Genomic DNA, 57292 nt, shown 5'->3' with positions numbered 1-57292 from the left:
ACCCCCGGGTAGCCCTGCCCGGCGTTCTGCCGGAGCACCTCCGCGTGCACGCCCACCGGGTTGACCGAATCCGGCTCCCAGCGTTGCCGGGGGTCGGCGTGGTGCAGCCGGGCGGCGAGGCTCTCGACCGCCCGGACCAGCATCATCGACGCGTCGTAGGCGAGGCTGACCCGCTCGCCGACCTGCTCCTCGGAGCCCGGCCGGCAGCGCGGGGGTCGAGCAGGTCGTCGGCCTGGATCCAGGACAGAAAGCTGGCCCGGGCGTCGTCGCGCCGGTCCTGGGCGGCCCGCAGCACCGCGCAGGTGGCCAGGGACGCCTTGGAGACGTACGTGACGGGCAGGTTGCCGGGCGCGGCGGCGCGCAGCCCCGGGTTGGCCATGTACCGGTTGGCCGAGTCGTCGGCGACGAGGTGCCGGGGCGGGTTGCCGCCGCACTCGCGCAGCGCCCGCAGGAAACCGTCGAACTCCGACCAACGACCGGCGTAGAAGAGCATCCCGGGGTAGCCGCACTCGTCGGTCAGCCGCTGCCCGGTGCGCCACTCGTCGAGGCGGGTGATCCGGGGGCCGAACTGTTGTCGGAGCCCGTCGACGAGGGTGCCCACGTAGAGGTCCTCGGTGAGTGAGCTGCCCTCCAGGGTGGTGTAGAAGACGTGCGCCTCGTTGACCTTCAGCACCTGCTTGGCGTACGCGTCGACCAGTTTCACCTGGTCCTTGTTCGGTGCGGAAATCTGGAGGTAGAGGCGGGAGTTGGCGTCCATCCTGTCGGCGGAGAGGGTGGGAGCCAGGACCGGCAGCCCGACCTGGTTCAGCTCGCGCAGCGCGCGGGCGGTGCTGGTGCGGCTCTCCACCAGCCCGACCACCCCGAGCACCGTGGGGTCGTCCCGGGCCAGCTCGGCCAGCATCGCCACGGCCCGGTCGGCGTAGATCATCTGGCGGCCACCGTTGGCCACCACGATGCGCAGCAGCGCGGCGCCGTCGGCGCCGGCCGACTCCTTCAGCAACGCGTACTGGGCGGTGGCCATCCCTTCGAGCTCCTCGCGCTCGGAGACGTACGACTCCTCGTCCGCGCGGGTCCGGTTGCCGGTGAGGGTGCCGAGGTAGACCAGGGTGAGGAAGGGCCGTCGTCGGTCGCTGCGCTGCCAGACCTCCTCGGCGGAGCGGTTCTGCGCGAAGATGCGCTCCTGAACCGTGCGCAGCCGGTCCTGACCGGGGTCGTTGTTGAACACCTGCGCGGTGCTGTCGCTGTAGCCGACACACTCGCCGCTGCCGACCACCTCGACCGAGACCTGGCCGGTGAGCGAGGGGTGACAGCCCGGCCCCCACCGGCTGGCCACCCACAGGCCGAGCACCGCCACCAGCACCAGGCAGAGCGCCGTCGGCAGGAAGCGCCGCGACCACCACGGCGGGTCGGGCGCGGAGAAGGGCCGCAGCCCGCCACGTGACGGTGGGCCGGTGTCCGTCTCGTCGGGACGCAGCGCCACCAGCCAGGTGGCCGGGCGGCGCAGCCGTCGCATCTCCGGCAGCGCCCCGGCCCACTCGTCGTACGCCTCGTCGGCCTCGGTCAACGGGTGCGGTTCGGGCAGGTCCGGTGGGGGTTGCCCACCGGACGCGACGATCAGCAGCGGGTCGTTGCGGCCGGTCTCGGTGCGGACGTCGCCGATCAGGCGGACCAGCTCCCCGCCGACGTTCCCGGGTGCGACGTTGTCGATCAGCAGAGCCGGGTACGCGGTGCGCCGCCAGTCCGACGGGCGCCATGGCCGACGCCGGTACGCCTGCCGCAGGTCCTCCAGGAACGCGTGCAGCAGCAGCTTGTTGACCTGGTCGGGTTGCTCCCCGTCGCGCCAGCCCGCGGTGAGGCGCTCGGCGAAGCCGAGGAAGGTGACCGACTGCCGGGGCGCCAGATACTGCTGGCGCATGAACCAGTTGTAGTGCCGCCCGAGCACCGGCACCCGACCGGAGACGGCGGCCCGGAAGACCACCCCCGGCACGGCGCGACGGACCAGCCAGAGCAGCACCTGCGAGGCGATGCTGACCGCGTCACCGCCGGAGGGCAACGCCTCCGGCGTGCGCGGGCCCTTGCGGTCGCGCAACCGGCGGACCAGGGCGGCGCGGCTGTCGTCGGCGTCGATGCCCAGGCTGAGGCTCTGCTGCATCAGCCAGTCGGCGAGCGGATAGTGCCGGAAGCGCAGTCGGGCGGCGCCGAAGGCCTCCAGGGAGAGCTGCCGGTGCAGCTCGCGCAGCAGCGCCGGCACGTCCCCGGCGCCGGGCGGCGCGTCGGCGTCCAGCACGGCGTGCGGGACCCGCCGCCGGGGGCCCTGGCCGAGGAAGCGGCGCAGCGGCACCATCAGATCCGCGGTGTCGGAGCGGACCAGCCACAGCAGCGGCAGCCGGCGGTCGCCGCGACGGGGTCGCCGCAAGAGCCGGGCGAGCAGCGCGAACAACTCCAACCCGCCGGCCGGCAGCCGTTCCCGACCCGCGGTCGACTGCCTCTGCCCGGTCAACTCCCACCCGGGAACCTCCGACCGTCGCATGCATCACCTCCGATCCCACTCAGTGTGACGCATCGTGTACAGGCGTTGAGCCGGCCGGCGGCCGAGTGCCCACAGGGGACGCTCGACCGCCGGCCGGTACGGGTGCGACGGTGTGGATCCGGTGCTGTGCTCAGGTCAGCCGGTGACGGCGTTCAGCGCCGGCAGGTATCCGTAGCGGTAGCCGTCGGCGTCCGGGTGGTACGCCTCGATGATCCCGGAGATGTCGTTGATCCACGGGTCGCCGGCGCAGACGCCGTGTCCGGCGAAGGTGCGCCGGGTGTCGGCGAAGGTGGCGCCGGCCGCGCTGGCCCGGCCAGCCGTGACCGAGGCGAGCACGTCGGCGGCCTCGTTGAGGATGGTGCGCTTGTAGGTGCTCATCGCCAACCACCCGCAGGAGCCGGTCTCGAACAGTCGCGGGTAGCCGAGGACGATCAGCCGGGCGTTGGGCGCCCGGTTGCGGATGGCGGCGTAGGTGGCGTCCAGCCGGGCGGGCAGCGTCGTGGTGGCGAAGTTCTTCGCGGTGTTGACGGCGTTGGTGCAGGACGAGGTGCTGCCGAACCGGCAACTGGTGATGACGTTGACGAAACCGGCGTCGTTGCCGCCGATGGTGATGGTGACCAGTGTGGTGCTGGCGCTGAGCGCGCTGACCTGGTCGTTGAGCACGTCGGCGGTGACCGCGCCGCCACAGGCCCGGAAGTTGAAGCTGGTCACGCCATGGGCGGCCGCCCAGAGCGGTGCGTACGACTTCTGGCTGCGCAGGCAGCCGGACGAGTCGTAGGGGCCAGCGCCGACGCCGGAGGAGTACGAGTCGCCGAGCGCGACGTAGTTGACGGCGGCGGCGTGGGCGGTGCCGGGCACGAGCACCACGCCGAGGGCGGCGGTGAGGAGTGCGACCAGCACGGCCAGGACGCGGGCGAGCGGGCGGTGGGGCATGAGGGACCTCCACAGGACAGGGGTGGTGGGATCCTGCGACCGCGCGCGTGGCCAGGGGTGATCTGTTGTTACTAGTCGGTAATGCTATCGAAACATGCAGATCAATGGAATGGCTCGACGGCACCGCGTGCCGGGCCGGCGACGTTCACAGTTGTCGATTAGGTTGGCCTGGCGAACACCCGATGGAGGGAGTCCACCCCGTGCGACGAGTCCTCACGGCGGCCACCACCGCCCTGACCCTCACCACCGCCGGCACCATGCTCGCCGGCACCCCCGGCCAGGCCGCCCCGACGGGCTGGGGCCGTCCGGTCGTCTCCGCCGCGCCGCAACCCGGCGCGCCCGGACTGGGCGACAGCTACTTCCCCGACTACGGCAACGGCGGCTACGACGTCGAGCACTACGACGTCCGGCTGCGGTACGAACCGTCCACCGACCTGCTCACCGGCACCACCACCATCCTCGCCACCGCCACTGCGGACCTCTCGACGTTCAATCTGGACTTTCTGCTCGACGTCGAGTCGGTCCGGGTCAACGGCTGGGCGGCGAGCACCAGCACCGCGGGGGCGCACGAGTTGGTGGTCACCCCGGCCCGCACGGTGACCCGGGGCCAGCAGCTCACCATCGTCGTGCGCTACTCCGGTGTCCCGTCGGAGACCCTGGTCAACGGCTACACCGGCTGGACGCGTACCGACGATGGCGCCCTCGCCGTCAACGAGCCCGAGTCGGCGTGGTGGTGGTTCCCGAGCAACGACCACCCACTGGACAAGGCCACCTACGACATCTCGGTGTCGGTGCCCACCGGCGTCGAGGTGATCAGCAACGGCGTGCAGCCGAGGCCACCGCTGGCCGAGGCCGGCAACCGCACCCGGTGGATCTGGCGGACCACCTCCCCCACCGCCACCTACCTGGCCTTCATGGCCATCGGCCAGTACGACATCGTCACCGACACCACCCCGAGCGGCCAGCCGGTGATCAACGCGTACAGCACCTCGCTGGGCACCCTCGGGCCGGCCGCGCGGGCCAGCATCGAGCGGACCGCCGAGATCGTCGACTGGGAGAGCGGGATCTTCGGCCCGTACCCGTTCGAGGCGCAGGGCGGCGTGGCCGGGCCGGTCGACGGCATCAGCTTCGCGCTGGAGACGCAGACCCGACCGGTGTACGGGCCGGGCTTCTGGCGACGAGGCGCCAACACCTACGTGGTGACGCACGAGTTGGCCCACCAGTGGTTCGGCGACTCGGTCTCGGTGGCCGACTGGCGCAACATCTGGCTCAACGAGGGCTTCGCCTCGTACGCGGAGTGGCTCTGGTCGGAGGAGCAGGGTGAGGGCACCGCCCAGGAGGTCTTCGACTTCACCTACGCCAGCTACCCGGCCGACGACGAGTTCTGGCAGGTGCTGCCCGGCGACCCGGGCGCCGCTCGGGTCTTCGACAACGCCGTCTACGACCGGGGCGCGATGACCCTGCACCAGCTGCGGCTGGCCGTCGGCGACGACGCGTTCTTCGAGATCCTGCCGACCTGGACCGCCGAGCGCCGTTACGGCAACGGCACCATCGAGCAGTTCCAGGCCCTGGCCGAGCGGATCTCCGGGCTGGACCTGGACGACCTGTTCACCACCTGGCTGTTCACCGCCGGCCGGCCCGATGTGGCCAGCGCCGCCCGTAAGGCCGCCCCGCCGGCCGAGCCCAGGTCCTGGGCCAAGATCCGCGAGTCGCACCACCTGATGTCGCACTAGTACCCGACGTCGGCCGGAGGCGCCCGCAGTGCAGGCGGGGGTCTCCGGCCGCGAGGTGCAGCCGCCTACCGGGACGCGCTCACCGAACCGCTGGGGCGCCTGTCGCCTCCGCCGTGCTCGCCTCGATGGCCCGGATGTGTCGGTACGCGAACCAGAGCGGCGGGAACGCCCCGACCGCGAAGGACAGGTCGACGAGCGTCCAGAACCAGGGGATGTCCCGGATCGGGCCACAGATGAGCGCCAGCGGGATGATGCCGGCGCAGGCGATCATGCCGACCTGCACCACCCAGACGTTGCGCACCGGGTCGCGCAGCGGCCCCCAGAAGGCCACCGCCAGCACCAGGTGGGCGAAGGCCAACCAGTCGGTGCCGTAGAGCAGGAACGGGTAGTCCTCGCCGGCCGTCACGAGCCCGGTGTGCACCCGCTCGATCCAGGCGACCAGCGCGGGCAGTTGGCCGGCGAGCGGATCCAGTACGCGCAGCAGCCAGCGCACCTCGATCTCCAGCGGAAACGCGGTGACACCACTCAGGAAGAGCCCGACCAACACGATCCACAGCCATCGGCGGGTTCGCCGTAGCCGCTCCTCAATGTCCATGATCGCAGCGTAACGATGATCTTCAGGTCGCCCTGTCCCGGAAGCGGCCGCCGGGGGGTGACCGCTGTCTCAGCGGTTCGCCACCGGCCCGGCGGTGACCAACTCCCGGAGCCGGAACCCGCCCGACCGCACCGCACCGGCTTCGGCGGGCGCGATGACGCAGACCGCACCGGTGGGCCGGACGACGCGGGCGGCCCGGAACGCCGCTCGTCGTACCGGATGGCGAGGTCGCGGAACGACAAGCGCGAGGGTTGCCGCGCTGCCGCGCTGGCGGTCCAGGGCGACGCCCGCCGCCGTCGTGGCGATCGCCGCCGCGGCTCCGGCGAGGACGAGCGTCTGCCGGGGCCCGGCGTGTTCGGCGAGCCAGCCGAGCAGCGGGGCGCCGACCGCGGCGGAGACGGAGCCGGTGACCGCCAGGGCGGCGAGCACCCGGCCCCGCATCGCGCCGTCGGTGTCGAGCTGGGCGCGGGTGCCGACTGTGGTGTCGATGACCACCGCGGCGGCGGCGATCGGCAGGATCACCGCGGCGAAACTCCAGGTGCCCGGTGCGAGGCCGGCGACGATCTGCAGTCCGCTGGCGAACAGGCCCGCGACGACGAGCGTCCGGTAGCCCAGGGAACGCCGCCGGGCCGCGACGAGCGCACCCACCACCGTTCCGACCGCGAACACCGTCGACAACAGGCCGTACCCGGAGGCGCCGGCGTCCAGCGGCCCGTCGCTCATCGCGGCCATGGTCACCTGGTAGTTGCGGCCCAGGCTGCCGAGCACGAACGACAGGGCGAGCGCGAGGAGCAGCACCGGCTGCCCGCGCAGGTAGGCGAACCCGGCGCGGACACCGTCCCGGGCCCGGCCGGCGTCCGGGACCGGGAGGCCGGGCACGGCTCCCGGGCGTACGGCGAACAGCGCCACCACCACCGCGGCGAAGCTGGCCGCGTTGATGCCGAACAGCAGGGCGGGTCCGACGGCGGCCACCACCACGGCACCGAGGCTCATGCCGAGGATGCGGCCGGCGGAGTTGGTGAGCGAGCCGAGCGCCAGCGCGTTGCCCAACGTCTCCCGGTCGACGAGGCTGGCGGCCCAGCGACCCATCACCGGGCCTTCGATCGCCGAGACGGCACCGGTGGCCAGCGAGATCGCGAAGATCAACGGCAGGCCGCCGACCCCGGTCAGGGCGACCGCCGCCAGTCCGGCGGCGAGCACCGCGTGGGCGCCCTGGGCGGCGATCAGCAACGGGCGGGCGGGCAGCCGGTCGGCCAGCACGCCACCCCAGACGCTGAGCAGCAGCGTGGGCGCCGCCTGGAGCAGCACGGCGAAGCCCATGGACGTCGCCGAGCCGGTCTCCTTCAGGACGTACCAGTTGACCCCGAGGACCTGCATCCAGGTGCCGATGACGGAGATGAAGCCGGCGAGGGCCCAGATCCGGTAGTTGCGGTGGCGCAACGCGGCGAAGGTGGCACCTCTGGCCACGACGAACCTCCAGCGATCGGCAGCATGATCATTCACACCGATCGCGGCGCGGTTCGGCAGCCGGCAAGTCTTGCCGGCTTAAACCTTTTTGCCCACATTTGTGAGCGGCTTCACCAGCGGGAATGTCCGGCCGGTGCGGCGGCGGACCTGCCGCACCGACCGGACGCCCGCACCTCAGCGAGCCGCGAGAGCCTGCGCGGCCGGACCCACCGGGGCCGGCAGCGCACCGACACCGCCCAGATAGCCGTGGATGGCGGCGGCGACCGCCCGCCCCTCGGCGATGGCCCAGACGATCAACGAAGCGCCCCGGTGCATGTCACCGGCCACGAACACCCCGTCGGCGTCGGTCTGCCAGTCGTCGCGGGCGTCGATGGCGCCCCGAGGGTTGCGGGTCACGCCGAACTGGGCCAGCAACGGCTGCTGCTCGGTGCCCTCGAAACCGATCGCCAGCAGCACCAGATCGGCCGGCAACTCCCGCTCCGAGCCCGGCACCACTGTGACGACCCGCCGGCCGTCACGCTTCTCCACTGTCACCTCGGCGATCCGCACCGCCCGCACCTGGCCGGTGCCGTCGTCCACGAACTCCTGCACCGCCACGGCGAAGACCCGCTCGCCACCCTCCTCGTGCGCCGGGTAGCTGCGCAGCACCCACGGCCAGGTCGGCCACGGGTCCCGTGCCTCGTCGCGCTCCTGCGGCGGCTGCGGGTACAGGTCGAGCTGGTGCACGCCCGCGGCGCCCTGGCGGTGCGCGACACCGAGACAGTCGGCCGCCGTGTCACCGCCACCGATGATCACCACGTGCTTGCCGGCCGCGTCGATCGGCGTGCCGTCCGGCAACACCGCCCGCGCCAGCCGACGCTCGGCGGTGGCCACCACGCCGGCCTGGTCGGTGGCCGCGGTGGCGACCGCGCGATTCGCCGCGACCAGGTGCGCCATCGCCTGGTGTACGCCCCGAAGCGCCCGCCCCGGGGTCTCCGGCGTGTCCCGGCCCTGCAACGCCCCACAGGCCAGCAGCACCGCGTCGTGCTCGGCGCGCAACTGCTCGGCTGTCACGTCCACCCCGACGTTCACGCCGGTGCGGAAGCGCACCCCCTCGGCGGTGAGCTGGGCCAACCGGGCATCGATGTGCCGCTTCTCCAACTTGAAGTCGGGGATGCCGTACCGCAGCAGGCCACCGATCGCGTCGTCGCGTTCGTACACCGTCACCGCGTGACCGGCGCGGACCAGCTGCTGCGCGGCGGCGAGGCCGGCGGGCCCGGAGCCGACGACGGCGACCGACCGGCCCGACGGCGCCGGCACCGGGCGGGGGGTGAACCCCCGCGCTGCTGCGGCGTCGGCGATCTCCACCTCGACCTGCTTGATGGTCACCGGTTGACCACCGGAGATGCCGAGCACGCAGGCCGCCTCGCAGGGCGCCGGGCAGAGCCGGCCGGTGAACTCCGGGAAGTTGTTTGTGGCGTGCAGCGACTCCACCGCGGCGTCCCAGTTGCCGGTCCGCACCAGGTCGTTCCAGTCCGGGATGCGATTGCCCAGCGGGCAGCCGTCGTGGCAGAACGGGATGCCGCAGTCCATGCATCGCGTGGCCTGCTCACGGACCAGTTCCTCGCCGGCCGGCGGGTACACCTCCCGCCAGTCGCTGATCCGCACCGGCACCGGGCGGCGGGCCGGCAGCCGCCGGTCGTAGCGCAGGAAACCGTTCGGGTCAGGCACGTGCCACCTCCTGGGCAGCCACCCGCGGGGCGGGCGGCACCGGCGCGGCGGGCGCGCTGAGCGCGCCCATCACCGCGTCGTCGACGTCGCGGCCGGCTGCTTCGGCGGCCCGCATGATCTCCAGCACCCGGCGGTAGTCGCGGGGTACCACCGCGGTGAACTCGGCCACCGCCTCCGGCCACCGCTTGAGCAGCTCCTCGGCAACCGCCGACCCGGTCTCGGCCACGTGCCGTTGGACCAGCTCGTGTAGCAGCGACTGCTCCTGCTCGCCCAGCGGCAACAGGTCGACCAGCTCCGCGTTGACCCGGGAACGGTCCAGGTGGTGCACGTACGCCGTGCCGCCGGACATGCCGGCCGCGAAGTTCCGGCCGGTCGCGCCCAGCACCACCACCGTGCCGCCGGTCATGTACTCGCAGCCATGGTCGCCGACGCCCTCGACCACGGCGATCGCGCCGGAGTTGCGCACCGCGAACCGCTCCCCCACCCGACCACGCAGGAAGACCTCGCCCGCCGTGGCCCCGTACAGGATGGTGTTGCCGGCAATGATCTGATCCTCGGCCCGCTGCCCCGGCTCGGCGTCCGGGTCGAGGAACGGCGCGGCGGCGTCCGGACGGACAATGAGCCGACCTCCGGAGAGGCCCTTGCCCACGTAGTCGTTGGCGTCGCCGTGCAGGCGCAGGGTCACCCCGCGCGGCAGGAACGCGCCGAACGACTGCCCGGCCGTGCCGTGCAGCACGAACTCGATGGTGTCCTCGGGAAGGCCGGCGCCGCCGAAGCGACGGGTCACCTCACCGCCGAGCATCGCGCCGACGCTGCGGTGCTCGTTGCGCACCGCCACCTCGACCCGCACCGGCGCCCCGTCCGTCAGAGCCGGACGGGCCAGCGCGATCAGCTCGTTGTCGAGCGCCTGCTCCAGGCCGTGATCCTGCGCGCGGACCCCGCGTCGGGCCGCGCCGGCGGGCAGCTCCGGCAGGTGCAGGACGGGCGCCAGGTCCAACCCGTGCGCCTTCCAGTGCGTCAGCGCCGGGGCCACGTCGAGCACCTCGGACTGCCCGATCGCCTCCTCGATCGACCGGAAGCCCAGCTCGGCCAGGTAGCCCCGGACCTCCTCGGCGAGGAAGAGGAAGAAGTTCTCCACGAACTCCGGCTTGCCGGTGAAGCGCTCCCGCAGCACCGGATTCTGCGTGGCGATGCCGACCGGGCAGGTGTCCAGGTGGCAGACCCGCATCATCACGCAGCCCTCGACGATCAGCGGCGCGGTCGCGAAGCCGAACTCCTCCGCGCCGAGCAACGCCGCGATCAGCACGTCCCGGCCGGTCTTGAGCTGGCCGTCGACCTGCACGGTGACCCGGTCGCGCAGCTTGTTGAGCAACAGCGTCTGCTGCGCCTCGGCCAGCCCCAGCTCCCACGGGGTGCCGGCGTGCTTGAGCGAGTTCATCGGGGAGGCGCCAGTGCCGCCGTCGTGGCCGGAGATCAGGATGACGTCCGCCTTGAGCTTCGCCACCCCGGCGGCGACGGTGCCGACGCCGACCTCGCTGACCAGCTTGACGTGCACCCGGGCCGCCGGGTTGACGCACTTCAGGTCGTGCACCAACTGGGCGAGGTCCTCGATGGAGTAGATGTCGTGGTGCGGCGGCGGGGAGATCAGACCCACGCCGGGGGTGGCGTGCCGGGTCCGGGCGATCCACGGCCAGACCTTGTTGCCGGGCAACTGACCGCCCTCGCCCGGCTTGGCACCCTGGGCCATCTTGATCTGGAGGTCGTCGGCGTTGACCAGGTATTCGCTGGTCACACCGAAGCGGCCGCTGGCGATCTGCTTGACCGCCGAACGCCGGGCCGGGTCGTGCAGCCGTTCGACGTCCTCGCCGCCCTCACCGGTGTTGGACTTGCCGCCGAGCCGGTTCATGGCGATGGCGAGCGTCTCGTGCGCCTCCGCCGAGATCGACCCGTACGACATGGCACCGGTGGCGAACCGCTTGACGATCTCGGTGGCCGGCTCGACCTCCTCGATCGGCACCGCCGGACGGACCCCGGTGCGCAGTGTGAACAGCCCGCGCAACGAGCCGGCCTGCGCGGCGAGCGCGTCGACCTTGGCGGTGTACTGCCGGAAGACGTCGTACTGCCGGCTGCGGGTGGCGTGCTGCAGCAGGAAGACCGTCTCCGGGTTGAACAGGTGCAGCTCACCCTCGCGACGCCACTGGTACTCCCCACCGACCTCCAAACGGTCGGAGGTGGCGGTGCCGGCCGGCGGCCAGGCCAGCGCGTGCCGGGCGGCCACCTCGGTGTGCACGCCGGCGAGACCCACCCCGCCGATGCGGCTGGGGGTGCCCCGGAAGTAGCGGTCGACCAGCCGGCTGTCCAGGCCGACCGCCTCGAAGACCTGCGCACCGCAGTACGAGGAGACCGTCGAGATGCCCATCTTGGACATGATCTTCAGGACGCCCTTGCCGAGCGCCTTCGCGTAGTTGCGGACCGCGGCGGCGGGCTCCACCCCGGCCAACGTGCCGGTGGCGATCATGTCCTCGACCGACTCGAACGCCAGGTACGGGTTGACCGCCGCCGCGCCGTAGCCGATCAGCACCGCCGCGTGGTGCACCTCCCGGCAGTCCCCGGACTCGACGATCAGCGCCGCCCGCGTACGGGTCTGCTCGCGGACCAGGTGCTGGTGCACGGCGGCGGTGAGCAGCAGCGACGGGATCGGCGCCAGGTCGGCATTGGAGTCCCGGTCGGAGAGCACCAGGATGCGTACGCCGTCCTCGATCGCCTCGGAGACGTGCCGGCAGATCTCGGTCAGCCGCGCCTTGATCCCGGCGGCGCCCTCCCGGATCCGGTACAGCCCGGAGACCCGGACCGCCTTGAAGCCGGGCAGGTCGCCGTCCTCGTCGATGGAGAGGATCTTCGCCAGCTCGTCGTTGTCGATGATCGGGTGCGGGAGCACGATCTGCCGGCAGCTCGCGGCGCCCGGGTCGAGCAGGTTGCCCTCCGGCCCGATGGTCGACGCCAGGCTGGTCACCAACTCCTCGCGGATGGCGTCCAGCGGCGGGTTGGTGACCTGGGCGAAAAGCTGGTGGAAGTAGTCGTAGAGCAGCCGCGGCCGGGTGGACAGCGGCGAGATCGGGGTGTCCGTACCCATCGAGCCGAGCGGCTCGGCGCCGGTGCGGGCCATCGGCCCGAGCAGGATCTTCAGCTCTTCCACTGTGTAGCCGAAGGTCTGCTGCCGGCGGCGCACCGAGTCGTGCGTGTAGACGGTGTGCTCGCGGGCCGGCAGGTCGTTCAGCTCGATCAGCCCGGCGTGCAGCCACTCACCGTACGGCTGGGCGGCGGCCAACTCGGACTTGATCTCCTCGTCGTGCACGATCCGCCCGGCCACGGTGTCGACCAGGAACATCCGGCCCGGCTGGAGTCGCCCCTTGGCGACCACGTGGGCCGGGTCGAGGTCGAGGACGCCCGCCTCGGAGCCGAGCACCACGAGCCCGTCGTCGGTCTGCCACCAGCGCCCCGGGCGCAGCCCGTTGCGGTCCAGCACCGCGCCGACGATCTCGCCGTCGGTGAAGGCCACCGACGCCGGACCGTCCCACGGCTCCATCAGGCTGGCGTGGAAGCGGTAGAAGGCGCGCTTGGCCGGGTCCATCCCGGGGTCGTTCTCCCAGGCCTCGGGGATCATCATGAGCACCGCGTGCGGCAGGCTCCGCCCGGCCAGGTGCAGCAACTCCAGCACCTCGTCGAAGTTCGCCGAGTCGGAGGCGGCGGGGGTGCAGACCGGGAAGACCCGCCGGATGTTGCCCGGCACGTTCGGCGAGCGCAGGAGCGCCTCGCGGGCCTGCATCCAGTTGCGGTTGCCCCGGATCGTGTTGATCTCGCCGTTGTGGGCGATGAACCGGTACGGGTGCGCCAGCGGCCAGGACGGGAAGGTGTTGGTGGAGAAGCGGGAGTGCACCAGAGCGATGGCGCTGTCCACCCTCTCGTCGCGCAGGTCCGGGTAGAACGCCGGCAGCTGGTCGGGCGTGAGCATGCCCTTGTAGACCATGGTGCGGCTGGACAGCGACGGGAAGTACGCCGGAACGCCGCGCTCGGCGGTCTCCCGCTCGGCCTGCTTACGCAGGCAGAACGCCACCCGGTCCAGCTCGATGCCGCGCAGCGGGGAGCCGGCCGGCCCGTCGGGCGCGTCGGTGAGGCGGTGCGCGGCCAGGAAGAGCTGCCGGACCCGGGGCATCGCCGCGAGGGCTGTTTCGCCCAGGTCACTCGGGTCGATCGGCACGTCCCGCCAGCCGAGCAGGTCGGCGCCCTCGACCAGGGCGTACTTCTCGACCACCCGGCGGGCACGCGCCTCGGCGGCATCGTCGTCGGGAAGGAAGACCAGCCCCGTGGCGTACTCGCCCGCCGGGGGAAGCGCGACGTCGGCCACCGCGCGCAGGAACGCGTCGGGGACCTGGATCATGATGCCGGCGCCGTCGCCGGTGTTCGGCTCCGCGCCACGGGCGCCCCGGTGGTCCAGCCGACAGAGCGCGCCGAGCCCATTGGCGACGACCGAGTGTGAACGCCGGCCGTGCAGGTCCGCCACGAAGGCCACGCCGCAGGCATCGTGCTCCTGCGCTGGGTCGTAGAGGCCCTGGGCGGACGGACGGGTGTGGGGCGTCGGGGACGCCTGCGGGCTGTGCGGGTGCGGCTGTTCTGTGTCCGCGTACGGCTGAGCCACCGGGCCTCCTGTCGTCACTCAGGTTGGATCATGGTGGGGACGACGTCGGCCCGTGGGTCTATTGAGTCTACGTTAGGGCCGGGGCCGCACGGCCACCCGAGATTGATCACACCGTCCACTGGCTGGGACGTGTAGTCTCGCGCGGTGGATCCGCGACACAAGCACGTCTTCGACCGGTTGGAACGCTTCTACGACGCGGTGCCCCGCGACGTCGCCGGTGCGGAGGAGCATGGCGCGCTGGTGCTGTTCGTCCGCGAAGGTGCCGGCTGGCCGTTCTACGCCCGCCCCCGGATCGACGCCACCGAGCCGCCGTCGCTGGCCGACGTGGTCTCGGTCCGCGAGCGCCAGCGGAAGCTGGGCCTGCCAGAAGCCTTCGAGTGGGTGCACGAGACGACCCCGGAGCTGCTGGCGGTGGCGCGCTCGGCGGGACTCAGCGTGCTGGAGGCGCCGCTGATGGTGCTCGACCCGAGCGCGCTACCCGAGCCGGCGACGCTCTCCGACGCGGCGGTGCGGGTGCTGGCAGCTGACTCCCCCGGCTTCGCCGCCGATGTCGCCGCCCGGCGTGCGGTGGCAGCGGTGGCGTTCGCCGCCGCCGGCACCGCGCCCGGCGAGGCCGGCCCGGCCGAACGCGACGCCGCCGTCACCGAACTCGAACTGGCCGCGCTCGACGAGGAGCGCGTCCGGATCGCCGACGGGCGACGGATCTCCGCGCTGGCCGGCACGCCGACCGAGGGCGCGCTGGCCAGCGGCATGGCGATGCGGGTGGACGACGTCGCGGAGATCGCCGGGGTGGCCACCCTGCCGTCCGCCCGACGACGCGGGCTGGGCGCCGCGCTCACCGCCACCCTGGCCCGGGAACTACTGGCGGCCGGCACCGAACTGGTCTTCCTCTCCGCGGGCAGCGAGGAGATCGCGCGGGTCTACCTGCGGGTCGGCTTCCGCCGAATCGGCACCGCCTGCATCGCCGAACCCGCCGCGCTCATCCCCTGACCCGCACCGCTCCGCTGACCTGCCTCGCTCCGCTGACGTGCCTCGCGGCAGAGGTCAGGTCGGTGGGCGCCACTGGGCGGCGGAGGCGGCGGCGCTGGAGAGCAGTCGGGAGTTGATCGTGCCCAGTGCGGCGTCCCGGGCGCGCAGCGCCAACCGGCCCCGGGTCTGGAGCACCGCCGACATCCGCCGGGTCTGCCGGACCACTGTCGCGGCCCGCGGGCGGCGCACCCGGTCGTACGCCTGGACGGCGTCGGGCAGCCGGGCCTCCCGCAGCAGCGACGCGAGGGTGGCGGCGTCCTCGAACGCGAGGCAGGCGCCCTGCCCGAGGTGCGGCGGCATGGCGTGCGCCGCGTCGCCGAGCAGCACCACCCCACCGGGCCCGACCGGAAAGCCGTACGCCCGGGGCAGCGGGCGCAGCTCGCGAACCTCCTGTTGGACCAGGTCGGCCGGGTCGGTGGCGTCGAGGAGCGCGCCGACCGGCGCCGGCCAGCCCGCGTACCAGCGGCGCAGCAGGGCGAGCTGGGTCTCCGGTGGTTCCGGGCGGGGCGCGCCGGCGGCGGTGGCCACCCAGTAGATGCCGCCCCGGCTGGACCCGCCCGAGGAGCCGCGCTCGCCCAGCGACGCGGCCACGAACCGGTAACCCGCGCCGAGAATCTCGCCGGCCAGCGGCTGATCGTCGGGGAGTCGAGGTGCCTGGTACCAGGGGATGACGGCCCGCCAGGCGGCGCATCCGGAGCTGACCACCCGGGACTCGGGCGCGAGTTGGCGGCGGATGCCGCTGTCCGTGCCGTCGGCGGCCACCACCAGATCGGCCTCGATGGTGTGCCGCCCGTCGCTGACTCCCGGCCGCTCGCCCGGCTCGACGCGGACGTGGCGCACGGTCACCCCGGTCCGCAACTCGACCCGCTCGCCGAGGCCGGCGATCAGCGCGTCGTGCAGATCCTCCCGGTGCACCACCACCGGCATCCGGTCGGCCGGGATGGGCCGGGGCTGCACGAGCCAGTGCCCGTCCGGGCGACGGACCCCGCCGTCGGGCAACGGGGTGGCGATGGCGGCCAGGCCGGCGCCGAGGCCAAGGGCCTGGAGCGCGCGGACGCCGTTGGGCCAGAGCACCACTGCGGTCGGCTCGGGGCGGACCCGTTCGGCGCGTTCCAACACGGTGACCTGCCAGCCGGAACGAGCCAGCGCGCCGGCCACCGCGAGGCCACCGACCCCTGCGCCGACCACCACCGCGCTTCGCATCGGTGCCGCTCAGCTGTCCCGGTCGGCGGGACGCGCGCCCGTGGCGTCGGCCCGGTCGGTGCGAGCGGCGGACGGGTCGTCCACCGGCTCGTCGTCGCTCGACGTGAGGTCGGCGGCTGCCGTGTCGTCGGACGGCTGGCCATCATCCGGCCGGGAGTCGTCGTCCGCCGGCGGTACGACGCCGGTGTCCTGCCAGGCGGCGTACTGCTCCTCGCTCACCACCCGGTAGCCCTCCGGCGCGGCGGCCCGCGCGGGGGTCTCCCGCTCGGAGAGGTCGACCTGGGACAGGTCGGACGTGGGGGGCGGGGTCGTCGTCGTCGGGCCGAGCGGGATCAGGTAGTCCCGAGGGCCACGCACCCGCACGAAGTAGATCAGTGCGCCGAGGAAGACCAGGGCGGCGGTCCAGACGTTGAGCCGGACGCCGAAGATCTGGTTGGCCTCGTCGGTGCGCATCAGCTCGATCCAGAACCGGCCGGCGGTGTAACCCATCACGTAGAGCGCGAACGCCCGGCCCCGGCCCAGCTTCAGCCGGCGGTCGAGGACCAGGACCAGAGCTACGACGCCGAGGTTCCACAGCGCCTCGTAGAGGAAGGTCGGCTGGTAGAGACCCGGTTCGAGGATCGGCTGCCCGGCGTCGTCGCGGAGGGCGTGCCCGGGGTTGTCCGGGTCCATCCGGTGGATCTCCAGACCCCACGGCAGGGTCGTCCGGCCACCGAAGAGCTCGTTGTTGAACCAGTTGCCGATGCGGCCGACGGCCTGGGCCAGCGGCAGCCCGGGGGCCAGCGCGTCGGCCACCACGCCGAACGGAATGCCGAGCTGTCGGGCCGCGATCCAGGCACCGAGCGCGCCACCGGCGACCGCGCCCCAGATGCCGAGACCGCCCTCCCAGATGGCGAACGCCTTCATCGGGTCCCCACCGGCCCCGAAGTACTTCTCGGGTGAGGTGACCACGTGGTAGATCCGGGCGCCGATGATGCCGGCGGGCACCGCCCAGACGGCAATGTCGAGCACCGCGCCGGGCGCGACGCCGCGCTGCCGCAGCCGGCGCTCCGTCACCCAGCAGGCCAGCACGATGCCGGCGATGATGCAGAGCGCGTAGGCCCGGATCGGCACTGGCCCGAGCTGCCAGACCGCGGTGCTGGGGCTGGGCAGGGCCGCCTGGGGGGAGAGCGAGGCGAGGGTCACGGGTGCACACGCTACCGCTGCACACCCCCGCAGCGGCACCCCGGGCCGCTGCGGGGCACATCCCGGTGACTTCTGGTTTGCACCGCCGTAGGCTCTTTGTCCATGAGCGCGCTCACCTGGGCGGTCGCCGCGGTCGTCACCGACGACACCGGTCGAGTGCTGCTCTGCCAGCAGGGTCGGGGTGCCCGCCGCTACGCGTTGCCCGGCGGGCGGCTGCGCCCGGCCGAGGGCCCGGTGCGGGCGGCGCTGCGGGACATTCGCGCGGAAACCGGTTGGGACATCGAGCTGACCGACCTTGTCGGTATCTACCAGGTGAGCTGCCCTTCGGGGGAGGCCGCGGCGGGACGCGCCGGCCCGCTGCCGGACGTCCTCGTGCACGTGTTCCGGGCCCGCGCGGCCGGGGTCCGACCCGCCACCGACCCACCGCCTGGCTGCCGATTGTCCTGGCACTCCCCCGACGCGCTGCCCGAGATGGTCACCCCGCTCACCCGAGCCGCCGTCACCGACGCGACCGCCGGCCGCTCCGGCGTGCTCCGCGACGTCGGCTACGTACCCGGCACCGTCGCCTCCGCGCCGCTGCCGGCGGCGCGCCCAGCCGAGGACGGCCCGCCGGCAGCCGACCAGGACGCGCGGCCCCCGGAGACCGGCCACAGCGGGCAGCCATCCGGGATCGGCCAGGACGGGTATCCGGGAGCGGGGCAGCCGCCCGAGCAACGCGGCGAGGCCCCGGACCGGTCCCCCCTGCACCCCTGACAAGCCGCAACCGTCCCGAGGTCCGCCGCGTGTTCGCGGACAGCCTCGCCTGCCAGGCCACATCCGATTGAGCGGTATGCCTGTGAGGCATAAATATGACTCACAGGTATACCGCTCAACAGACAGACATGCCCCAGCGCTCCGGCCAGCCGGCCGTCGAGCCGGCACGAGCGCCCAGGGTTGAGCCAGGCCGGGGCCCAGCGCGGGCCGGGCTCAGCGGGTGGGGTTACGGACGCCCTCGGCGAGTTCGGCGCTGAGCGTGCGCAGGGCCGCCAGCCCGTCGGCCTCGGTGGGCGCGTCGAGCACACACCGGACCAGCGCGCTGCCCACGATCACCCCATCGGCGTAACCGGCGACGGTGCCGGCCTGCGCGCCGGTACCCACACCCAGGCCGACACCGATCGGCAGGTCGGTGACCGCGCGGGCCCGGGAGACCAGCGTCGGGGCGGCGTCGGAGGTCCGCGCCCGGGCACCGGTCACCCCCATCACGGCGGTCGCGTAGACGAAACCGCGGCAGTGCTGCACCGTCATCGCCAGCCGAGCGTCGGTGGACGACGGCGAGACCAGGAACGTGCGGTCCAGCCCGTGCGCGTCCGAGGCGGCCAGCCACTCGTCGGCCTCGTCGGGGATGAGGTCCGGGGTGATCAGGCCGGTGCCGCCGGCGGAGGCCAGGTCACGGGCGAAGACGTCCACGCCGTACCGCTCGACCGGGTTCCAGTAGGTCATGGTGACCACCGGAGCGCCGGTGGCCGCGACCGCCTCGATGATGCGCATCGTGTCCGCGGTGCGTACGCCCCCGGCCAGCGCGATGTCACTGGCCCGCTGGATCACCGGCCCGTCCATCACCGGGTCGGAGTAGGGGATCTCCACCTCGATCACGTCGACGCCGGCCTCGACCATGGCGGTCATCGCGGCGATGCTGCCCTCGACGGTGGGGAAACCGGCCGGCATGCAGCCGACCAGCAGTGCCCGTCCGTCGGCGCGGGCCTTGTCGAAGGCCACCCCGATCCGGCTCATCTCACCGCTCCTTGTCGAGGATGCCGAAGTAGTCGCCGGCGGTGTGCACGTCCTTGTCGCCCCGCCCGGAGAGGTTGACCACGATGGTCGGCTCCCGGCCCAGCTCCGCGGCGAGCTTCGGAGCCAGCGCGACGGTGCCGGCGAGCGCATGTGCGCTCTCGATCGCCGGGATGATGCCCTCGGTACGGCAGAGCAGCTCGAACGCGGCCATCGCCTCGTCGTCGGTGACCGGCAGGTAGTTCGCCCGGCCGGTGTCGTGCAGCCACGCGTGCTCGGGCCCGACGCCCGGGTAGTCCAGGCCGGCGGAGATCGAGTGCGACTCCAGAGTCTGCCCGTCAGCGTCCTGGAGCACGAAGGTGCGGGTGCCGTGCAGCACCCCGGCGGACCCGCCGGTGATGCTCGCCGCATGCCGGCCGGTGGACACCCCGTCGCCACCGGCTTCGAAGCCGTACAGCCGCACGGCCTCGTCGCCCACGAAGGCGTGGAAGATGCCCAGCGCGTTGGAGCCGCCGCCGACGCAGGCGGTGACGGCGTCCGGCAACCCACCGGTGAGGTCCAGGCACTGCTGACGGGCCTCGTCACCGATGCCCCGGACGAAGTCGCGCACCATCGCCGGGAACGGGTGCGGGCCTGCGGCGGTGCCGATCAGGTAGTGCGTCTCGTCGACGTTGGCCACCCAGTCGCGCATCGCCTCGTTCATCGCGTCCTTGAGGGTGCGCGAGCCGTTGGTGACCGGGACGACGGTCGCGCCGAGCATCCGCATCCGGGCCACGTTGAGCGCCTGCCGCTCGGTGTCGACCTGGCCCATGTAGACCACACACTCCAGGTCGAACAGGGCGGCGGCGGTCGCGGTGGCGACACCGTGCTGGCCGGCGCCGGTCTCCGCGATCACCCGGGTCTTGCCCATCCGCTTGGTGAGCAGCGCCTGGCCGAGCACGTTGCGCACCTTGTGCGCACCCGTGTGGTTGAGGTCCTCGCGCTTGAGCAGGACCCGCGCGCCGACCTTCGCGGAGAACCGCCGGGCCTCGTAGAGCAGCGAAGGCGTGCCGGCGTAGTCGCGCAACAGCGCGCCGAACTCCGCCCGGAAGGACTCCTCCGCCATCGCCGTACGCCACGCCCCGTCGAGCTCGTCCAGCGCGGCCACCAGGGCCTCGGGAACGAACCGACCGCCGAAGCGGCCGAAGTGGCCGGCGGAGTCGGGCTGCGGGCCGGCCACGGGGGCCAGCGCGTCGGCGCTCATCGGGAATCCTCTCGGTGGGACGTCAGACCGGCGCGGGGTCAGCGCACCGGCCGGGGCGTTGCCGGGTGGTTGCCGGCGTTGACCAACTCGGCGACCGCCTCGCGGGGGCTCTTCTGGGTGACCAGGCCCTCGCCCACGAGGACCGCGTCGGCGCCCGCGGAGGCGTACCGGATCAGATCGTGCGGGCCACGAACGCCGGATTCGGCGATCTTGACGACGCTGCTGGGCAGGCCGGGCGCGATCCGCTCGAACACCGACCGGTCGACCTCCAGGGTACGCAGGTCACGGGCGTTGACCCCGATCACCTGCGCGCCGGCCTCCAGCGCGCGGTCGGCCTCTTCCTCGTCGTGCACCTCGACCAGGGCGGTCATGCCCAGCGACTCGATCCGCTCCAGCAGGCCCATCAGGACGTTCTGCTCGAGTGCGGCGACGATCAGCAGAACCAGGTCGGCGCCGTGGGCGCGGGCCTCATGGATCTGATAGCTGGAGACCACGAAGTCCTTACGCAGCACCGGCACGGTGACCGCCGCACGGACGGCCGCCAGGTCGTCCAGCGAACCGCCGAACCAGCGCCCCTCGGTCAGCACGCTGATCGCACGCGCCCCACCGGCCGCGTAGTCGACCGCGAGGTCGGCCGGATCGGCGATCTCGGCCAGCCGGCCCTTGGACGGCGACGAACGCTTCACCTCGGCGATCACGGCCACGCCGGGCTTGCGCAGCGCCGCGTACGCGTCCATGGGCGGCGGCGCCGCCGCTGCCAGTTCACGGATCCGCTCCAGCGGAACCTGCTCCTGGCGTCGGGCGACGTCTTCACGCACGCCGGCCAGAATCTCGTCGAGCACGCTTACGGACGCTGCCTGGCCGGCCTCGTCCCCCTCCGCGTGCGCATGCTCAGCAGTCACGAACGGACTCCCCTCTCCGGGCGTCATGGGCCGATGCTAGGGGCAGCCGACCGACGCCGAATGCCGGGGGTATGGCGCTGCTCACGAAAAGGGCTGCGGCATAATGGCCGACTTGCCGTGAAGGGGATGTCACGCAGCGCCACCTCCGGTATCGACCACCGTCACGCGGTATGGAGCCTGGCGGCCGCAGTCAGACCGGGCCGATCCATCGATCATGCCACCAGTTTCCGCTCGGCGCCTGACGGCAACGATGCCAATCGATGCTGTGAGCAAGCTCAAGGCCGAACGGACGGTGCCTGGTCACGGCCGAGGCGAGACAGTTGACCGGGCGGTCACCGCGGCGAAACGTCGACGGGCGAGCATCGTCCTCGGGCAGACTCGATGGCGCGCCTGCCCCGACCGCAGCAACTCCTCGTGCGAGGTGACCATGAGCATTTCCGAGCCGAACCAGACCATCGGACTGACCACCATCTCGCGGACGGTGGCATCGCTCGCCGTCGGAGTGGTACACACCGTGGAACGGGCCGTGGTGGGCGAGGGACGGATGCGGACGGCACGGGGCAACGCCTGGGAGGCGGTCTGCGCCGACCGGGCCCGCGCCGACCAACGCGCGGAGCTGAACCGCCTGGTCGCCGAGCTGACCGCCGCCCGCGCCGCCAGCAGCCGCACCCAGTGGGAGCGCCAGCCGGTCGGCTGACCGCCCGCAGGCCACCGCGTCAGCCGGCCGTCGCGGTCACGCATCAGCCGGCCACCGCATCAGCCCACCCTCGCGGCCCCCGCGTCAGCCGGTCACCGCGTCAGTCGGCCGTCGGGTCCTCGCCCCGGTCCAGCGCGTCCCACGCCTCGGTGGTCCGCCGCCCCGCCAACGGCGTCGGCGGCCCGGCCGGGTCGCTCTGGGCCGGCGCGGCCTGCGGCGCGGTCCGCGTCGGACGTTCGTACCGGGCGCCCATCGCCGGCCAGTCACCGCCACGCGCCGCCGTCCACCAGCCGCCCCCGGCGGCCAGCAGGCCACCGAGCAGGCAGAGCGCCGGCCACTGCCGGCTCACGTCGCCATCCACGTCGGCTACCAGCCCATACCCGCCGCCGGCCGCCACGGCCAGACCGAGCACGCCGAGCAGCGCCCCGAGCACCCGACGCAGGCGGCCCCGGGTGGCCAGCACCGCGCCACCTCCGGCCAGGGTCACCAGGGCCAACGCCGGCAGCCAGGGCAGCAGGCTCGCACCGCTGCGGGTGTCACGCACCGGCGGCAGCGGCGCCGGACGTACCGTCAGCTCGACCGACCAGCTGCGCGTCGCGGCCCACAGCGCCAGGCCCGCGCCGGCCAGGCAGAGCAGCACGGCGTACGTCAACGCGCGCCGGCCCCCCACGGACCGCTCCCCGCCGCTCACGATGTCATCCCTTCGTTCGCGACTGCGGGGCTCCGCTTCGCTGCACTCCTCGCGCTCACCGTGCCGGCCGGAGGGTTTCGGCGGCAGCGATCGCGGCCAGCACGGCCGCGGCCTTGTTTCGCGTCTCCTGGTCCTCGGCGGCCGGGTCCGAGTCGGCCACCACCCCCGCCCCGGCCTGGACGTAGGCACGGCCGTCGCGGATGAGCGCGGTCCGGATGGCGATCGCCATGTCCAGGTCGCCGCCGAAGCCGAAGTAGCCGACGGTGCCGCCGTAGAGGCCACGACGGACCGGCTCCAACTCCTCGATGATCTCCATGGCGCGCACCTTGGGCGCCCCGGAGAGCGTGCCGGCCGGGAAGGTCGCGGCCAGCGCGTCGAAGGCGCTCTGGTCGTCACGCAGCGTGCCGGTGACGGTGGAGACGATGTGCATGACGTGGCTGTACCGCTCGATGGTGGCGAACTCGGGCACCTCCACGCTGCCGGGCTGACAGACCCGACCCAGGTCGTTGCGGCCGAGGTCGACCAGCATCACGTGCTCGGCTCGTTCCTTCGGGTCGGCGAGCAGCTCGGCGGCGAGCGCGGCGTCGGCGGCGGGGGTGCCGCCCCGAGGCCGGGTGCCGGCGATCGGGTGCAACAACGCCCGGCGCCGCCCGTCCGCGGCCCCGGTGACCTTCAGGTGCGCCTCCGGGGACGAGCCGACGATGTCGAACCCGTCGAAGCGCAGCAGGTACATGTACGGGCTGGGGTTGCTGGTGCGCAGCACCCGGTAGACGTCCAGCGGGTCGGCGTGGGTCGTCCGCTCGAAGCGCTGGGAGAGCACGATCTGGAAGCACTCACCGGCCCTGATCGCCTCCTTGGCCGCCTCCACCGCCTTCGGGTAGCCGCCGTCGGGCGTACGGCAGAGCACCTCGCCGGCCGGCGGACGCTCGACCGTGGAGATCATCGGCGGGATGGGCCGGGACAGCGCCGTGGTCATCGCGTCCAACCGGCCCACCGCGTGGTGGTAGGCGGCGGCGACCTGCGGGGCGCGGTCCGGGGCGTCCACCGGCGGCAGCACCGCGTTGGCCACCAGGATCGCGGAGCCGTCGTAGTGGTCGAGCACCACCAGGTCGGTGGCGAGCATCATGCCCAGCTCCGGGACGCCCAGGTCGTCCTCGGTCAGCTCGGGCAACCGCTCGAAGCGCCGGATCAGGTCGTAGCCGAGATAGCCGACCATGCCCCCGGTCAGCGGCGGCAGACCGTCGGACGGGTCCCCGACCGGGCCGGCCAGCGCCGCCACCGTCTCCCGCAGCATCCGAACCGGGTCACCCTCGGTGCTCAGCCCGGCCGGCGGCTGGCCGAGCCAGGTCGCCACGCCGTCGCGCTCGATCAGGGTCGCGCTGCTGCGTACGCCGATGAACGAGTACCGCGACCAGGCCATGCCGGCCGAGCCGACGCCCTGCTCGGCCGATTCCAGCAGGAACGTGCCCGGTCCACCGGCCAGCTTCCGGTAGACCCCGACCGGGGTCTCCGCGTCGGCCAGCAGCCGCCGGGTGACCGGCACGACCCGCCAGTCGGCGGCCAGCGCCGTGAAGGTGGCCAGGTCGGGGCTGAGCGTGCCGTCGGTCATCAGCCGACCCGCCTTTCGGTCGCGACTGCGGTGCCTCGCCGCGCTGCACTCCGCGCGCTCACGGTGCCTCCGTCCCGGTGACGGGCAGGTCGGTGAAGAAGCAGGTCCGGTGCCCGGTGTGGCAGGCCGCGCCGACCTGGTCCACGCTCACCAGCAGCGCGTCCCCGTCGCAGTCCAGGGCGACCGACCGCACGTACTGGTGGTGCCCGGAGGTGGCGCCCTTGACCCAGTATTCGCGGCGGCTGCGCGACCAGTAGGTGGCCCGGCCGGTGGTGAGGGTGCGGTGCAACGCCTCGTCGTCCATCCAGGCGACCATCAGCACCTCACCGGAGTCGTGCGCGCGCACCACGGCGGCGACCAGACCGTCGGCGGTGCGGCGCAGCTGGGCCGCGATGGCCGGGTCGAGCCGGGACGGGCGCGCCGGCGCGGGCGCGGCCAGCTCGTTCGGATCGCTGGGGACGCCGGTCACCGGCGAGTCAGGTACGGGCACAGTCACCAATTCTCCCGCACGCGGCGCGGGCACCGCCGACCGCTCCCGCCAGGGCGGCGGCGGAGGCCCCGAGAGCCAGGGCTGCGACAAGGGCCCGGCCTGCGACGAGGGCGCGGACTGCGACGAGGGCGCGGAGTGCGACAAGGGCCCGGCCTGCGACAAGGGCCCGGCCTGCGACGAGGGCCGGGGCTGCGGGGGCCCGGCCGGCCGGGCCAGTTGGGCGACGTAGCGGTCCAGCCGGCCGTCGACCAGGGCGGCGGCCAGGTCCGGGCCGGCCGTGTCGGCGATCTCCTCGGCGTACGGCCGGATCAACGGCAGCGTGCCGGCGACCAGCCGTACGGCGGCGGCCCAGAGCTGCCCGGTGGCGCCCGGTCGCAGCCCGAGGCAGAGCAGCATGTCCGTCCGGTAGCCGGGTGGGGCCACCGGCAGTTCCAGGGCCGCCGCGAAGGCCGCCCGGCGGGAGTGGACCCGCACGGACGGGTTGGCCGGTCGCAGCACCGAGGGGCAGAGCCGCGCCAGATCGGCGACGGCGAGCCGGACCCCGAGACGGTCGCCGGCCGCGCGAGCGGAGGCGGCCTTACCCAGCGTGGCGATCATCTCTTCCAGTCGGGGTGGCTCGGCGGGCTGGCAGAGCACCGGCAGGTCGATCCGGGGCCGCCAGTGCGGGTCCGCCCAGAGCAGCCGCGCCGGCGCGGTGACCGGCAGCCCGAACGCCCAGTCGGCCGGTTCGCCCAGTCGGTGCACCCAGGACCGGATGTCCCGGGCGGCCACCGAGACGTGAGTGACCTGGCCCGCGGACTCGTCCAGGTAGGCCCGACGGGCCGCGTACGGGGCGCCGCCGACCAACACGTCGAGGTCGACGTCGCTGTGCGCGGTGGCGGCGCGGCGGGCGTGGCTGCCGCGCAACAGGATGCCGACCACCGGCCGCTCGGCGGCCTGCCGCAACCGCGCGGCCCAGTCCTCAAGAAAACCGCTATCCGGTAACGGAGCGTGACCCACCGCGCCATCGTGCCGTACGTCCGATCGGCGCGCAATGCCCGTTGGCGGACTTCGTGTCCGGTCCGGAGCCTACTGCCCGTTCTCGCGCTCCGCGCGACGGTCGACCCGCCGGACACCGGTGCGGGCGTTGCGCCCGGCGCGGTATTTCATCTAGCGTTGAGTTCAACAGGTGATGAGTTTCTGTGGAGGTGCGTGATGGACGATGCGATAGCCGTCCGAGACCTGGTCGTGGACCGGGGTGGGCGGCGGGTGCTGGACGGCATCAGCTGCCGGGTCCCGCGCGGCGCGGTCACCGGGCTGCTCGGCCCCAGCGGCAGTGGCAAGACCACGTTCATGCGGGCGGTGGTCGGGGTGCAGCTGGTCAGTGGCGGGACGGTCACCGTGCTCGGCCAACCGGCGGGCACCCCCGCCCTGCGGCACCGGGTGGGCTACCTGACCCAGGCCCCGAGCGTCTACGCCGACCTGACCGTCCGGGAGAACGCCCGCTACTTCGCGGCGTTGTACGGGCGTGGGCGCGTCGAGGCCGACCGGGCGATCAGCGACGTCGGGCTGGCCGAGGCCGCCGGTCAGCTGGTCGCCACCCTCTCCGGCGGTCAACGCAGCCGAGCCTCGCTGGCGTGTGCCCTGGTCGGGGAGCCGGAGCTGGTCATCCTCGACGAGCCGACCGTCGGCCAGGACCCGGTGCTGCGGGCCGACCTGTGGGCCCGCTTCCACGCGATGGCCGCCGCCGGCACCACCCTGCTGGTGTCCAGCCACGTGATGGACGAGGCGGCGCGCTGCGACCAACTGCTGCTGATCCGCCAGGGGCGGTTGATCGCCGACGACAGCCCCGCCGCGATCCGCGCCGCCGCCGGCGTGGACGACCTCGACGAGGCGTTCCTGCGGCTCATCCGGGCCGGCGAGGCCGCCTCCACCAGCACCGACGCGACAGCCGCACGGGAGACAGCATGAACGCGCGAATTCTCGCCGCCACCACCGGCCGCATCCTGCGTCAGCTCCGGCACGACCGGCGGACCATCGCGCTGCTCGTGCTGGTGCCGGCCGTCCTGCTCACCCTGGTCTACTTCATGTACGCCGACCAACCGACCCCGCCCGGCCAGCCGACGACCTTCGACCGGATCGCGCTGGTGATGCTCGGCATCTTCCCCTTCGTGATCATGTTTCTGGTGACCAGCATCGCCATGCTGCGGGAACGCACCTCGGGCACGCTGGAGCGGCTGCTCACCACGCCGCTGGGCAAGCTCGATCTGCTCTTCGGGTACGGCATCGCGTTCGGGCTGGCCGCCGCCGTGCAGGCAGCCGTCGCCGCCGCGGTGGCGTACTGGATCTTCGATCTGGAGACCGCCGGCAGCATCGGGCTGGTGATCGGGATCGCCGTGCTCGACGCCGTGCTCGGCGTCGCCCTCGGGCTGCTGTGCAGTGCCTTCGCGCGCACCGAGTTCCAGGCAGTACAGTTCCTGCCAGTCGTGGTGATCCCCCAACTGCTGCTCTGCGGGCTGTTCGTGGCCCGCGACCAGATGGCCGGCTGGCTCCAGGCGCTCAGTGACGCCTTCCCCCTGTCGTACGCGATCGAGGCGTTGCAGGAGGTCGGCGCCCACGCCGAACCGACCGGCCGGATGTGGCGCGACGTCGCTGTGGTGTTCGGCGCTGTGGTGCTGGCGCTGGTGCTCGCGGCGGCCACCCTGCGCCGACGCAGCGGCTGACCGCCGGGGGCGGGGGCGGCGGCCAGCGCGGCAGCCGACCCCGGCGTGGCCGGGCCCACGACGGGCCGAGGCGGACGAACGAAGGGCGGCGATGACGCGGCGGACCGGCCGGCGACCCGGCAACCCGGGCACCCGGGAGGCGATTCTCGACGCGGCGCGGACGGCGTTCGCCGAACGTGGCTACGACGCCGCCTCGATCCGGGGCATCGCCGCTACGGCGCAGGTCGATCCGGCGCTCGTGCACCACTACTTCGGCAGCAAGGATCAGCTCTTCCTGGCCGCGATGAACTTTCCGGTCGACCCCGGTCAGCTGGTGCCGAAGGTGCTCGCCGGCGACCGGGACGGCGTCGGTGAGCGGATGGTGCGCATATTCCTCGGCGTCTGGGACTCCCCGGCCGGCAGCGCCGCACAGGCACTGCTGCGCTCCGCGGTGAGCAACGAGTGGACCGCTCGACTGCTGCGTGAGTTCGTCACCACCCAGGTGCTGCGCCGGGTGCTGGAAAACCTCGACGTCGACCCGGTCGAGCTACCGCTGCGGGGTTCCCTGGTGGCCACCCAGATGATCGGCCTGGCCATGATGCGGCACGTCGTGCGCCTCGAGCCGGTCGCCTCGGCGGACCCGGAAACCCTGGTGGCCGCGATCGGCCCCACGATCCAGCGTTACCTCACCGGCCCGCTGCCAAGCTGACCCGGCAGCGCCGCCCCGCCCCAGCCTTGCGCCGATCTTGCACTTACCGTCCCGATCAAAGGGATATGACACGCATAACGACAACCGAAAGTGCAAGATCGGCGCGGGACTGAGGGGCGGGGCTGAGGGGCGGGGCGGGGCGGCGGGGGTCAGCGTGGGGGGCGGGCGTTGGCTGTGGGTTGCAACGGGGGCAGCAGGCGGGGTAGTTCGGCCGGGTCGGCTACCGGGCCAGGGAAGGCCAGCCGGACCCGACGCCGGGCACCGGGTTGGCCGAGGGCCACCACCAGCCCGTAGCGGTCGATGCGCACCACCCGGGGCGGCCCGTCCGGGGTGTGCTCGGTCAACCCGAGCTGCCGGCACAGGTACTCCGTCACCTGGGTGCCGTGGCACTCGGCGAGGTCGGCGAGGAGGCGGGCCTCGACCGGGTGCACCGGGTCCGGCTCGGCCTCGGCGTACTCCACCGGGTCGATCCGGTGCACGACGCCGGCCCGCTCCCAGCGGACCTCGACCACCTCGAAGCGGAACAGCCGGAACCGGGTGCCCAGGTCGAGCAGGTCGCCGGTCGGCTCCACCGCGGCGAACTCGACCGCCGCGTCGCGGGCCTCGTCGCCGCGCAGCTCGGCCGCCCAGCCGGACACCCAGGCGCGACCCAGGCCGGGCGCGCCGGCGGCGGGCGGCAGGTCGAGCACGTCGAGCACCACCGCGACGTCGGTGCCTCCGGCGGCCGGTTGCAGTGCGGCGGCCAGGTGGCTGGCCACCGGCACCAGCAGCAGCACCCGCCCGTCCGAGTCGGTGACGTGCCGGGCGTGGTGCGGGCCCGGCCGGTGGGCCAGGTGCACGAGGCCGGGCAGGCGGCCGGCGACGAGGGTACGGACGATCTCGGCGGAGTTGGGCCGCATGGGCGCGACCTCCTTAGAAGGTTAGGCTTACCTAACCCGGAGCCTAGAGCACCCGCCCGTCGGCGTCCACCACACCGCCGCACCTCACCGGGTCTGCTCCAGCCAGGAGGCGTAGAGCAGGCCGTACACCGAGTCGGCGTCGCGAACCAGCTCGTCGTGCGGGCCGCGCTGCACCACCCGACCCCGGTCCACCACGATCACCTCGTCGGCGGCCTGCGCCGTGGAGAGCCGGTGCGCGATGGCGAGGGTGGTCCGGCCCCGGGTGACCGCGTCCAGCGTGCGTTGCAACCGCACCTCCGTCGCCGGGTCCACCGCGCTGGTCGCCTCGTCGAGCACCAGCAGGTCCGGGTCGGCGACGTACGCGCGGGCCAACGCGACGAGCTGCCGCTCCCCGACGCTGAGCGCCTCGCCGCGCTCCCCGACCGGAGTGTCCAGGCCCGCCGGCAGACCCTCCAGCCAGTCCGACAGGCCCAGCTCGGTGAAGGCGGCGCTCAACTGCTCGTCGGTCAACTCCGGCCGGGCGAACCGGACGTTGTCCCCCACCGTCGCGTCGAAGAGGAACCCGTCCTGCGGCACCATCACCACGCGGGAGCGCAGCGAGCCGAACCGGACGTCCGTCAGCGGCACCCCGGACAGCAGCACCGCCCCGTCCGACGGGTCCATCAGCCGGGTCAGCAACTTGGCGAAGGTGGTCTTGCCGCTGCCGGTCTCACCGACCACCGCCACCCGGCTCTTCGCCGGGATCTCCAGATCGATGTCGTGCAGCACCGGCGGACCACCCGGATAGGCGAACCGCACACCGGAGAACCGGATGTCCAGCGGCCCGCCCGGCAGCTCCCGCCCGTGCTCCCCCGGGTCGGCCACGTCCGGGGCGACGTCCAGCACGTCCAGCACCCGACGCCAGCCGGCGATCGCGTTCTGCGCCTCGTTGAGCACCTCGGTGGCGATCTGCACCGGTTGGATGAAGAGCGTCACCAGGAAGAGGAACGCGGTCAGCTGCCCGATAGACAGCGTGCCGTCCACCCCCAACAGCACGCCGAGCACCACCACACCGGCCAGCGCCACCCCCGCCGCCAACTCCCCGACCGAGCTGCCCACGATGCTGATCCGGATCGCCCGCTGCTGCGCCAGCCGCTGCCTGTCGATCGCCTCGTCCAGCCGCCGCTCGGTGCGCCCGGCGATGCCGTACGCCCGGATCACCGGCGCGCCCACCACGCTCTCGCCGATCGCGCCGAGCAACGTCCCGGTGCGTTGGCGCACCGTCGCGTACGCGCTGCCGAGGCGACGTTGCAACTGCCGGATGACGAACACCGCCGGTAGGAACGCGGCCAACACGACCACTGTCAACTGCCAGGAGTACGCCAGCATGACGGCGGTGGTGACCACCAGCTGACCGAGGTTGACCAGCAGGATCACCCCGCCCCACTGGAGGAACTGGGTGATCTGGTCCACGTCGCTGGTGACCCGCGAGACCAGCGAACCGCGCCGCTCCGACTGCTGGTGCAACATCGACAGGTCGTGCACGTGACGGAACGCGCGCGTCCGGACGTTGGCCAGCGCCGTCTCGCTGACAGTGAACAGCCGGCGCATCATCAGGTAGCCGCAGATCGTGGTGATCGTCAGGATCGCGGCGGTGATCGCCACCACCGTCCAGACCACGTCCAGATTCAGACCACCGACGAGGCCCCGGTCGATGCCCTGCTGCACGGCGACCGGCACGGCAACCCGACCGACCATGTAGACCAGCGCCAGGGCCAACGTGCCGGCCAGACCGATCCGTAGCTCCGGCGAGAGCGCCAGGCCCCGACGCAGGGTCTGCCAGGTCGTCTCCTGCCGGGCCTCCGGCGTGTCACTCGTTTCCGTGGTCGTGCTCACCGGGCCCGCCTCTCGTTCGCGACTGCGGGGCTCCGCTGCGCTGCACTCCTCGCGCTCACCGGTCCACCTCGATCTCCAGGCCCGACGGCAGCGGCGCCACGTCGTCGCCGTAGGAACTTTCCTGTGCCCGCTCCACCTCGGCCTGCTCGTAGGCGGTGACCAGGTCGACGTAGCCGGGCACGGTAGCCAACAACTCGCTGTGGGTGCCCCGGGCGACCACCCGCCCCTGCTCCACGTAGATGACCTCGTCGGCGAGCGCGATGGTGGCCCGGCGGTACGCCACCACCAGGATCGACGCGGCCGGAACTCCCGCCTGCCTGGTCGACGACCGCAGCCCCGCCAGGATGGCCGCCTCCACTCGAGGATCGACCGCGCTTGTCGCGTCGTCGAGCACCAGCAGGCGCGGCCGACCGGCCAGCGCGCGGGCCAGGGTGAGCCGCTGCCGCTGACCGCCGGAGAGCGAGGTGCCCCGCTCGCCGACCATGGTGTCCAGACCATCGGGCAGCGCGGCGACGAACCCGTCCGCCTCGGCCAGCCGCAGCGCCGCCCAGACCACCTCGTCGTCGACACCGGGCCGGTCGAGGGCGATGTTGGCGCGGACCGTGTCGTCGAAGATGAAGGGCACCTGGGCGACCAGAGCCACCGTGCCGGCCAACGACGCGGAGGTCAGCTCGCGCACGTCCACGCCGTCCAGGCTCACCGTGCCGGAGTCCGGGTCGACGAGCCGCACCGCCAGCGAGGCGATGGTGGACTTGCCGGCGCCGGTCGGCCCCACCAGGGCCACCGTCCGACCGGACGGCACCGTGAAGCCGACCTGACCGAGGACCTGCGCGCCGGGCGGGTGCGCTTCGGCCGGCGGGTAGGAGTAGTGCACGTCGGTGAAGGTGAGGGTGGCCGGCCCGGCGCCGACCGGGTCGAGCACCCGCTGCCCGTACGGCATCTCGCCGGTGGCGTCGAGCACCCGGCGCACCCGGTCCCAGCCGGCGACGCTGCGCGGCAGCTCCGCCAGCACCCAACCGATGGCCCGCACCGGGAAGGCCAGCACCGTGAAGAGGAAGGCCACGCTGACCAGCTCGGTCACGCTGATCGCGCCCTGGCGCAGCCGGAACGCCCCGACCACCAGTACGGCCAGGGTGCCGAGGCTGGGCAGCGTCTCCAGCAGCGGGTCGAAGATGCCGCGCAGCCGGCCGACAGCGATCAGCGAGTCGCGCAGCTCACCGGCGCGGCCCGCGAACCGGGCGGTCTCCTGGGCCTCGCGGCCCATCGTCTTGACCACCAGGGCGCCGTCGAAGCTCTCGTGGGCGATGCCGCTGACCTCGGCGCGCAGGCGCTGCGCCCGGGCCTGCCGCGGGGCCATCCGGCGGGAGTAGACGACGTTGAGCGCGAACAGCGCGGGAAAGACCGCGAGCCCGACCAGGGCGAGCGCCCAGTCGGTGGCGAAGAGCGACACGATCGCGCCGACCAGCATCACCAACGTGCCGACGGCGAACGGCAGCGGCGCGATCGGGTACCAGGCCGCCTCCACGTCGGAGTTGGCGTTGGACAGCAGGGTGCCGGTGGAGTTGCGGTGGTGCCAGGACAGCGGCAGCTCCAGGTACCGACGGGTCACCCGGCGGCGGTAGGAGGCCTGGAGGCGGTACTGCATGTAGCCGGCGCCGAGCCGGCGGCCGAAGATGCCCGCCACCCGCAGCACGCTGATCCCGAACAACGCGGCCGCGGCCAACGCCAGGGTGCCGGCGCCCACCTCGCCGCGTTCGATGGCCGGAAGCGCCACCTCACCGATGACCGACCCGACGACCCGGGCGCTGACAATGATCATCCCGCCGAAGAGCACGCTGCCGACGACCGCCACCGCGAAGATCCGCGGCTGCTCACGGATCGCCTGCCGCAGGACCCCCAGCCCTCGACTGAGAACGTCCCGACTTGTCTTGCTCGCCACGCTCTCCCCCGCCGTAAGCCGCAATTATCTCCCTCATCCTTACCGGTCGGGGCCAGTGCCGCCGACCCTGACTGGATATGTCGACCATCACGTACCGGGCGGCGGCGTGCCGCAGGCGCCGACCGGCGTCCGCTGTCGCGCGCCGACGGGTCACCGGGCCTACGATCGGGCCATGCCGCGGTACGCCCGAGCCGAGCGCGAGGCGCTGGCCGATCTTCTACTGGCCCTCGGGCCGGACGCCCCGACCATCAACGAGGGCTGGGCGACCCGTGACCTCGCCGCGCATCTGGTGCTGCGGGAGCGCCGTCCGGACGCGGCGGGTGGGATCGTGCTGCCGCCGCTGCGCGGCTATTCCGAGCGGGTCCGTCGGCGACTCGCCGCACGGCCCTACCCCGACCTGGTGGCACAGGTGCGCCGACCGCCGCTGTGGAGCCCGGTCAGCAACCCGCTGACCGACGAGTTGGCCAACACGATGGAGTTCTTCATCCATCACGAGGACGTCCGGCGGGCCGGCTCCGGGTGGCAGCCGCGCGATCTGCCCACCGGCCTGCAGAGCGCGCTCTGGAAACGCGCGGCCCCAATGGCCCGGCTGGCACTGCGGCGCTTTCCGGCCGACCTCTACGTGCAGGCGCCCGGCCACGGTGAGGTCTCCCTCGGTCGCGGTGGTGAGCCACTGCGCCTGGTCGGCGCCCCGGCCGAGCTGGTGCTGTTCTTTTCGGGCCGGCAACGGGTGGCCCGGGTCCAACTGAACGGCTCGGCGGAGGCGGCTCGGCGGCTGCGCGCCGCCAACCTGGGCATGTGACCGCCTGTACTTAAACGGTCACAGGACGCCTGTGGAATTTCCACACCCAACGATACACGCTGATACCTCCTCCCGTACGCTTCACCGCGCCGCTCCGCGCCGGGCGGCACGGAGTGGGGGCACACTGTGCGGGACTTCGCGATTTCGGCGCTGCGGGAACCCCCGTTTCCCACGGGGCGCCACGGCGCCACGGACCAGGTGGCGAGCGAGAGCATCGACTGGGCGCGCACGTTCGGTCTGGTCGATTCCAGCCAACGCGTACACCGCCTGGAGCGGGCCGACGCCGCCGGACTGGCCGGCCGCGCCTGCCCGGACGGCTCGGTGGAGGGCCTGCGGCTGCTCACCGACCTGATCAGCTGGCTCTTCGTGATGGACGACGCCTGCGACGAGGACGGCCTCGGTGCCGACCCGGCCCGACTCGGCCCGGCGATCAGCACCCTGCTCGACGTGCTGGACCGGTGCGGTGACCCGTACGTCGCACCGCCCGCCGTCGGGCCACTGGGTGACGCGCTGCACGATCTCTGCCGCCGGACCCGGCTGCACGATCACGCCGGACTGCTGCTGCGGTTCGTCAGCCAGATGCGCGAGTACCTGTTGGCGCTGCTCTGGGAGGCGGGCAACCGGGAACGTCGGCGTGTGCCCGAGGTGGCGGAGTACGTGCAGCTACGCCGGCACATCGGCGGCGTGCACCCCTGCCTCACCCTGACCGACCTGGCGTCGACGCGGCCCTCCGAGCCGGCCCAGCGCGCCAACCCGAGGCTGGTCGCCCTGGACTTGCTGGCGGTGGACCTGGTCTGCTGGTGCAACGACCTCTTCTCCTACGGCAAGGAGAGCCAGGCCGACCCGGACGCGCACAACCTGGTCACGGTGCTCGCCCAGGACAGCGACGCGGACGAGGCGACAGCGCTCCGGAGTGCGGCACACCGGTTCAACCAGGGGTTGGCGACGTACCTGGACGCGGAGGAGGCGCTGCGCGCCGCCGGCGACGACGGGATCCGCGACGCCCTGGCCGCGCGGCGCAACTGGGTCCGGGCCACCTACGACTGGTCAGTGGTGGCTGCCCGGTACGCCTGATCGGCCGTACCGGTTGGTGGGATCGACCGGGCCCCCGCCGAGTCCAACTCGGCGAACGTGCCCGGCCCCGAGGCCGCCAACTCCCGACACAACTCCTGATAGCCGGACAACGGCGCGTCCCGACGGCGGCGCCGCCACGCGTTCACCTCCGACACACACGCCCACACATCACCAGCCGAACGCAGCAACCCAAAACACCGCCGCCGCTGCCCTGGCGTCACCCGCAACGCCACCCGCGCGGTGCGATACACCACCCGAGGCGCGGCCGGATCCCGACGACGAGGCATAACCAAACCCAACACCATCGGTACGACAAAACCCCCCCGGCCGCCAACCCGGCAAACGTAAATGGACACCGCACTAGCCGATGCACGGTGCCACGCAATACTCTTCGGTAACCATCATGACGTGACGACCGTCACGCCACCACCCCCGAAGGCGGCTACAGCGATGGCTCTCGATGTACCGTACCGCTCCATCCCGGACATGTTCCTCAAGCGCGTGGCGGCCACCCCCGACCGGTTCGCGTTCGCGTCCCCGAACTCCGACGACTCGGGGCCTGTCTGGCTGACCTGGGCGCAGGTCGGCCAGCGCGCCAAGGCGGTCGCCGCCGGCCTGCACGGCCTGGGCGTCGGCCAGGAGGACCCGGTCGCGATCCTCGCCAACACCCGGCTGGAATGGGTGATCGCCGACCTCGGCATCATGTGCGCCGGCGGCGCGACCACCACCGTCTACCCGACCACCGAGCCGGCCGACGCGACGTACATCATCGCCGACTCCGGGTCGAAGGTGCTGTTCGCGGAGAACCCGGCCCAGGCGGCGAAGATCGCCGGGGCATCCCTGCCCGCGCTCACCCACGTGGTGCTCCTCGACGGCGCCGTCGACCCGAACGCCCCGATCGCGCAGTTGACGCTCGCCGACCTGGAGGAGCGCGGCACCCAGGCGCTGGCCGCCGAGCCGGAGCTGATCGACATGCTGGTGGCCGGCATCGGCCCGGACCACCTGGCCACCCTGATCTACACCTCCGGCACCACCGGCCAGCCCAAGGGCGTCGAGCTGCTGCACGGCGGCTGGTGCTGGGAGGCCGTGGCGCAGGCGGAGGTCGGGCTGCTGCGCGACGACGACCTGCAGTACCTGTGGCTGCCGCTGGCTCACTCGTTCGGCAAGACCCTGCTCTGCGGCGCCATCCACGTCGGCCTGCCCACCTACGTCGACGGGCGGGTGGACAAGCTGGTCGACCTTCTCTCGGTCATCCGTCCGACGCTGATGTGCGGCGCTCCCCGGGTGTTCGAGAAGGTCTACAACAAGGCCGTGACCACCGCGCAGGGCGCCGGCGGCGCGAAGGCGAAGATCTTCGGCTGGGCGGTCGGCGTCGGCAAGGAGAAGGTCACCCTGGAGCAGGCCGGCAAGCCGGTGCCCGCCGGGCTGAAGCTGCGCTACGGGCTGGCCGAGAAGCTGGTGTTCAGCAAGCTCCAGGCCCGCCTGGGCGGCCGGATGCGGGTGCTGGTCTCCGGCGCCGCGCCGCTCAGCCCGGAGATCGCCACCTTCTTCGCCGCCGCGAACCTGCCGATCTCCGAGGGCTACGGCCTGACCGAGACCAGCGCGGGCAACTTCGTCAACCCGCCGGCCGGACTGCGGATCGGCACCGTGGGCCGGGCGATGGGCGACCTGGAGTGCAAGATCGACACTGACGGGGAGATCCTGGTACGGGGTCGGCCGGTGATGCGCGGCTACCACAACCTGCCGGAGGAGACCGCCGCCTCGTTCACCGAGGACGGCTTCTTCCGTACCGGTGACATCGGCACCCTGGACGAGCAGGGCTACCTCCGCATCACGGACCGCAAGAAGGACCTGGTCAAGACCTCGGGCGGCAAGTACATCGCGCCGTCGCACATCGAGGGGATGTTCAAGGCCATCTGCCCGTACACCTCGCAGGCGGTCGTCGTCGGTCAGGCCCGCAACTTCTGCACGATGCTGGTCACCCTGGACCCGGACGCCATCCAGGGCTGGGTCGCCGGCGGCCCGCTCGAAGGACGCAGCTACACCGAGATCGTCGCGTCGGCTGAGGCCCAGACGATGGTCGAGGAGTACGTCGCCCAGCTCAACGCCAAGCTCAACCGCTGGGAGACGATCAAGAAGGTGGCCATCCTGCCGCGCGACCTGACGATCGAGGACGGCGAGATCACCCCGTCGTTGAAGATCAAGCGGCGTGGAGTGGAGAGCAACTTCTCCGCCGAGATCGACAAGATGTACGCCGGCACCCTCGCCGAACTCTGAGCCGACCGAGGGGCCCGTGCCGGCGAGGAAGCCGGCACGGACCCCTCACAGGTGGTGGCCCCGCCACCTCGTCTGCTCCTCTTCCGCGGCGAGCTGCTCCTCGAACGCCGTCTGCCGGACCCCGGCCCGGCGCCGCGAGTCGACAACCGTCTGCGCCGCCACGGCCAACGCCGCCGCCAGGGCCAACATGCCCAACGCGATCAGCTCGGGCAGCGTCCCGGCAACCGGCACCAGCGCGACCAGCAGCAGGATCCCGCCGATCGTGGGCCAACGGGGGGCGCCGAGCATCAGCCGGCCGAGCACGATGAGCGCGAGCAGGTAGAGCGCGACCCCTCCGTAGAGCGCCAGCAGGTCGAAGCTCGGCAGCGGAACGCCCCAGCTCGGTGTGGTGGGATCGGCGCCTTCGTGGATCAGCCCCTTGAGACCGAGCGCGAAGAGGATGACGCCGGCGATGACCGGCAGGTGCAGGTAGCTGTAGGCGTTCCGGGCCAGGATGGCGCGGGCGTCCGGGTCGCGGGTGCGGTGCAGGGTCTGTTCCATACCGAGCGCCAGGGTGTCGAAGTACGCCCACCACATCGCGGCGGCCACCGCGATGCCGAGCACCGCCGCGAACAGCACCGGCCAGGTCAGCGACAGACCGGCGGTTTCACCGGGACTGAACCCGAGCGCGATGATCGCCTCGCCGAGGGCGACCAGGACGATCTGACCGTGCCGCTCCGCCCAGTGCCCGGCGGAGAGCACCGTCCACCCGGTGCCCCGCAACGCCAGTCCGGCCCCGTACTCCACGCCGATGGCCGCGAGCCAGCACAGCAGGCGGGCCACCGACTCGGCCGATCCGTCGAAGAAACGCTGCGGCAGCAACCCGGCGACCACGATGAGGCCCGTGGCCAGGAACGCCGGCAGGGCGAGCAGCTGCCAACGTCGACGCACGTCACGGTTCCGGCGACCGATCCACAGGAAGATCACCGTTTCGCTCACCCGGACCACGAAGTAGCAGGTAGCGAAGACCAGTGGACCGAACAGTCCACCGGGACGGTCGACGAACGCCTTCGGCAGACTCAGCGCCAGCACGAAGGCGGCGGCGATGGTGACGAAGCCGACCGCCGGGACGATGCCCTGGTCGGTGCGGATCAGGTTGCCCAGCACGGCGAACCCCGACCAGCACCACCAGAGCAGGGCCAGCAGCACCAGGCACCGGACCAGGCCCCGGGCGGTCGGATTGCCGGCGGTGGCCGTGGTGACGTGCAGAAAGGCGAAGACGAAGACCAGGTCGTAGAAGAGTTCCAGCGGGGTCGCCCGCGAGCCCGGCGCACTCCGGCGGACGCCGCGTGTCCCGCCACCCTGGCCCACCAGGAGAGTGTGGCAGCCGAGCTGGGGCGAGTGGCATATTCCCGGCATAACGGTGCCGGCGGATGCCGATGGTTTGTTCGGCGCTGGCTCAGGCGATGACGGCGGGCTCCCGCCACCGCTGGCGGCCGGCCCGGTCCAGGTCGTAGCGGATCGCCGCGATCCGCCCGACGGCCTCCACGAGGTCCGCCGCGGGCAGGGTGAAGGGCAGCCGCAGGAAGCGCTCCAGGGTGCCGTCCAGGCCGAACCGGGGGCCGGGGGCCAGCCGTACGCCGACCTCCTCCGCGGCCCGGGCCAGCGCGCTCGAGACCGGGCCGTCCAACTCGGCCCAGAGCGTCACGCCACCTCGTGGCACGGTGACCCGCCACTCGGGCAGTTGGTGTGCCAGCGCGCCGAGCAGGGCGTCGCGCTGGACGGCCAACTGGACGCGGCGGTCGGCGACGATGGCCTCGGCGTCGGCGAGCAGGTGCACCGCGACCAGTTGGTCCAGCACCGGGCTGGCCATGTCGACCCCGACCCGCACGGCGGCCAGTCGCTGCACCTGCGGCGCGGACGCGCGCACCCAGCCGATCCGCAGGCCACCCCAGTAGGGCTTGCTCATCCCGCCGATGCTGACCACCCGGCTGTGCCGGTCGTAGGTGGCGACCGGGGGTGGCACCTCGGTGCCGTCCAACGACAGGTCCACGAAGGACTCGTCGATGATCAGATCGGTGCCGACCGCGTGCGCGGCGGCCACCACGCGCTCGCGCAGCGAGGCGGGCATCAGGTGCCCCGTCGGGTTCTGGAACTCCGGAATCAGGTAGGCCAGCTTGGGCCGGGTCTGTCGGAGAGTGCCCAGCAGCAGGTCGGGCTCCCAGCCGGCGTCGGCGGCCAGCCCGTGGGTGCTGATCCGGGCCCGCCGACCGGCCAGCGCGGCGAGGGCGTTGGGGTAGGTCGGGGACTCGACCAGCACGGTGCCGCCCGGGGCCAGGGCGAGCCGCAGCACCAGATCCAGTGCGTGCTGGGTGCCGCTGGTGACCATGATCTGGTCGGCCGAGGTGGGCAGGCCCCGGGCGGTGTACGCGTCGGCCACCGCCTCGCGCAGCTCGATGATGCCGGTCGGGTGGTAACCGGCCCCGCTCAGGTAGCGGGGCAGGTCCTCGGTGGCGGCCCGCGCGGCCGACAGCAGTTGCGGCGGTGCGGCCAGCGCGGCGACGCCGAGGTCGAGCATCTCCCGGTCGTCCAGCGGGGTCCACAGGCCGGTGCTGGCCACCCGGTGGTTGCCGGGCAGCATCGTCCAACTGCCGGCGCCCCGACGGCTGGCCAGGTGCCCGGTCTCGCGTAGCTGCCGGTAGGCGGCGGTGACAGTGGTCCGGCTGATCCGCAGCGCCTCGGCCAGCTCCCGTTCGGCCGGGAGGCGGACGCCCAGCGGCAGCCGGCCGTCGGCGAGCAGCCCGCGCACCGAGCCGGCCAGCGCGGCGTAGTCGGGGCTGCGGCGGCGGCCCGGCAGGGCATGCCACTGCCCGAGCAGACGGGCCAATTGGACGCCGCGCACCTGCCCGGTCATAACCACTCCTCGGATATTGGCTTCTTCCTCGACGAGGATTGGCACCTAGGGTGGCATGCATGGCACTGCTTGGCAATCTGCGGCACCGGCCGGTTCGACGGTTGGTCCAGCTCTACCTCGGGCTCACGCTCTACGGCGTCAGCATGGCCCTGATGATCCGCTCCCAACTGGGCCTCGACCCGTGGGACGTGTTCCACCAGGGGCTCTCCGAGCTGACCGGGCTCTCCTTCGGCACTGTCACCATCGGCGTCGGCGCGCTGGTCCTGCTGCTCTGGATCCCGCTGCGGCAGCGGCCCGGCCTCGGCACGGTCAGCAACGTCGTGGTGATCGGCCTGGTCGTGGACGCCACCCTGGCCCTGCTACCCGCGGGTGGCCCGCTCAGCGTCCAGATCGCGATGCTGGTCACCGGCATCGTCGCCAACGGCGCCGCCACCGCTCTCTACCTCGGCGCCCAGTTGGGGCCCGGCCCCCGCGACGGTCTGATGACCGGCTACGTGGCCCGCCGGCCCGGCCGGTCGATCCGGCTCGTGCGCACCGTCATCGAGGTCACCGTGCTGGCCCTGGGCTGGTGGCTCGGCGGCAAGGTCGGCGTGGGCACCGTCGCGTACGCGCTGGCCATCGGCCCGTTGGCCCAGTTCTTCATCCCACTGTTCGCCGTGCCGGAGGGCACCGCGCCGGACAGCGCCGCGCCCCCGGCGGGCAACGCCGCGCCGGCCACCCCGACCGGCTGAACCCTCACCGACCGTCCGCGAACCGGTACGTGGCGGTGGCGCTGGGCACCGGTTGGCGGGTGGGTGTTCCCTTCCGCCACGCGCGCCGTCATCATCTCTGCATGGGGGAGAACGGTTGGCGCTGGAACGACGCCTGGATCTTCGTGTCGCTCGTCATCGCGAGCGGTGCCGGACGGCACCGTCGGTCGGCGACAAGCCGGCGGCCGGAGGGTGTCCGCCTGACCGACGTGCTCTCCACCGCCGATCACCTCAACCACGCGATTCCGCAGCGACACGAGGTGGAGGCCGCGGTCCAGCGGTTGGTCGGCGCCGGGCTGGTCAGCGTCGCCGACGGCTGGTTCCGGATCACCGCCGAGGGTGAGCAGCTGTGGCGTACCCGCCCGCGCGCGGGTGTGGCGACCATGGTGGACACTGTGCAGGGAGTGTTGACCCGCCGGCACGCGCCCGGCAGCGCGGACTGGATCCTGGACGAGGCCGACCACGCGGCCGCCGTCCAGGAGTACGCGGTCCGTTCGATTCCCACCCCACGTCGGTCACCGGAGGGGCACTCCGGCGAGCGCTGAGCGGCTCAGCGCACCGGATGGCCGCCGAGGCGCAGCGCGTCCTTGACCTCGGCGACGGTCAGCTCGCCGAAGTGGAAGACGCTGGCGGCGAGCACCGCGTCCGCGCCGGCGCCGATCGCGGGCGGAAAGTGGGCCACCTCGCCGGCGCCACCACTGGCCACCACCGGCACGTCCACCACCGCGCGCACTGCGGCGATCAGCTCCAGGTCGAAGCCCGCCTTGGTGCCGTCGGCGTCCATCGAGTTGAGCAGGATCTCCCCCGCGCCCAACTCGGCGCCCCGGTGCGCCCACCACACGGCGTCGATGCCGGTGCCACGCCGACCCCCGTGGGTGGTGACCTCGAAGCCGCTGGGCGTGCCGCCGTTCGGCGCGCGCCGCACATCGAGGGAGAGCACGAGCACCTGCCGGCCGAACCGGTCGGCGATCTCGGCGATCAGCTCTGGACGGGCGATGGCGGCGGTGTTCACGCCGACCTTGTCCGCACCGGCGCGCAGCAGCGTGTCCACGTCGGCGACCTGCCGGACCCCACCGCCGACGGTCAGTGGGATGAACACCGACTCGGCGGTGCGGCGCACCACGTCGAGCATGGTGCCCCGGTCGCTGGAGGACGCCGTGACGTCGAGGAAGGTCAACTCGTCCGCGCCGGCCCGGTCGTACGCGGCGGCCAGTTCCACCGGATCGCCGGCGTCACGCAGGTCGAGGAAGTTGACCCCCTTGACCACCCGCCCGGCGTCCACGTCCAGACAGGGGATCACCCGTACCGCCACCGTCATGCCGCGAGCCTATCCTCCGCACGCGGCACGGCGGTCGACCCGATCGGGTCGACCGCCGTGAGAGAGGCCTGGGTCACACCTTGACGAGCATCTTGCCGAGGTTGTCGCCGCGCAGCACGCCGATGAACGCCTCCGGGGCGTTCTCGATGCCGTCCACGATCGTCTCGTCGTAGGACAGCGTGCCGTCGCGCAGCCAGCCCGAGACGTCGCGCACGAACGCCGCCCGCACGTCGTTGTGGTCGTTGACCAGGAAGCCGCGCAGGGTGAGCCGCTTGCCGATGACCAGCGCCAGGTTGCGCGGGGCGGCCGGGGGCTCGGTGGCGTTGTACTGCGAGATCATGCCGCAGATGGCCGCCCGGCCGTGCAGGTTCATGGCCAAGATCGCGGCCTCCAGGTGGTCACCCCCGACGTTGTCGAAGTAGACGTCGACGCCGTCCGGGGCGGCCGCCCGCAGCGACTCGCGGACCCCGTCGTGATAGTCGAAGGCGGCGTCGAAGCCCAGCGCCCGCAGCCGCTCGACCTTGGCCGGCGAGCCGGCACTGCCGATCACCCGGCCGGCACCCTTGAGCTTGGCGATCTGGCCGACCAGGCTGCCCACCGCGCCGGCCGCGGCGGAGACGAAGACCGTCTCGCCGGGCTTCATCGCGGCCACCTCCAGCAGACCGGCGTACGCGGTCAACCCGGTCATGCCGAGCACGCTCAGGTACGCGCTGACCGGGGCGATGTTCGGGTCGACGGGGCGGGCCGCGGCGGCGTCGAGCAGCGCGTACTCCCGCCAGCCCAGCCCGTGCAGGACGGTGGTCCCGACGGCGATGTCGGCCGCCTCGCTGGCCACCACCTCACCGATCGCGGCACCGTCGAGCGGCGCGTCGAGCGCGAACGGCGGCACGTACGACTTGACGTCGTTCATCCGTCCGCGCATGTACGGGTCGACGGACATGTACTGGTTGCGGACCACGATCTGGCCCGGTCCGGGCTTCGGGACCTCGGTCTCGACGAGCCGGAAGGTGTCTTCGGTGGGCCAGCCCTGAGGGCGGCTGGCCAGGTGGATCTCACGGTTGCTGGTCACGGGGTGGTCGTCCTCTCGTCCGCGGATGGGGGCCTGGGGCCGCGAGGTCACGCGGACAGGGTCTCGCGGACGGTCAGGGTGACGTCGACGTTGCCACGGGTGGCGTTGGAGTACGGGCAGACCTGGTGGGCCTGCTCGACGATCTGCTCGGCGACCTCGCGGGGCGCGGCGGGCAGGTCGACGACGAGCTGCACGGTGAGCCCGAAGCCGCCGCTGCCGTTCGGGCCGATGCCCACCTCGGCGCCGACCACGGAGCCGGTCACGTCGGCCTTGGCCCGGCGGGCCACCAGCCGCAGCGCGCTGTGGAAGCAGGCCGCGTAACCGGCGGCGAAGAGCTGCTCGGGGTTGGCCGCGCCACCGGTGCCGCCCATCTCCTTCGGCACGGCCAGGTCGAGTGCGAACGTGCCGTCGGAGGTCTCGACGTGGCCGTCCCGGCCGTCGCCGGTGGCGGTCGCGGACGCGGTGTAGACAACCTGCATGGTGGTCACTGCTCCTTCTGTCGGTGGATGGTGTCGGTGACCCGGGTGAGGGTGTCGCGCAGCGCGACCAGCTCGTCGAAGCCCAGCCCGGTGGCCTGCGCGATCCGCAGCGGGACATCGCAGACCCGCTCGCGCAGCGCCCGGCCCTGCTCGGTGAGGCCCACCTCGACCCGCCGCTCGTCGCGGGCCGACCGCCGCCGCACCACCAGGCCCGCCCCCTCCAGTCGCTTGAGCAGCGGGGAGAGCGTGCCGGAGTCCAGTCGCAGCTCGGCGCCCAACTCGGACACCGTGGGGGCGTCGTCGGGACGCTCCCAGAGCACCAGCAGCGCCAGGTACTGCGGGTAGGTCAACCCGACCTCGTCGAGGATCGGCCGGTAGACGTCGGTCAGTGCGCGCGACGCGGCGTAGAGCGCGAAGCACACCTGCCGGCGCAGCACCAGGTCATCGGTCACCGCTGAACCGTAGCCCACAATTAAGTTGTGCACAACTTATCGGGCCGCAGGACGGCCCGGCAGGCCGCCTGGGCGGGTACCTCAGCGATCGCCGAGGTACGCCTCCAACTCCACCTCGACCAGGTGCTCCGGGTCCAGCAGACCGGCCACCACCACCAGGGTGGCCGCCGGCCGGACCGCGCCGAAGACCGCGTTGTGCGCCCGGCCCACCTCGTCGGCGTGCAGCCGGTCCGTCACGTACATCCTGGTCCGGACCACATCGCTCGGCTCCGCACCCACCTCGGCCAGCGCGGCCAGCCCGATCCGCAGCGCCTGCGCGGTCTGCGCGGCCGCGTCACCGACGTGCACCACCCGGCCGTCCACCGTCGCCGTGCAACCGGCCGTCCAGGCCCGCTCACCGGCCCGGACCACCCGGGAGTACCCGTAGCGCTGCTCCCACGGGCCGCCCGACCCCAGCCGGGTCGTCGTCACGCCTCGGCCAGCGTCCGCAGCGCCTCGGCCACCGTGAAGGCACCCGCGTAGAGCGCCTTGCCGGCGATCACGCCCTCCACCCCGGCCGACTCCAGGGTCGCCAACGCCCGCAGGTCGTCCAGGGTGGACACCCCACCCGAGGCGATCACCGGCCGGTCCGTACGGGCACACACCTCGCGCAGCAGATCCAGGTTCGGCCCGCGCATCGTGCCATCCTTGGTGATGTCGGTGACCACGTACCGGCTCGCGCCCGCCTTGTCCAGTCGCTCCAGCACCTCGTACAGGTCACCGCCGTCGCGGGTCCAACCCCGCGCCGACAGGGTGTGACCCCGCACGTCCAGCCCGATGGCCACCCGGTCGCCGTACTCCGCGACCACCCGGTCGCACCACACCGGGTCCTCCAGGGCGGCGGTCCCGATGTTCACCCGGGCCGCTCCGGTGCCCAGCGCCGCGCGCAGGGACTCGTCATCACGAATGCCCCCGGAGAGCTCCACCTTCACGTCCAACTGGCGCACCACCTCCGCGAGCAGGTGCGCGTTGGTGCCCCGGCCGAACGCCGCGTCCAGGTCGACCAGGTGGATCCACTCCGCGCCGTCCTGCTGCCAGGCCAGCGCCGCGTCCAACGGGTCGCCGTAGATGCTCTCGCTTCCGACGGCGCCCTGAACGAGCCGGACAGCCCGGCCGTCAGCGACATCCACGGCGGGTAACAGGGTGAGGCTCAAGGTCTTCTCCTCGATCAGGTACGACGGTCCAGGGCGATCACCACGATCGCCGGCAGTACGAGCAGCAAGAGCACGATCAGCGCGATACGCAACGCCAGGTTGTCGACGAACGTCCAGATCAGGATCAACGCCGCGCCGGTGAGCAGCACGATCGCGGCCCGCTCACCCCGAGTGTGCCGGGCCAGCCGCCCGGAGCGACCCCGCCGCAGCCGCGGCGTCAAGCTGCGGACCACCGCGCGACGGCGCTGCCGCCGGGCGACCTGGCGCTGCCGGACCGCCCGCTCCCGGGCCTGCTCCGCCTCCCGCTCCGCCCGCCGGCGGGCGCGCTCCCGGCTCACCGCGACGCCCGCCGCTCGGGCACCGCGCGACGCCGCTCAGTCACCGCTGGGCAACGTGGCGAGCCAGTTGCGCAGCAGCGCGGCACCGGTGTCGGCGGACTTCTCCGGGTGGAACTGGGCCGCCGACAACGAGCCACGCTCCACCGCCGCGACGAAATCCGTGTCGTGGTGGGCGGTGGTCACCGTGGCACCGGCAGCGGCCAGCGCCGCCGGGTCGCCCATCGCGTACGAGTGGACGAAGTAGAACCGGCTCTGCTCCGTCAACCCGGCGAACAGCACCGACTCCCGCGGAGCCCGGACCGTGTTCCAGCCCATGTGCGGCAACCGGTTGGCGGCCAGCCGGGTCACCCCGCCGGGCAGCAGCCCCAGCCCCTTGGTCACCACTCCGTGCTCGTCACCGTGCTCGAAGAGCACCTGCATGCCCACGCAGATGCCGAGCACCGGCCGGCCAGCAGCCACCCGTTCGGCGATCACCGGGCCGGCGCCCAGCGCCTCGATCCCCGCCATGCACGCCGCGTACGCGCCCACACCCGGCACCACCAGACCATCGGCGGCAGCCGCCGCGGCCAGGTCGTCGGTCACCCGGACGTCCGCTCCGGCGGCGGCCAGCGCCCGCTCCGCCGAGCGCAGGTTGCCCGAGCCGTAGTCGAGCACCACCACGTCACTCATGTCGTCACCCCGATCACCCGTTCTCCGGCAGCAGCCGCAGCACCCCGGCGACCGTGGCGAGCACCGCGAGCGCCGCGGTGATCAGCACGGCGGCCTTCGGCGCGCCCTGCCGGTAGAGCGACCAGGTGCCGCCCACCAGCACCCCGGCCAGAATCAGCAGCAACGTCGGCAACGCGGCACCCATCAGACCCGCCTTCCATTCGCGACTGCGGGGCTCCGCTTCGCTGCACTCCTCGCGCTCATCAGAGCGCGCCCTTCGTGCTCGGGATCGCTCCGGCGGAACGCGGGTCGATCGAGGTGGCCTCGCGCAACGCGCGGGAGACCGCCTTGAACTGCGCCTCCACCACGTGGTGCGCGTCCGGGTGACCACCCGGCCGGGCCGCCCGCAGCACGTCGACGTGCAGCGTGACCCGGGCTGCCTGGCCGAAGGACTCCCAGATGTGCCGGGTCATGCTGGTCGCGTACACCGGCCCGATGTAGGGGGCGAGCACCGGCTCGTCGTGCACCACGTACGGCCGACCGGAGAGGTCCACAGCGGCCCGGACCAGCACCTCGTCCATCGGCACGGTCGCCGAGCCGTACCGCCGGATGCCGGCCTTGTCGCCCAGTGCCTGGTCGAACGCCGCACCCAGGGCGAGCGCGGTGTCCTCGATCGTGTGGTGCGCGTCGATCTCCAGGTCACCCACGGTGCGCACGGTCAGGTCGAAGCCGCCGTGCCGGGCGATCTGGTGCAGCATGTGGTCGTAGAAGCCGACGCCGGTGCTGATCTCGGCGGCACCGGTGCCGTCGAGATCGATCTCGACGAGGACCTTGGTCTCCTTGGTGATCCGTTCCACCCGGGCGGTCCGACTCATTGCGAAGTCTCCATTGCAGAAAGGAAGGCGTCGGTCTCGGCGGCGGTGCCGGCGGTCACCCGCAGCCAGCCGGGCAGGCCGACGTCACGGACCAGCACCCCCTGCGCCAGCAGGGCGTTCCAGACGACGGTCTGGTCGCCGCCCACCTCGAAGAGCACGAAGTTGGCGTCGCTGTCGGCGACCCGCAACCCCCGCTCGCGCAGCGTCGCCACGATCCGGTCCCGCTGCGCCATGATCGCGCTCACCGTACCGAGAAGGGCGTCGCGGTGGGCCACCGCCGCGCGTGCGGCGGCCTGGGTGAGCGCGGAGAGATGGTACGGCAAACGGACGAGCTGCACCGCCCGCACCACCGCCGCGTCGGCGGCCAGGTAACCCAGCCGGCCACCGGCGAAGCCGAACGCCTTGCTCATCGTCCGGGTGACCACCAGCCGTGGGTGGCCGGGCAGCACCGCGAGGGCACTGACCGTCCCGGGTCGGGCGAACTCGGCGTACGCCTCGTCGACGACCACCATGCCGGGCGCGACGTCGAGCACCGCGGCGATCACCGCCGGGTCCAGTGCCGTACCGGTGGGGTTGTTCGGCGAGCAGAGGAAGACCACGTCCGGCCGGTGCTCGCGGACCTGGGCGACCGCCTCCTCGGCGGTCAACCCGAAGTCCACGCCGCGGGCGGCGGGCACCCACCGGGTGCTGGTGCCGAGGGCCAGCAGCGGGTGCATCGAGTACGCCGGAACGAAGCCGAGCGCGGTGCGCCCCGGCCCGCCGAACGCCTGGAGCAGCTGCTGCTGGATCTCGTTGGAGCCGTTGGCCGCCCACACCTGCTCGACGGTGAGCCCGTGCCCCAGATATTCGGCCAGGTCGGCGCGGAGCGCCACCGCGTCCCGGTCCGGGTAGCGGTTCAGCTCGCGCAGCTCGGCCGCGAGCGCCTTGCCGATCGCCTCGACCACCGGCTCCGGCACCGGGTGGGAATTCTCGTTGGTGTTGAGCCGCACCGGCACGTCCAACTGCGGCGCCCCGTACGGCGACAGCCCCCGCAGGTCGGCCCGGATCGGCAGATCGTCCAGGCTGGTCACGTTTGCCCTCCCGGGAAACGGGCCTGGACCGCCTGGCCGTGCGCGGGCAGGTCCTCCACGTTGGCCAGGGTGACCACGTGCGGGGCCACCTCGCGCAGCGCGGCCTCGGTGTATTCGATCAGGTGCACGCCGCGCAGGAACGACTGCACGGACAGGCCGGAGGAGTGCCGGGCGCAGCCGCCGGTGGGCAGCACGTGGTTGGAGCCGGCGCAGTAGTCGCCGAGCGACACCGGCGACCAGGCGCCCACGAAGATCGCTCCGGCATTGCGGACCCGCAGCGCCCACTCCCGGGCGTCCACCGTCTGGATCTCCAGGTGCTCGGCCGCGTACGCGTCGACCACCCGCAGCCCCGCCTCGAGGTCGTCGACCAGGACCACGCCGCTCTGCTCACCGGTCAGCGCCGTGGTGACCCGCTCGGTGTGCTTGGTCGCCGGCACCTGCCGGGCCAACTCCGCCTCGACCGCCTCGACCAGCGCCACCGACGGGGTGACCAGCACGCTCGCGGCGAGCGGGTCGTGCTCGGCCTGACTGATCAGGTCGGCGGCCACGTGCGCCGGGTCGGCGGTGTCGTCGGCCAGGATGGCGATCTCGGTCGGCCCGGCCTCGGCGTCGATGCCGACCACGCCACGCAGCAGCCGCTTGGCCGCGGTCACCCAGATGTTGCCGGGGCCGGTGATCAGGTCGACGGGGTCGCACCGCAGCTCACCCGCCGGGTCCACCGCAGCGCCGTACGCCAGCATCGCCACCGCCTGGGCCCCGCCCACGGCGTAGACCTCGTCGACGCCGAGCAGTGCGCACGCGGCGAGCACCCGGGGATCGGGCAGGCCGCCGTTGTCCTTCTGCGGCGGGCTGACCACCACCAGCGAGCGCACCCCGGCCGCCTGGGCGGGCACCACGTTCATCACCACTGTCGACGGGTACATCGCCAGGCCACCGGGCACGTAGAGGCCGACCCGGTCGACCGGCAGCCACCGCTCGGTGACAGTGCCGCCGGGCACCACCTTCGTGGTGTGGTCGGTGCGCCGCTGGTCGGCGTGCACCCGACGGGCCCGGGCGATGGACTCCAGCAGCGCGGCACGCACCGCCGGGTCGAGCACCCCCTCCGCCTCGGTGATCGCCTCGACCGGCACCCGCAGCACCTCCGGGGAGATGCCGTCGAACCGAACGCTCGCCTCCTGGATCGCTGGGTACCCATGCTCACGGACCGCCTCCACCAGGGGCCGGATGCGCTCGACGGCGACGGACACGTCGAGCTGGGCACGGGGCAGCAGACGGCGCGGGTCACCGAGACCGTCGCGCAGGTCGATCCGATTCAGCACCCTTGCGAGTCTAGGCGGCCGGGCCGACGTCCACCCGAGCCGCCCGTCCGCCGGGACGGTGAGCCGGGCCACGCCCCCGGTGCCGAGATTGGTTAGGCTCGACCATGTGACCGCACGGCTGCCGGTGTTCCCGCTCGCAACGGTGCTCTTTCCCGGGTTGGTGCTGCCGCTGCACATCTTCGAGGAGCGCTACCGGGCGCTGGTCCGGCACCTGGTCGGCCTGCCCGAGGGTGCCCCGCGCGAGTTCGGCGTGGTGGCCATCCAGGCCGGCTGGGAGGTCGCGCCCGCCGGTCCCGCCGGTGCCCCGGCCACGTCGAGCGTCGGCGAGGTGACGCTGCACGAGGTGGGCTGCACCGCCGAGCTGCGCCAGGTGACCGAGTTGGCCGACGGTGGTTTCGACATCGTCACTGTCGGCCGCCGCCGGTTCCGCATCGCCGAGGTCGACGACAGCGCCGAGCCCTACCTGACCGCCGATGTCGAGTGGCTGCCCGACCCGGGCGGCCCGGACGAGGTGGCCGATCTGCTGGCCGCCCGAGTGATCGCGGTGTTCCGGCAGTACCTCGGCCTGATCCGGTCCGACCCGGAGGAGATCTCCGAGCAGTTGCCGGAGGACCCGACCGTGCTCTCGCACCTGGTGGCGGCGACAGCGGCGCTCACCGTCGACGACCGGCAACGGCTGCTGGCGATCGACGACACCGCCTCCCGGCTGCGCGCCGAGCTGCGGTTGCTCAACCGCGAGGCGGCTCTGCTGCGTCAGGTGCGGGCGGTTCCGGTGCCGCTGTCGGAGCTGGCGTCCCCGCCGACACCCAACTGAACTCCCCCGGCTCGGGCTCCGGGCGTAGCCCCGGCCACCGCGACCAGCCGGCCAGCAGGGTGTACATGACCGCGGCCCCGAACGCCGGCAGCAGCAGGTTGCCGTGCGGCACCGGCAGCACGCCGAGCAGCCAGTCCACTCCGCCGGCCCGCAGGTCGGCGGGTTTGCTGAAGGCCTGCCCGGCCGGGGCGGTCGCCAGCAGCCGGTCGAAGGTGGCCAGACCGATCCGCCGTCCCACCTGCCAGGCCACCGGCGCGGCGACCAGGGTGCCGAGCACCGCGGCGAGCAACCCGACCGGGCCGCGCCGCCGACGCAGCACGAACCACAGGGCGAGCGCCACGAGCAGCCCGAAGGCGAGCCCGAGCAGGCTGAACCAGCCGTCGGCGGCGATCGGCTGCTCCGGTTGCGGCTCGGCGTAGATCGCACCCTCGGCGGTCTTGAGCACCGGGGTGTCCGGCGCGAGCGCGGCCCAGAGCAACCCGAGCGGAACACCCAGCGCGGCCAGCGCGAGCACGACGCCCAGCACCGTCGCCAGGGCACGCAGCGGACGACGCGGTTCGTCGAACCGAAGCTCCAGCGAGCTCTGGTACGCCGCCGAGGGCGGCAGTGGGCCCGGACCGAACTCGCCCGGCGCTGTCCCGGCCGACGGGTCGACCTCCGGCGGTTTCGCGTCCGGCGTACGGGGTGGCGCGGATTGGTCGGGCTCGTCGACGGGCCGCTCACGGTCGGGGTTGTCCGGGCTCACCCGATGATCCTCTCAGGCCCGGTGCGCGGCCGGGGCTCCGGTGGCGGCAGACCAGCTCACCGGGCGAACGGCTCCACCATCATCGCCGCGGCCCGCAGCCACGCCTGCCGGGTCTCCGGCTGGAGCTGGTGGTACTCGATCGACGACCCGGTCTCCAGAGCCGGGTCGTACGGCACGACGGCCACGCCCCGGGTACGGGTGGCGAAGTGCCGCTCCAGGTCGTCCTGGAGCGTCGAGCGACCCGGGGTCGGGCAGGAGATGAGGGTGATCGCGTTGTCCGCCAACTCGCCCATGCCCTCCTCGTGCAGCAGGTCGAGCATCCAGTCCGCGCTGAACGCCGCGTCCTCGCGGGGCACGGTGGTCACCACCAGCTGGTCGGCGGCCTGCATCACCGTGCGCCAGTTGGGGCTCTCCACGTTGTTGCCGGTGTCCACGCAGACCACGTCGTGGGTGCGCCGCAGCAGCTCCAGCACCCGTCGGACGGTGAACTGGTCCAGTCGCTGGGCGAAGCGCGGGCTCTCCTCGCCGGCCAGCACGTCGTACGAGCCGTCGGAGGCGTGCCGCAGGTAGTCGTCCAGCCGGTCCAGCAGGGTCGCGTCCTCCAGGATCTCGATGTGGGCCAGGTCGCTGATCAGGTGCCGGATCGTCCGGGCGTGCCGGGCGCTGCCGGCGCGCAGGCCGAGGGTGCCGCGCAGCTCGTTGTCGTCCCAGGCCAGCACGCCCTTGCCGCGGACGCTGCCGACCGTCGCCGCGGCGAGCACGGTGGCGGTCGTCTTGTGCACCCCGCCCTTGGGGTTGGCGAAGGCGAACACCCGGGGCGTGCCCAGGTCGCGTTGGAGCACCCCGTTGGCGCGCTCCTGCTCCGGGTCGACGGCCGGTGGCCGCCATTCGATCCGGGCCGGGTAGGCACGCTCGGCGACCGCCGAGCCGACCGCCGGGGCGGGTGGTGGCGGGACGGGCGGCGTGACCGGCACGGCGACCGGCGGCGCGGGCGGTGGGGCGACCGGCGGGGCCGGTGGCGCGGCGGCCGGGTAGCCGGTCTCCGGTTGGTAGCCGGTCTCCAGCAGGGCGTAGCGCGATTCCACCGGCGGGTCGCCCGGTCGGTAGCCGTTGTCCAGCAACGCGTAGCGCGACGGGACCGGGTCGGGGCCGCGTGCCGGCGGCTCGGGCTCGGCCCGGTACGTCGGTTCGGCCCGGTAGTCCGGCTCGGCCCGATAACCCGGGTCGGCCCGGTAGTCCGGCTCGGCCCGGTAGCCGGGCGTGGCGAGGTAGTCCGGCTCAGCGCGGTAGTCCGGCTCAGTGCGGTAGCCCGGCTCGGCCCGGTAGCCGGGCTCAGCGCGGTAGTCCGGCTGCTCGGTCCGGTACGCGGGCTCCGCTCGATAGTCCGGCTCGGCCCGATAAGCCGGCTCGGCCCGGTACGCGGGCTCGGCCCGGTAGTCCGGCTCGGCCCGGTACGCGGGCTCGGCCCGGTACGCGGGGTCGACGCGGTAGGTCGCCTCGGCCCGGTAACCGGGCTCCGCGCCGTACGACAGGTCGGCCGGATGCCCGATGGCGGGTGCCCGCCCGGCGTAGCCGTTGGGGGCCGCACGCCGTGGCAGCGGGTCCGGCGGCGGTTCCTCGCCGCGCCGCTCCGGCTCGGTCTGTTCCGCGCCGCGACCGCCCAGCCGGGCACGGTCCAACAGCGCGCGCCACCGCGGCGCTGGTTCGGCCGGCCGGCCCCAGCCGGTCTCACTGCCCTCCACGGCCCGCCCTCCCAGCGCCATCGATCTCTGTCTGACAGGCTACGAACCCAACCCTATTCGGACCACACCTCAGAGCGCACACCAGCCGGTGCAGATCACGACGACGGCGATGGCGGCGACGGCTCGGCGAGGGTGGCGTCCGGCGAGGTGGTGACACTCGGCGGCGCCGACTCGGTGGGCTCCGGCTTCGACGGTTCGGGTGACGGAATGGTCACGACTGGTGCAGGTTCCGACGATTCGCCCACGGGGGGCGACGGCGCCGGTGCGCTGATCACCGGCGCTGGCCGCTCGGACCGGGTCGGTGCGGGGCTCGGCCCGGTGTCGACCGGCGGGCGCACCACGTCACGCTGCTCGGGCAGGGGCGGCGTGAAGACCGTCCGGTCCAGCCGGTACACCTCGGGGGCGGGGTCGACCGCCCGTACATCCGGCCGGGCCGCGACATCGCGCAGCGCCACCGGCGTCGCGCGAACCACCGCCGCGTAGACGCAGGCGCAGCCGGTGCGGTACGCGGCCGCCTCGGCGGCGGCCACCTCGGCGCCGCTGGCGTACTGCTCCCGCAACTCCCGCTCGCCCACCCCGTCGCCGTCGACCGCGGCGGCCCTGGCCCGGTAGTCGGCGGCCTCGGTCTCCTTGCGGACCGCCACCTGTTCCATTCCGGCGACCACGTCGTCGGGCACCCGCAGCGCGGGGATCTTGACGATCTCGGTCTGCCGGCCGGGCAGCGGAACCCGCCCGAAGACGGTCGAGACCCCGACGTCGCCGAGCACCGTCGCCAGCCGCTGCGGAGGCAGGTACGCGTCGAGCGTGACCAGCGCGTACGTCCCGTCCTCGGCGGCCGGGGCGGACGCGGGCAGCGCGGCCAGGTCGGCCGCGGCGGACCGCAGGTAGCCGGGGACGGAGTCACCGTCGGCAACGCCGACCCGGGTCACCTCGCCGACCGTCCGGTCACCGACCGGAGTGTCGTCGACGGCCCAGACGGCGGTGCCCAACACCGCCGCCGCGGAGAGCACCGCGGCCCAGCTGAGCACGCCGGAGCGCGCCGACCGGTCGCCCAGCCGGGCCACGGCCCGGGTCAGCGGCGGCAGCAACCGCTGGTCCAGCTGCCGCAGCAGGTTGCCGGCGCGCACGGGCGGGATCCCCTCTGTGGAACGGTGTCGGGCGGTCGCCGCTCAGTCACGCAGGATCTGAAGCGCACGGTCCAGGTCGTCAGGGTAGTCGCTGACGAACCGGACCTCGTCCCCCGTTCGGGGGTGCAAAAAGCTCAGTTCGCGGGCGTGCAGCCACTGTCGGGCCAGGCCGAGACGGGCCGAGAGGGTGGGATCGGCGCCGTAGGTGAGGTCACCCACACAGGGGTGCCGCAGGGTGGAGAAGTGCACCCGGATCTGGTGGGTCCGACCGGTCTCCAACCGGACGTCGACCAGGCTCGCCGCCGGGAACGCCTCCAGGGTGTCGTAGTGGGTGATGCTCGGCTTGCCGCCGGAGACCACCGCCCAGCGGTAGTCGTGGGTGGGGTGCCTGTCGATCGGCGCGTCGACGGTGCCCCGCAACGGGTCCAGGTGACCCTGCACCACCGCGTGGTAGCCCTTGTCGACCTCGCGGTACTTGAAGGCCCGCTTCAACGCCGTGTACGCCTGCTCGCTCTTGGCCACCACCATGATCCCGGTGGTGCCCACGTCGAGCCGGTGCACCACGCCCTGGCGCTCGGCGGCGCCGCTGGTGGAGATGCGGTGCCCGATCGCGGCGAGCGCGCCGATCACCGTCGGCCCGGTCCATCCGGGGCTCGGGTGCGCGGCCACCCCGACCGGCTTGTCGACCACGACGATGTCGTCGTCGGCGTAGACGACCCGCAGGCCGGGCACCGCCTGCGGCACCACGGTCGGCGGCGCGACCGGGGCGGGCAGCGTGACGTCCAGCCAGGAGCCGGCCTTGACCTTGTGCGAGTTGGGCCGGGCGGAGCCGTCGACCAGCGCGTCCCCGGCGTCGACCAGGGCCGCGGCGGCGGTGCGGGAGAGCCCGAACAGACGGGACACGGCCTGGTCCAGGCGCATGCCGTCGAGGCCGTCGGGAACCGGGAGGGAACGGTGGTCGCCGCCAGCGGCGAACGCGGAGGTCATGCCCGCTCCCGCTGCTCGGCGCCCGGCGCGGCGGCGTCCGTCGTGGCCGGGTCGCCGTCGCGTCCCGCCCGCCGGCCGTCACGCTGGCGGCCGGTCAGCTCCAACAGGACGGCCAGCAGCACGCCGCAGACCAGCGAACTGTCGGCCAGGTTGAACACCGGCCAGACCTGACCGTACGGGTCGAAGAGGCTGATCATGTCGACCACGTGCCCGTGGAACGGGGACGGCGCCCGGAAGATCCGGTCGACGAGGTTGCCCAACGCGCCACCGAGCACCAGGCCGAGCGAGATCGCCCAGGGCAGCGAGCGCAGTCGCAGTGCCATCCAGACGATCCAGCCGACCACACCGATGGTGATCAGTGGGAAGACCCAGGTGTGGTCCGAGCCGATGCTCCAGGCCGCGCCGCTGTTGCGGGTCAGGCTCAGGTAGACGAACCCACCGAGCAGCCGGACCGGCTCCCGATCGGTCAGCGCGGCCAGCGCGAGGTGCTTGGTGACCAGGTCGGCCAGCAGGGCCACCAGGGCGACTCCGGCGAGAATCGCGACGGCCCGGGGCCGGCGGGTGCCGCCGCCCGGATCGGTGCGGCCGGGTTCGGCGGACGGTACTGCGGTCATGCGCTCCCCATCGACAGTCTTGGCGGTGATCGCTCACCGTCTCATCGCCGCCGGGGAACGGACCTCAGCGCCGCTCCTCCAGCTGCTTGCACGTCACACACAGGGTGGCCGACGGGAAGGCGGCGAGGCGCTCGACCGGGATCGGGTTGCCGCACCGCTCGCACCAGCCGTAACCACCCTCGTCGAGGCGCTCCAGAGCGCGCTCCACCTGCGTGATCCGTTCCAGAATGCTGTTGGCGAGAGAGATCTCCTGCTCCCGCTCGAGCGTCTTGGTGCCCGTGTCGGCCTGGTCGTCCCCGGCCGAGTCGGTCAGCCGATCGCGCTGCAGCTCGGTGATCTCACTCAGCGTCTGATCGTACTCGGCACGAAGCTCGTCCCGACGCGCCGCCAGCGCCGCCCGGATCTTCTCGGTCTCCGCCGTGCTGCGGGTGGCCTTCGCCACCGGCTTGCGCCCGGCGGTCCTGGTGTCGGATGGCTTCGCCATGGGTCGCTCCCTCGGCCGGGGAACCGCGCGGTCCGCGGCGCCTGGTCAGGGGGCGCCGGCCAGGGCGTCCCCTATGTACGAAAAGGGGCGCACGGCGACGATGGCCGCGCACTCCGGAGGTTGGCAAGAATACGGAACGTACAGGCGTCCGACAACGTGCCGCACCGTCGCACCGTCTAACAGCCCCTAGCCCTGCCTAACTGGGGCAAAGGGAACGCTAGCAGATCAATTGGGCACCTCATCCCCGTACTCACCAAACCATCGGGCCAGACGACCCCGCCGACTGACCGCCCGCAACCGCCGTTCCGCCGCGTCCCGCACCCCGGCGGTCGCCACGATCAGCAGACTGTCGCCGGTCTTCAACCGGGTGTCCGGTGCGGGCACGAAGCCCACGCCGTCGCGCAGCACCAGGGTCACCGACGCTCCCGGCGGAAGGCGCAGTTCGTCGACGTGCACGCCGGCCAGTCGTGAGCCCGGTGGCACCTCCACCTGGAGCAGGTCCGCCCGCATCCGCTCCAGCGGCGCGGTCTCCACGTGGATCTCGGCGGCCTCGGCCGGCGCGGTCACCCGCAACCGGCGGGCGAACGGCCCCAGCGTCCCGGTCTGCACCAGCGTGAAGATCACCACCAGCACGAAGACCACGTCGAAGAGCCGCTCCGCGCCGGGCACCCGCTCGGAGAGCGGAATGGTGGCCAGCACGATCGGCACCGCCCCGCGCAGCCCGGCCCAGGACAGGAACGCCTGTTCCCGGAGGCCGACCCGGAACGGCAACGCCGAGACGGCCACCGACAACGGTCGGGCCAGAAGCACCAGGGCCAGCCCGGCGACCACCGCGGGCAGCACCGCCGCGTCCAGCCGGCCCGGCGAGGCCAGCAACCCGAGCAGCACGAACAACCCGATCTGGGCGAGCCAGGCCAGCCCGTCCGCGAAACCGAGAATCGCCTGCCGGTGCGACAGGCGGGCGTTACCCAGCAACACCCCGGCCACATAGACGGCGAGGAAGCCCGACGCGTGCAGAACGGCCCCCGCGGCGTACGCCAGCACGGTGATGCCGACCGCGGCGATCGGGTAGAGCCCGGCCGAGGGCAGCGCCGCCCGGCGCAACGCCCAGGTGCCGGCGACGCCCGCGACCACGCCCACCGCCACACCGACGCCCAACTCGTAACAGACCAGCGCGACCTCGTACCACCACGGGTGCGCAAAACCCTGGTGGGACAGCAGCACCACCAGCAGCACCACCGGGGCGTCGTTCATCCCCGACTCGGCCTCCAAGGTCGCCACCAGCCGGGGCGGCAACCGCAGTCGGCGCAGGGTGGCGAAGACGGCGGCCGCGTCGGTGGACGAGAGCACCGCGCCGTAGAGCAGCGCCAACCGCCAGTCCAGCCCCAGCAGCAGGTGCACGGCCACGCCGACCACCACGATGCTGACGATCACACCGACCGTGGAGAGCGCGGAGGCCAGCCCGAGCACCGGGCGCAGCGTGGTCCACCGGGCGGTGAGGCCGCCCTCCGCGATGATCACGATCAGCGCACAGAAGCCGAGGGTCCGGGTCAGTTCGACGTCGTCGAAACGGATGCCCAGCCCATTCTCGCCGATCGCCACACCCAGAGCCAGGTAGACCAGGAGGCTGGGCACACCCA

General features: G+C 73.0%; 52 protein-coding genes and 1 pseudogene (2 of these 53 only partly in view). 13 read left to right on the top strand and 40 right to left on the bottom strand.

The window, feature by feature from the left end:
* From GA0070561_RS34405 to GA0070561_RS29450, 3 genes are all read right to left on the bottom strand, one after another.
* On the bottom strand, positions 1-146 hold the 5' portion of the coding sequence (locus tag GA0070561_RS34405) for a hypothetical protein (protein WP_244166484.1). 163 nt of this gene lie to the left of the window's left edge; 146 of the gene's 309 nt are visible here — the first part of the coding sequence; the start codon lies at positions 144-146; its stop codon lies off the left edge, out of view.
* The gene (locus GA0070561_RS29455; protein ID WP_244166483.1) at positions 143-2530 is read right to left on the bottom strand and encodes a type 1 periplasmic-binding domain-containing protein; all 2388 of its coding nucleotides are present in this window, start codon (positions 2528-2530) and stop codon (positions 143-145) included. The genes GA0070561_RS34405 and GA0070561_RS29455 overlap by 4 nt, the downstream gene beginning before the upstream one ends.
* A gap of 135 nt (positions 2531-2665) precedes the next feature.
* Positions 2666-3463: an SGNH/GDSL hydrolase family protein gene (locus GA0070561_RS29450; RefSeq protein WP_091407828.1), complete on the bottom strand. Its 798-nt coding sequence runs from the start codon at positions 3461-3463 to the stop codon at positions 2666-2668.
* A gap of 200 nt (positions 3464-3663) precedes the next feature.
* On the opposite strand from GA0070561_RS29450, the gene GA0070561_RS29445 reads away from it, so the two are divergent.
* Positions 3664-5196 (top strand): M1 family metallopeptidase, encoded by a 1533-nt coding sequence (locus GA0070561_RS29445; protein ID WP_091407825.1) that lies wholly within the window; start codon positions 3664-3666, stop codon positions 5194-5196.
* A gap of 79 nt (positions 5197-5275) precedes the next feature.
* On the opposite strand, the gene GA0070561_RS29440 is transcribed toward GA0070561_RS29445, so the two are convergent.
* The 4 genes from GA0070561_RS29440 to gltB all read right to left on the bottom strand — a co-directional run bounded on the left by GA0070561_RS29440 (position 5276) and on the right by gltB (position 13664).
* Complete coding sequence (locus GA0070561_RS29440; RefSeq protein WP_091407823.1) at positions 5276-5791, bottom strand: hypothetical protein; 516 nt, start codon at positions 5789-5791, stop codon at positions 5276-5278.
* A gap of 69 nt (positions 5792-5860) precedes the next feature.
* On the bottom strand, positions 5861-7258 hold the full coding sequence (locus GA0070561_RS29435) for an MFS transporter (protein WP_091407820.1): 1398 nt from the start codon (positions 7256-7258) through the stop codon (positions 5861-5863).
* Positions 7259-7432: 174 nt separating this feature from the next.
* On the bottom strand, positions 7433-8968 hold the full coding sequence (locus tag GA0070561_RS29430) for a glutamate synthase subunit beta (protein WP_091407817.1): 1536 nt from the start codon (positions 8966-8968) through the stop codon (positions 7433-7435).
* The gene (gltB, locus tag GA0070561_RS29425; protein ID WP_091407815.1) at positions 8961-13664 is read right to left on the bottom strand and encodes a glutamate synthase large subunit; all 4704 of its coding nucleotides are present in this window, start codon (positions 13662-13664) and stop codon (positions 8961-8963) included. Before gltB ends, GA0070561_RS29430 begins: the two co-directional genes overlap by 8 nt.
* A gap of 144 nt (positions 13665-13808) precedes the next feature.
* Here gltB and GA0070561_RS29420 point away from each other — a divergent pair, with 144 nt between their 5' ends.
* Positions 13809-14654: a GNAT family N-acetyltransferase gene (locus GA0070561_RS29420; protein ID WP_091407812.1), complete on the top strand. Its 846-nt coding sequence runs from the start codon at positions 13809-13811 to the stop codon at positions 14652-14654.
* Between the two features lie 54 nt (positions 14655-14708).
* Here the strand turns inward: GA0070561_RS29420 and GA0070561_RS29415 are convergent, their stop codons facing one another.
* Together GA0070561_RS29415 and lgt are read right to left on the bottom strand one after the other, a co-directional pair.
* Positions 14709-15896, bottom strand: a complete 1188-nt coding sequence (locus tag GA0070561_RS29415; RefSeq protein ID WP_091407809.1) for an FAD-dependent oxidoreductase — start codon at positions 15894-15896, stop codon at positions 14709-14711.
* Positions 15897-15905: 9 nt separating this feature from the next.
* Positions 15906-17081, bottom strand: coding sequence for a prolipoprotein diacylglyceryl transferase (lgt, locus tag GA0070561_RS29410; RefSeq protein ID WP_167362524.1), 1176 nt, complete (start codon positions 17079-17081; stop codon positions 15906-15908).
* A 102-nt stretch (positions 17082-17183) separates the two neighbouring features.
* On the opposite strand from lgt, the gene GA0070561_RS29405 reads away from it, so the two are divergent.
* Complete coding sequence (locus GA0070561_RS29405) at positions 17184-17834, top strand: NUDIX hydrolase (RefSeq protein ID WP_091407801.1); 651 nt, start codon at positions 17184-17186, stop codon at positions 17832-17834.
* 213 nt (positions 17835-18047) lie between these two features.
* On the opposite strand, the gene trpA is transcribed toward GA0070561_RS29405, so the two are convergent.
* Genes trpA through trpC form a run of 3 tightly spaced genes read right to left on the bottom strand, consistent with a single transcriptional unit; the run spans position 18048 to position 20933 of the window.
* Entirely contained in the window at positions 18048-18851 is an 804-nt protein-coding gene (trpA, locus tag GA0070561_RS29400; RefSeq protein ID WP_091407799.1) for a tryptophan synthase subunit alpha, read from the bottom strand.
* A 1-nt stretch (position 18852) separates the two neighbouring features.
* Positions 18853-20091 carry a tryptophan synthase subunit beta gene (gene trpB / locus GA0070561_RS29395; RefSeq protein ID WP_091407796.1) on the bottom strand — a complete coding sequence of 413 codons (1239 nt, stop codon included), beginning with the start codon at positions 20089-20091 and terminating at the stop codon, positions 18853-18855.
* 38 nt (positions 20092-20129) lie between these two features.
* Positions 20130-20933: an indole-3-glycerol phosphate synthase TrpC gene (trpC, locus tag GA0070561_RS29390; RefSeq protein ID WP_030334428.1), complete on the bottom strand. Its 804-nt coding sequence runs from the start codon at positions 20931-20933 to the stop codon at positions 20130-20132.
* Positions 20934-21420: 487 nt separating this feature from the next.
* Between trpC and GA0070561_RS29385 the strand changes: the two genes are divergently transcribed.
* A complete protein-coding gene (locus GA0070561_RS29385) occupies positions 21421-21690 on the top strand; it encodes a hypothetical protein (protein WP_091408083.1) in 270 nt (89 codons plus the stop codon).
* Positions 21691-21790: 100 nt separating this feature from the next.
* Here GA0070561_RS29385 and GA0070561_RS29380 read toward each other — a convergent pair whose 3' ends face one another.
* The 4 genes and pseudogenes from GA0070561_RS29380 to GA0070561_RS34395 form a co-directional block, all read right to left on the bottom strand.
* Positions 21791-22384: a Trp biosynthesis-associated membrane protein gene (locus GA0070561_RS29380; protein ID WP_091408081.1), complete on the bottom strand. Its 594-nt coding sequence runs from the start codon at positions 22382-22384 to the stop codon at positions 21791-21793.
* Positions 22385-22436: 52 nt separating this feature from the next.
* Positions 22437-23990 (bottom strand): anthranilate synthase component I, encoded by a 1554-nt coding sequence (locus GA0070561_RS29375; RefSeq protein WP_091407794.1) that lies wholly within the window; start codon positions 23988-23990, stop codon positions 22437-22439.
* Positions 23991-24048: 58 nt separating this feature from the next.
* Positions 24049-24480, bottom strand: a complete 432-nt coding sequence (gene hisI / locus GA0070561_RS34400) for a phosphoribosyl-AMP cyclohydrolase (protein WP_091408078.1) — start codon at positions 24478-24480, stop codon at positions 24049-24051.
* A gap of 318 nt (positions 24481-24798) precedes the next feature.
* Positions 24799-25077, bottom strand: a pseudogene (locus GA0070561_RS34395) (phosphoribosyl-AMP cyclohydrolase); the annotation flags it as partial.
* Positions 25078-25674: 597 nt separating this feature from the next.
* Between GA0070561_RS34395 and GA0070561_RS29360 the strand changes: the two are divergent.
* From GA0070561_RS29360 to GA0070561_RS29350, 3 genes are all read left to right on the top strand, one after another.
* Positions 25675-26430 (top strand): ABC transporter ATP-binding protein, encoded by a 756-nt coding sequence (locus GA0070561_RS29360; RefSeq protein WP_091407792.1) that lies wholly within the window; start codon positions 25675-25677, stop codon positions 26428-26430.
* Positions 26427-27182, top strand: a complete 756-nt coding sequence (locus GA0070561_RS29355; RefSeq protein WP_091407789.1) for an ABC transporter permease — start codon at positions 26427-26429, stop codon at positions 27180-27182. Before GA0070561_RS29360 ends, GA0070561_RS29355 begins: the two co-directional genes overlap by 4 nt.
* 91 nt (positions 27183-27273) lie before the next feature.
* Positions 27274-27870, top strand: a complete 597-nt coding sequence (locus GA0070561_RS29350; protein ID WP_091407786.1) for a TetR/AcrR family transcriptional regulator — start codon at positions 27274-27276, stop codon at positions 27868-27870.
* A 149-nt stretch (positions 27871-28019) separates the two neighbouring features.
* Here the strand turns inward: GA0070561_RS29350 and GA0070561_RS29345 are convergent, their stop codons facing one another.
* The 3 genes from GA0070561_RS29345 to GA0070561_RS29335 form a co-directional block, all read right to left on the bottom strand.
* Positions 28020-28769, bottom strand: a complete 750-nt coding sequence (locus GA0070561_RS29345) for a DUF2470 domain-containing protein (RefSeq protein ID WP_091407784.1) — start codon at positions 28767-28769, stop codon at positions 28020-28022.
* A gap of 84 nt (positions 28770-28853) precedes the next feature.
* Complete coding sequence (locus GA0070561_RS29340) at positions 28854-30644, bottom strand: ABC transporter ATP-binding protein (RefSeq protein ID WP_091407781.1); 1791 nt, start codon at positions 30642-30644, stop codon at positions 28854-28856.
* 55 nt (positions 30645-30699) lie between these two features.
* A complete protein-coding gene (locus tag GA0070561_RS29335; protein ID WP_091407778.1) occupies positions 30700-32583 on the bottom strand; it encodes an ABC transporter ATP-binding protein in 1884 nt (627 codons plus the stop codon).
* A gap of 172 nt (positions 32584-32755) precedes the next feature.
* Here GA0070561_RS29335 and GA0070561_RS29330 point away from each other — a divergent pair, with 172 nt between their 5' ends.
* From GA0070561_RS29330 to GA0070561_RS29320, 3 genes are all read left to right on the top strand, one after another.
* Positions 32756-33385 carry a TIGR03085 family metal-binding protein gene (locus GA0070561_RS29330; protein ID WP_091408075.1) on the top strand — a complete coding sequence of 210 codons (630 nt, stop codon included), beginning with the start codon at positions 32756-32758 and terminating at the stop codon, positions 33383-33385.
* A gap of 198 nt (positions 33386-33583) precedes the next feature.
* Positions 33584-34459 (top strand): terpene synthase family protein, encoded by an 876-nt coding sequence (locus GA0070561_RS29325; protein ID WP_244166481.1) that lies wholly within the window; start codon positions 33584-33586, stop codon positions 34457-34459.
* A gap of 450 nt (positions 34460-34909) precedes the next feature.
* Positions 34910-36736 (top strand): AMP-dependent synthetase/ligase, encoded by a 1827-nt coding sequence (locus GA0070561_RS29320; RefSeq protein ID WP_091407773.1) that lies wholly within the window; start codon positions 34910-34912, stop codon positions 36734-36736.
* Positions 36737-36781: 45 nt separating this feature from the next.
* Here the strand turns inward: GA0070561_RS29320 and GA0070561_RS29315 are convergent, their stop codons facing one another.
* Both GA0070561_RS29315 and yczR read right to left on the bottom strand, forming a co-directional pair.
* Positions 36782-38086 carry a low temperature requirement protein A gene (locus GA0070561_RS29315; RefSeq protein WP_244166480.1) on the bottom strand — a complete coding sequence of 435 codons (1305 nt, stop codon included), beginning with the start codon at positions 38084-38086 and terminating at the stop codon, positions 36782-36784.
* Between the two features lie 88 nt (positions 38087-38174).
* Complete coding sequence (gene yczR, locus GA0070561_RS29310) at positions 38175-39629, bottom strand: MocR-like transcription factor YczR (RefSeq protein WP_091407767.1); 1455 nt, start codon at positions 39627-39629, stop codon at positions 38175-38177.
* A gap of 59 nt (positions 39630-39688) precedes the next feature.
* On the opposite strand from yczR, the gene yczE reads away from it, so the two are divergent.
* The gene (gene yczE, locus GA0070561_RS29305) at positions 39689-40360 is read left to right on the top strand and encodes a membrane protein YczE (protein ID WP_244166479.1); all 672 of its coding nucleotides are present in this window, start codon (positions 39689-39691) and stop codon (positions 40358-40360) included.
* Positions 40361-40461: 101 nt separating this feature from the next.
* Positions 40462-40923 carry a hypothetical protein gene (locus GA0070561_RS29300; protein WP_091407765.1) on the top strand — a complete coding sequence of 154 codons (462 nt, stop codon included), beginning with the start codon at positions 40462-40464 and terminating at the stop codon, positions 40921-40923.
* A gap of 5 nt (positions 40924-40928) precedes the next feature.
* On the opposite strand, the gene hisF is transcribed toward GA0070561_RS29300, so the two are convergent.
* The 12 genes from hisF to hisD form a co-directional block, all read right to left on the bottom strand.
* Complete coding sequence (gene hisF / locus GA0070561_RS29295; protein ID WP_091407763.1) at positions 40929-41696, bottom strand: imidazole glycerol phosphate synthase subunit HisF; 768 nt, start codon at positions 41694-41696, stop codon at positions 40929-40931.
* Positions 41697-41769: 73 nt separating this feature from the next.
* The gene (locus GA0070561_RS29290) at positions 41770-42765 is read right to left on the bottom strand and encodes an NADP-dependent oxidoreductase (protein ID WP_091407761.1); all 996 of its coding nucleotides are present in this window, start codon (positions 42763-42765) and stop codon (positions 41770-41772) included.
* Between the two features lie 47 nt (positions 42766-42812).
* A complete protein-coding gene (locus GA0070561_RS29285) occupies positions 42813-43244 on the bottom strand; it encodes an organic hydroperoxide resistance protein (protein WP_091408072.1) in 432 nt (143 codons plus the stop codon).
* 5 nt (positions 43245-43249) lie between these two features.
* On the bottom strand, positions 43250-43696 hold the full coding sequence (locus tag GA0070561_RS29280; protein ID WP_091407758.1) for a MarR family winged helix-turn-helix transcriptional regulator: 447 nt from the start codon (positions 43694-43696) through the stop codon (positions 43250-43252).
* 81 nt (positions 43697-43777) lie between these two features.
* Entirely contained in the window at positions 43778-44167 is a 390-nt protein-coding gene (locus GA0070561_RS29275; protein ID WP_091407756.1) for a RidA family protein, read from the bottom strand.
* On the bottom strand, positions 44164-44889 hold the full coding sequence (gene priA / locus GA0070561_RS29270) for a bifunctional 1-(5-phosphoribosyl)-5-((5-phosphoribosylamino)methylideneamino)imidazole-4-carboxamide isomerase/phosphoribosylanthranilate isomerase PriA (RefSeq protein ID WP_091407754.1): 726 nt from the start codon (positions 44887-44889) through the stop codon (positions 44164-44166). Before priA ends, GA0070561_RS29275 begins: the two co-directional genes overlap by 4 nt.
* Before the next feature lie 14 nt (positions 44890-44903).
* Complete coding sequence (locus tag GA0070561_RS29265; RefSeq protein WP_091407752.1) at positions 44904-45227, bottom strand: hypothetical protein; 324 nt, start codon at positions 45225-45227, stop codon at positions 44904-44906.
* A gap of 36 nt (positions 45228-45263) precedes the next feature.
* Positions 45264-45896, bottom strand: a complete 633-nt coding sequence (gene hisH / locus GA0070561_RS29260; protein ID WP_091407748.1) for an imidazole glycerol phosphate synthase subunit HisH — start codon at positions 45894-45896, stop codon at positions 45264-45266.
* A gap of 13 nt (positions 45897-45909) precedes the next feature.
* A complete protein-coding gene (locus GA0070561_RS33825) occupies positions 45910-46080 on the bottom strand; it encodes a hypothetical protein (protein ID WP_167362522.1) in 171 nt (56 codons plus the stop codon).
* Between the two features lie 58 nt (positions 46081-46138).
* Complete coding sequence (gene hisB, locus GA0070561_RS29255; protein ID WP_030334475.1) at positions 46139-46750, bottom strand: imidazoleglycerol-phosphate dehydratase HisB; 612 nt, start codon at positions 46748-46750, stop codon at positions 46139-46141.
* Complete coding sequence (locus tag GA0070561_RS29250) at positions 46747-47820, bottom strand: histidinol-phosphate transaminase (RefSeq protein WP_091407745.1); 1074 nt, start codon at positions 47818-47820, stop codon at positions 46747-46749. Before GA0070561_RS29250 ends, hisB begins: the two co-directional genes overlap by 4 nt.
* Complete coding sequence (gene hisD, locus GA0070561_RS29245; RefSeq protein ID WP_091407743.1) at positions 47817-49139, bottom strand: histidinol dehydrogenase; 1323 nt, start codon at positions 49137-49139, stop codon at positions 47817-47819. Before hisD ends, GA0070561_RS29250 begins: the two co-directional genes overlap by 4 nt.
* Before the next feature lie 106 nt (positions 49140-49245).
* Between hisD and GA0070561_RS29240 the strand changes: the two genes are divergently transcribed.
* Entirely contained in the window at positions 49246-49953 is a 708-nt protein-coding gene (locus GA0070561_RS29240; RefSeq protein ID WP_091407740.1) for an LON peptidase substrate-binding domain-containing protein, read from the top strand.
* On the opposite strand, the gene GA0070561_RS29235 is transcribed toward GA0070561_RS29240, so the two are convergent.
* The 7 genes from GA0070561_RS29235 to GA0070561_RS29205 form a co-directional block, all read right to left on the bottom strand.
* Positions 49868-50698 carry a DUF2567 domain-containing protein gene (locus tag GA0070561_RS29235; RefSeq protein ID WP_091407737.1) on the bottom strand — a complete coding sequence of 277 codons (831 nt, stop codon included), beginning with the start codon at positions 50696-50698 and terminating at the stop codon, positions 49868-49870. The two genes, GA0070561_RS29240 and GA0070561_RS29235, sit on opposite strands and share 86 nt — an antisense overlap.
* 56 nt (positions 50699-50754) lie before the next feature.
* Positions 50755-52461: a MinD/ParA family ATP-binding protein gene (locus GA0070561_RS29230; protein WP_091407735.1), complete on the bottom strand. Its 1707-nt coding sequence runs from the start codon at positions 52459-52461 to the stop codon at positions 50755-50757.
* A gap of 74 nt (positions 52462-52535) precedes the next feature.
* A complete protein-coding gene (locus GA0070561_RS29225; RefSeq protein WP_091407732.1) occupies positions 52536-53567 on the bottom strand; it encodes a hypothetical protein in 1032 nt (343 codons plus the stop codon).
* A gap of 42 nt (positions 53568-53609) precedes the next feature.
* Positions 53610-54554, bottom strand: coding sequence for an RluA family pseudouridine synthase (locus GA0070561_RS29220; RefSeq protein ID WP_091407730.1), 945 nt, complete (start codon positions 54552-54554; stop codon positions 53610-53612).
* Positions 54551-55168: a signal peptidase II gene (gene lspA, locus GA0070561_RS29215; RefSeq protein ID WP_091407727.1), complete on the bottom strand. Its 618-nt coding sequence runs from the start codon at positions 55166-55168 to the stop codon at positions 54551-54553. Before lspA ends, GA0070561_RS29220 begins: the two co-directional genes overlap by 4 nt.
* Before the next feature lie 64 nt (positions 55169-55232).
* Complete coding sequence (locus tag GA0070561_RS29210; RefSeq protein WP_091407724.1) at positions 55233-55652, bottom strand: TraR/DksA family transcriptional regulator; 420 nt, start codon at positions 55650-55652, stop codon at positions 55233-55235.
* 225 nt (positions 55653-55877) lie between these two features.
* Positions 55878-57292: the 3' portion of a potassium/proton antiporter gene (locus tag GA0070561_RS29205; protein WP_091407721.1), read on the bottom strand. It continues 85 nt past the right edge of the window; the window shows 1415 of its 1500 coding nt (coding positions 86-1500); the start codon falls outside the window, past its right edge; it ends in the stop codon at positions 55878-55880.

This window comes from Micromonospora saelicesensis, from assembly GCF_900091575.1.
Classification (GTDB): Bacteria; Actinomycetota; Actinomycetes; order Mycobacteriales; family Micromonosporaceae; genus Micromonospora; species Micromonospora saelicesensis.
The sequence above is the reverse complement of the archived record's forward strand: the minus strand, read 5'-3'. Positions and strand labels throughout refer to the sequence as shown.

What these genes read in the sequence shown, in the direction of transcription:
- GA0070561_RS29210 (WP_091407724.1), bottom strand. Translation starts at nt 55,652, where the DNA reads ATGGCGAAGCCATCCGACACCAGGACCGCCGGGCGCAAGCCGGTGGCG.
- GA0070561_RS29285 (WP_091408072.1), bottom strand. Translation starts at nt 43,244, where the DNA reads ATGCAGGTTGTCTACACCGCGTCCGCGACCGCCACCGGCGACGGCCGG.
- GA0070561_RS33825 (WP_167362522.1), bottom strand. Translation starts at nt 46,080, where the DNA reads ATGGGTGCCGCGTTGCCGACGTTGCTGCTGATTCTGGCCGGGGTGCTG.
- lspA (WP_091407727.1), bottom strand. Translation starts at nt 55,168, where the DNA reads ATGACCGCAGTACCGTCCGCCGAACCCGGCCGCACCGATCCGGGCGGC.
- yczE (WP_244166479.1), top strand. Translation starts at nt 39,689, where the DNA reads ATGGCACTGCTTGGCAATCTGCGGCACCGGCCGGTTCGACGGTTGGTC.
- GA0070561_RS29385 (WP_091408083.1), top strand. Translation starts at nt 21,421, where the DNA reads ATGAGCATTTCCGAGCCGAACCAGACCATCGGACTGACCACCATCTCG.
- hisB (WP_030334475.1), bottom strand. Translation starts at nt 46,750, where the DNA reads ATGAGTCGGACCGCCCGGGTGGAACGGATCACCAAGGAGACCAAGGTC.
- trpA (WP_091407799.1), bottom strand. Translation starts at nt 18,851, where the DNA reads ATGAGCCGGATCGGGGTGGCCTTCGACAAGGCCCGCGCCGACGGACGG.
- GA0070561_RS29355 (WP_091407789.1), top strand. Translation starts at nt 26,427, where the DNA reads ATGAACGCGCGAATTCTCGCCGCCACCACCGGCCGCATCCTGCGTCAG.
- GA0070561_RS29440 (WP_091407823.1), bottom strand. Translation starts at nt 5,791, where the DNA reads ATGGACATTGAGGAGCGGCTACGGCGAACCCGCCGATGGCTGTGGATC.
- GA0070561_RS29220 (WP_091407730.1), bottom strand. Translation starts at nt 54,554, where the DNA reads ATGACCTCCGCGTTCGCCGCTGGCGGCGACCACCGTTCCCTCCCGGTT.
- GA0070561_RS29345 (WP_091407784.1), bottom strand. Translation starts at nt 28,769, where the DNA reads ATGCGGCCCAACTCCGCCGAGATCGTCCGTACCCTCGTCGCCGGCCGC.
- GA0070561_RS29330 (WP_091408075.1), top strand. Translation starts at nt 32,756, where the DNA reads ATGCCGCGGTACGCCCGAGCCGAGCGCGAGGCGCTGGCCGATCTTCTA.
- hisF (WP_091407763.1), bottom strand. Translation starts at nt 41,696, where the DNA reads ATGACGGTGGCGGTACGGGTGATCCCCTGTCTGGACGTGGACGCCGGG.
- GA0070561_RS29300 (WP_091407765.1), top strand. Translation starts at nt 40,462, where the DNA reads ATGGGGGAGAACGGTTGGCGCTGGAACGACGCCTGGATCTTCGTGTCG.
- GA0070561_RS29450 (WP_091407828.1), bottom strand. Translation starts at nt 3,463, where the DNA reads ATGCCCCACCGCCCGCTCGCCCGCGTCCTGGCCGTGCTGGTCGCACTC.
- GA0070561_RS29415 (WP_091407809.1), bottom strand. Translation starts at nt 15,896, where the DNA reads ATGCGAAGCGCGGTGGTGGTCGGCGCAGGGGTCGGTGGCCTCGCGGTG.
- GA0070561_RS29375 (WP_091407794.1), bottom strand. Translation starts at nt 23,990, where the DNA reads ATGACCGACGGCACGCTCAGCCCCGACCTGGCCACCTTCACGGCGCTG.
- yczR (WP_091407767.1), bottom strand. Translation starts at nt 39,629, where the DNA reads ATGACCGGGCAGGTGCGCGGCGTCCAATTGGCCCGTCTGCTCGGGCAG.
- GA0070561_RS29455 (WP_244166483.1), bottom strand. Translation starts at nt 2,530, where the DNA reads ATGCGACGGTCGGAGGTTCCCGGGTGGGAGTTGACCGGGCAGAGGCAG.
- GA0070561_RS29320 (WP_091407773.1), top strand. Translation starts at nt 34,910, where the DNA reads ATGGCTCTCGATGTACCGTACCGCTCCATCCCGGACATGTTCCTCAAG.
- hisH (WP_091407748.1), bottom strand. Translation starts at nt 45,896, where the DNA reads ATGAGTGACGTGGTGGTGCTCGACTACGGCTCGGGCAACCTGCGCTCG.
- trpB (WP_091407796.1), bottom strand. Translation starts at nt 20,091, where the DNA reads ATGAGCGCCGACGCGCTGGCCCCCGTGGCCGGCCCGCAGCCCGACTCC.
- GA0070561_RS29360 (WP_091407792.1), top strand. Translation starts at nt 25,675, where the DNA reads ATGGACGATGCGATAGCCGTCCGAGACCTGGTCGTGGACCGGGGTGGG.
- GA0070561_RS29350 (WP_091407786.1), top strand. Translation starts at nt 27,274, where the DNA reads ATGACGCGGCGGACCGGCCGGCGACCCGGCAACCCGGGCACCCGGGAG.
- GA0070561_RS29405 (WP_091407801.1), top strand. Translation starts at nt 17,184, where the DNA reads ATGAGCGCGCTCACCTGGGCGGTCGCCGCGGTCGTCACCGACGACACC.
- GA0070561_RS29230 (WP_091407735.1), bottom strand. Translation starts at nt 52,461, where the DNA reads ATGGCGCTGGGAGGGCGGGCCGTGGAGGGCAGTGAGACCGGCTGGGGC.